Consider the following 56,716-nt stretch of genomic DNA (forward strand, 5'->3'; position numbering starts at 1 on the left):
CCGATAGACCGTACCAAGAAAGTTCAGCGGCACGGTAATCTGGATCATGTAGGCGTTGACCATGACAAAATCGCCCACAGTTAGGTTGCCGTTCTGTACCCCGATTGCGGCCAGAACCATCACACCAATCAGGCCGCAGGTGATCAGGAAGGATTGTCCGAAGTTCAGAAATGCCAATGAATAGGCCGTCTTCAGCGCAGCCGCTGCATAGGCCTTCATCGACACGTCGTACCGTTCAGCCTCGCGGGTTTCGGCGTTGAAATACTTGACGGTTTCAAAGTTCAGCAGGCTGTCGATGGCGCGCTGGTTGGCCTCGGTGTCCTGATCGTTCATCTCGCGCCGCAGCTTCACGCGCCATTCGGTCACGGCAAAAGTGAACCAGATGTAAAGGCCAATGGTGACGGCAACGACAACCAGATACCACACGTCGAACAGCCACATCAGGATGATGGCGACCAGCAACAGCTCCAGAATAAGCGGCCCGATCGAGAACAGCAGAAACCGCAGCAGGAACTCAACCCCTTTGACGCCCCGTTCGATGATACGGCTCAGCCCGCCAGTGCGACGCGTGACGTGATAGCGCATCGATAGGTTGTGGATGTGCTGAAACGTCTCAAGCGCCAGCGCCCTCAACGCGCGTTGTCCCACGGGGGCAAAGGCGGCATCCCGCAATTGCTGAAAACCCACCGTCATCATACGCGCAACGCCATAGGCCACTGTCAATCCAACTGCGCCCAGCGCCAATGGCGGCACACCCTCGCCTGCCAGCGCATCAACAGCGCCTTTGTACAGAATGGGCGTATAAACCGCGATCAGCTTGGCCAGAACGAGCATACCCATGGCTATGACGACGCGACGCTGTACCCACGGCTCGTCGTCGGGCCAGAGATAGGGGGCAACCTTGCGGATCGTCCGCCAGCCCGAGCTGCGTTCGTCATCCGACACCATGTCATCTGAAGTCCTAGGAGATGTGCGTCTCATCACGTGCCTTATCTGCGGTGAGAGTTAGACCTCTGCCCATAAATGGCCAGAAGGGCTGATTATTCCGGGATTGTAAAGATTTGCCCGGGATAGATCAGATCCGGATCGCGGATCAAGTCACGATTGGCTTCGAACAGCCGCACATATAAGACCCCGTCGCCAAATCGATCACGTGAGATGGCCCATAGCGTATCGCCCTGCTGCACCGTGACAGACCGGATTGCAGGGGTCGCTTGAGGCGTATCTGCCTGAGCCGTGCCCGTTGCAGCCTGAAGAACGTCAAGTGGTTCGCGTTTGAACGGAGTTTCGACCCGACTAAGGACCGTCCCATCCGTGTTTACCGCATCTACCCGAAGCGTGTAGACACCAGGATCAATGCCTTCCAGATCGCTGCGCCAGGATCCATCTTGTTCCGGGGCAAGATCCGCGACCAGACGGTTGTTCAAGTACAGCCGAATGGCGGCCCCATCCTGAACCCGCCCTGTCAACTGTACGTTGCCGGTGTCAGAATAGCCGATCGTGTCCAGGGCGACCTGCTCGGGCGGTGTGTCGCGTACGACTGGAGGCTGGACAAGTTCAACACCCTCTTCCCCTGATCGCAGCACCGCAACCTTTTGGTCCTGCTCGGGCGTTTCGGCGGGCAGATCAGCGGTTTCTACTGTCTCAGCCTCGGGTTCTGAAGTTTCAGGTTCCGCAACCTGTGCTGTGGTATTCGTGTCGGACTCGGTTTCATCAACCTGTGCGACCTGTTCTTCGTTCGACGTGCTCGGCTCCGGTTCGGGCGTTGCCTCGGCAACAGGTTCTTCTTCAATTGGCTTGGGCAAGGCGGCAATCAGATAATCGTCGGATCGCGTTGCTGGCGCCCCGTCCATGCTTTGCAACACAAGTCCCTGCGCCGTGTCGCTGAAGGGGATCGTCACAAATTCAGCAAACTGACCGCTGCCATCCACGGTGAAGGAATGTGCGACTTCGCCGTTCAGCAGAACCTCTATCCGACTGCCTGGTTCTGCATCGCCCGACAACAGCGCAGTTCCGTCGGTTTCAACAAAAATCTGATCAAGGACCGGAGGCGCGGCTGGCGTGGGCGCAGTTTCTTCCTCTGCAATCTCAGGCGTCTCCGCTTCTACCGGTGCTTCTACCTGCTCAACCGTATCTTCCTTGGGCGAAGAGGTTTCCTCGGTCTTCTCGACGTCCGGCTCAGACGGTTCGGTGACTGCGGCCTCTTCCGTCACCTCAGCCTTGTCCGGCGCCGGTTCTGACGATTCCGAAACAACAGGTGCAGAAGCTGTTTCTTGCGGTGCACTCTCCTCAGGTTCTGGCGCAGTGGTGAAGGCACCCGAAAGATACAGCCCCCCCGCACCCAATACCGCAATAAGACCCGCAATCACCCCCCAGATGAAGTTGCCCGAGCTTCCGTTTCCCGACTTGGCGTCCATTCTTTTCCTTTCACGCCGCCGCGCAAAAGCTTTACGTTGAAAAGCTTTCCGACGGACAGTTGAGGCAATCTATCAATCCCGCTATCACGGGTCAAAACCTCTGACACAACCCCGGAGCCCTTGTTTGATGTCTCAGAAATCAGTCTGTGTGTATTGCGGGTCACGCAATGGTGCCGAGAAGTCTTATTCTGAAACCGCGCGGCAGTTCGGCATGCTGCTGGCACAGGAAGGCTGGCGGCTGGTTTATGGCGCCGGGGATGTGGGATTGATGGGCGAAGTGGCCCGTGCCGCGCAAAATGCCGGTGGTGAAACCTTTGGCGTCATTCCGGTGCATTTAGTTCAGCGAGAGGTCGGAAAAACCGATCTGACCCATTTCGTGATCACCGAGACGATGCACGAGCGCAAGAAGGTCATGATCATGAACGCCGACGCGGTGGTCGTTCTGCCCGGAGGGCCGGGCTCGTTGGATGAATTGTTCGAAGCCCTCACTTGGCGTCAGTTAGGGCTGCACGACAAGCCCATCGTCGTGGTGAACGTGAATGGCTATTGGGATGCGCTGCAGACGCTGCTGGGTCAGGTGATCGGACAAGGCTTTGCCGACGCGTCGCTGGCAGATTTCATCACATGGGTACAAGATGCAGATGCCGCCATGGTCGCCTTGCGGAACAAGCTGAACTGACACCAGAAACGGTGCGGGCGGCAAAACCGCCCGACTTGTTGATCAGGCCAGTCGGGCCTTGGGTTGCAGGCTGTGGCGCACAACCTGCTCGACCTTGTGCAATGGGTGATTGGTCAGGGTCTTGTTGACCTCGGCCACGACCTTGCCCAGCACTTCGCTGTGCAAACGGCGGCGCAGCAGGCCCAGAACATGGGGGCTGGCCACAAGAACCAACCGGTCATAAGCGCCTTTCAGCCCTTTGCGATTTAACAAATTCGCAAGATCCTGCACAAACAGGGACTTTGCATGGGTCTTCCACGTTGGGTCCTCTAAGGCTGATTTCTGCTTTGGCCCGCCATCGTTCCGGCGACCCGCGCGGTCAGTCGGCTTTGAGGCTGGATTGTCTTGTTCCTCGACAGCGACAACAACAAGATTGGGATCGTCAGCATCGGTGATATTCTCCATCACCAGCGCTTTCTCTCCATCTGCAACAATAACCCAAGTTCCCTGTGTAAGTGCGACCATTGCGATCTCCTGTTAAGGTTGTTCTCTGGGTATCCCTCGACCTGCCGGGCATACGGGTTCGTTGACGCACCAGCGGTGCGCAGCCCGGTCGTTGATTGAATTGGTGTGCGGTTCTCTCCCTCCGCCCTACAAAGATGTGCATTGCGGAACGGCAAACAAGATGCGGTTGTGCCGAAAAGAAACCCGTCGGCGGGTTTTCACCGGCGGATCATCATTCCTTTAGGCCGACATCTCTACGACAGTGATTTCGGGTGTCACGCCGAAACGCACCGGCAGGATCGAACATCCGATCCCCCCCGACACCACCAGATCACGCGCACCTTCGCGCACATGGCCATAAGCGAACCGGTTGCCAAACTTCGACGGCACCACAGGCGACCACCCAAACAGGCGCACTTGGCCGCCATGCGTATGCCCCGAAAGTGTCAGGGCCACCCGGTCTGGCACCTTGGGGAAAACATCTGGCTCATGTGCCATCATCACAACCGGAGCATCGTCGGTGATCTGCGCCAAAGTTCCTTCCAGATCATCAAGCCCTTTTGGTTTACCGTTGCGCCAGATCGCCAGTTGATCCTCAAGCCCCGCCAGCCAGATGCCAGGGCTTTCGAGTTTCACGGCGGTGTTAGACAAAACCGAAATGCCGTTCTGTTCCAGAATCTCGGTATAGCGATTGGGTCCTGCCCCACGGCGCTGTGCTGGCTTGTCATCCCACCAGTCGTGATTGCCCAGCACGGCAAAGACACCGTTCTTTGCCTCTAAACCTGCCAGGACAGGTGCCAGATCCTGCATCTCGACGGTTTGAGAGACCCCTTTGTGGCTTGCGAAGAAATCGCCCAGCAGCAGGACAACATCAGGTGCCAGCGCGTTTGTACGGCGCACAACCTGCCTTATGCGATCCAGACCAACATAGGGTTCGCCCACGTGCAAATCGGACAGTACCGCAATCTTGAGCGGTGGTGCGGTCCAATCGTCACGTTTGACGCGCCATTTACGCACGCGCAGCCGCACTGCGGGTTCGATGAAAAACCCGTAGGCTGACGTGATGAGACCTGCCAGCGTCACCGCCAGCAGGCCCTTTATAAACCGACGTCGGTTCAATTCATTACATCCGCGATGCGACGTTTTCCCAGTTCACCAGATTGTCGAGGAAGTTCGACAGGTATGCCGGGCGCTTGTTGCGGAAGTCGATGTAGTACGAGTGCTCCCAAACGTCACAACCCAGCAGTGCGGTTTGGCCAAAGCACAGCGGGTTCACGCCATTCTCGGTCTTGGTCACGGCCAGCGAACCGTCGGCGTTCTTGACCAGCCAGGCCCAGCCCGAACCGAACTGACCGGCACCAGCCGCGCTGAACTGCGATTTGAACTCGTCAACCGAGCCAAAGCTTTCGGTCAGCGCTTTTTCCAACTCACCGGGCATCGCGCCCGCGCCGGGGCCCATCATTTCCCAGAACTGGTTGTGGTTCCACAGCTGGCTGATGTTGTTGAAGATACCGTTTTGCGCCACTGCGTTTGCGTCATAGGTGCCAACGATGATCTCTTCCAGCGACTTGCTGTCCCATTCGGTGCCGGCGATCAGCTTGTTGCCGTTGTCGACATAGGCTTTGTGGTGCAGGTCGTGATGATATTCCAACGTTTCCGCGGACATACCCTTGGCTGCCAGCGCGTCATGTGCATAAGGAAGATCAGGAAGTTCAAAAGCCATGTCGGCCCCCTGTTAAATTAAAGTTGCGGTTCCCATCGGTTAAATGCTGTGGCAGCCGCCGCAGGTCAAGGGGCGAGACAATAAAACCCGGAGGTCCGCGATGCTGGCACAGGCGCGCAAGATGTTTTACCGCGCCCGCGGATACTATGCAGGCACCCTGAACGGCGAGCCCTTTCGCTTGGACCCCTATCATTCAAAATTCTGGCGCAAAGCGTCTACTGGCGCTTGGGAGCCGGAGACCTTTGCGGTTCTGGATCAGTTCCTTTCCCAAGATCGCGATTATCTGGACATCGGGGCTTGGATCGGTCCCACGGTCCTATACGGCGCACGAAAAGCACGGCATGTGTGGTGTTTTGAACCCGACCCCACCGCTTACAGGCATCTGGCCTGGAACCTGGATCTGAATGACGTTCACAATGTCTCGGCCTTTGGCGTCGCCCTGTCGGACCAGTTTGGCGTGGCGCGTATGGCCTCGGTTCGGGGCGAGCCGGGGGATTCCACAAGTTCGCTTCTGCATGACGGGGCGCATGGCTCTGATGCGTTGACAATAGCTTGGCACCAGTTCGCGTCTATAAATGATCTGTCCGGCGTGTCGTTGGTTAAGATGGATATCGAGGGGGCAGAGTTCTTTGTCTTACCAACCCTCGCCGCGTGGCTCAGAGAACATCGCCCCGCCCTGTTTTTGTCGTTGCATGCTCCTTTGCTGCCCGAGGCTGAAAGACGTGACCGGGTGGCCGGATTGTTGGAGGCGCTGGATTTTTACCCCTCTCTCTCGGATGACAAGATGCAACCGCTGAAACCGGCGGAGCTTTTGAAGCCAGAGTGGTTAAACCGATACAGCACAATCCTCTTGCAATAAAGAAACGCCGGGACCGGTATTCTACAAACTTCAACGAATTGATCTTGCATCTTCTGGGTGTGTTGGATTGTTTGCACTCATCCGAAATCAAAAATAACTGGATGAAATGAAAAGATTTTTATTGACGATTGCCGCGCTTGCATTTGCACAAACCGCAGCGGCCGAAACCGTTACTTATGTATGTAAGATGACAAAACAGGACGCCCACGGCTGGATCGCGCCAGAGTATGGGTTCAAGATTGATACAGCCCAAGCGTCGGCACAGGCAGCCAGCTCTTACCAGGAATGGGAGGCGGCACAATTTAAAGATCGAGGCGCGAAAGGCTATCGTGTTGTCTGGAACCTAGATCAAACCATGGCCGCAGGCGGAAACGTTCGTGTTCGCTATCAGGCCAACCTCAAACCTTCCGAAAAGTCCGTTACTGTGCGCATGGCCTTTTTGCATGGTAACTTTGCGAACAAGCCATATGGTGTTGGCACTTGTAGTGTCCAAAGCTGAGAAAAGCCCCGGATGATCCGGGGCTTTTAACTTTCTATCAATAAACGCCAACCTCACTGCCCGGCTGCGCGGCAACCTTCAGCAATTTAAAGACGTAGTCCGCAGCGGAGCGGAAGCAGACCACGCGGAAGGTCTGATCGTCGTCCATCCAGAATGCGCCAGCCACCTGCGCCAGACGCGAGCGACGGATTTGGCCGGGTTGGAAGGCTTCTGCCGACAGCTCAACCGGGGCCAGCTTGCCCAATACTTCACGCGCGCTGGCACCCGTGATGCTGAATACCGCACGCGCATCCGAGACGTTGACCGCCAGAGCATGCGTGCCGCTGAGCGCGTTGGTCATTGCGGCCAATTTGGCCTCGACCTCGGCGTAAGGCACCAGCACCAGCAATTCATCGGTAGACATCCAAGCCACGCCGGTGTCGCCCTTGACCAAAGCCTCGCGCTGACCCGGCACTTTCTGCCCGGTTGCGTCCTTGACGGCTTTGGCCAGCACCTTGTCGGACAGATCACCGCGCAGGGTGATCATGCCTTGCAGGCCACATTCCGCGATCTTGGCGATCCCGTCATAACTGGCGTGGTTCAGTGCGCTGATGGGTTCAGACATTCTGCTTCTCCCCTTCCTTGTCGAAGAAGATCGGGTCCACGATCTTGGCTTTGAAGGTTTTACCGTCGGTGCCCGGGAACTCGACAATCTCACCCATGCGATCCGGGCCGTGCTTGATCAGGCCCATGGCGATGCCTTTGCCCAGATTGGCCGAGTAATAGGTCGAGGTCACGCGCCCGATCATGTTGCGCTGACTGTTGGCGTTGACACCTTCGCCCACCGCATAAGCACCGTCGGGAATGACAGAACCATCCACAGTCTCAAGACCGACCAGTTTCCAGCGCTCTGGATCGGTCATATGGCTGCGCGAATGGGCGCGTTTGCCCAAGTAGTCTTCTTTCTTTTTCGACAACGCCCAGTGCAGCCCCAGATCCTGCGGGATCACGGTGCCGTCGGTCTCGTCGCCGATCATGATAAAGCCCTTTTCGGCCCGCAGGATGTGCAGACATTCGGTGCCGTACGGCATCACTCCGAACTCTTTACCTGCCGCCATCAAGGCATCCCAGAACGCCTGACCTTGAGATGCGGGAACAGCGATCTCATAGGACAGCTCACCCGAGAACGAGATGCGATAGGCACGGCAATCGAAGTCACCGATCTTGCCATCGCGCCATTCCATGAATGGCAGCGCCTCTTTGCTGACATCCATGCCGCCCAGCTTCTCAAGCACCTTGCGCGCGTTCGGTCCGACCACGGCGACTTGCGCATATTGCTCGGTCACATTGGCGACGTAGACTTTCCAATCCCACCATTCGGTCTGCAGCCATTCTTCCATGTGACCATGGATGCGCTCGGCCCCGCCGGTGGTGGTGTGGCACAGCCAGGTGTCCTCGTCGATCCGGGCGACAACGCCGTCGTCGATCAGGAAGCCGTTTTCCGAACACATCAGGCCATAGCGGCATTTGCCGACCTTCAGCGTGGACATCATGTTGGTGTACATCATGTCGAGGAACTTGCCTGCATCAGGCCCTTTGACGATCAGTTTTCCCAGTGTCGATGCGTCCAGCAATCCGAGGTTTTCGCGGGTGTTCTTCACCTCGCGGTTCACTGCGTCATGCACGGACTCACCGGGACGAACATAGGCATATGTCCGGCGCCAGTGGCCGACAGGTTCCCAATCGGCACCGTTCTTGTCATGCCAGTTGTGCATCGGAGTCTGACGGATCGGTTGGAACACTTCACCGCGCGCCTCGCCCCCGATCGCACCCATCGAAATGGGCGTATAGGGCGGACGGAAGGTGGTGGTGCCGACTTTGGGAATCTCTGATTCAAGTGCATCAGCAAGGATCGCCAAGCCGTTGATATTGCTCAGCTTACCCTGATCGGTCGCCATGCCCAGCGTGGTGTAACGCTTGGTGTGCTCGACGCTTTCATACCCTTCGCGCGCCGCCAGCTGAACGTCCGAGACTTTGACGTCGTTCTGGAAGTCGAGCCACGATTTAGCGCGCAGCTGGATTTCAGCATTGGCAGGCATAAGCCAAACAGCTTCCATCGGTGCCTCGGCAGTGGTTTCACCAACCGGGGCTTTGGTGCGTTTGGGCGTGTGACCGACTGCCTTGCCTGCGGCTTTACCCGCTGCGTCTGCGTCTTTCAGCACATCCGCCAGAGCCAACGGACCATTCGAGCTGCCAGCAGCAAGAACAAAGCCTTCACCATCAGCACCCAGCGGTGGGCGATCAGGATCGGGGCGGAAATGCGCGTGCGCCTCGTCCCAGATTAGTTTGCCGCCGCAGTGCGACCACATATGCACAACCGGAGACCAGCCGCCTGACATGGCGACCGCATCGGCTTCGACCTCCTCGCGCGCGCCGCCGATACCCTCTTGGTTACAGATGGCAACCTTTTTGACGCGTTTGCCGCCTTTGACCTTCGCGATGGCCTTGCCAGGATCAACGCGGATACCAAGGTCCCGCGCCTCTTGCGCCAGAGGGCCAGCAGATGCACGGGCGTCGACCACGCGCAGAACATCAACACCGGCCTGTTTCAACAGTATCGCGGTGCGATAGGCGTCGTCGTTGTTGGTGGCAACAATCACACGTTCACCGGGTGTTACACCCCAGTTCACAACATAGTCGCGCATCGCAGATGCCAGCATCACGCCCGGCACATCGTTGCCCGCAAAAGACAGCGGACGCTCGATTGCGCCGGTGGCGGTGACAACCTGCTTTGCGCGGATACGCCACAACCGGTGGCGCGGGCCTTGCACGCCCGGAGTGTGGTCTGTCAGACGCTCATATCCCAGCACATAACCGTGGTCATAGACGCCCGCGCCCATGCAGCGCGAGCGCATGGTCACGTTGCCCATTGTTTCGAGTTCGGAAACTAATTGTTCCACGAACTTATCCACAGGCTCGCCATTCACCGTACCGCCGTCAACCGGAGCGCGACCGCCCCAATGCGCGGTCTGCTCGATCAGCAGAACCTTGGCACCGGATTGCGCGGCCGTTTTGGCGGCCTGCAGCCCGGCGACACCACCGCCGATCACCAAAACATCGGTAAAGGCGTAGAAGTGTTCATAGGTGTCCGCATCGCGGCTGTCTTTGTCAGGCGCTTTGCCCAGACCGGCAGATTGACGGATGAAGGGCTCGTAGACGTGTTTCCAGAACGGTTTCGGATGGATGAACGTCTTGTAATAGAAACCGGCGGGCAGAAACCGCGCCAAAGCCGTGTTCACTGCACCGATGTCGAACTCGAGGTTCGGCCAGTGGTTCTGAGAGATTGCGTTCAGACCGTTGAACAACTCGGTTGTTGTCGCGCGCTGGTTCGGCTCGAAACGATTGCCCTGCCCCAGACCAACCAACGCGTTCGGCTCTTCCGCGCCGCTGGCGACAACGCCACGCGGCCGGTGGTACTTGAACGATCGGCCCATCATCATCTGATCATTGGCCAACAGCGCCGAGGCGAGCGTATCGCCTTCATAGCCCTGCATCGCAGTGCCGTTGAACGTAAATGTGACCTTTTTCGACCGGTCAATCAGCCGGCCCTGTTTTGCGAGACGGGTGCTCATGGTGCGGACCTTTCGCAGGTGGAGGCGTCAGAGCCTCCGGCGGGAGTATTTTTGAAAACGTGAATCATACGGAGAACTCTCTCCATGACCATCCGGGGCGCTTGGCGGTGATGGCGTCCTTGATCTCTTGCGGTGGCTCGGTGGTCTGGGCCGGATAGGTGCCGAAAACTTCGAGCGTTTGTGTGCAGCGCGCGGCGTGGAACCACTTGCCACAGCCGTTGGCGTGGCGCCAGCGTTCAAAGTGAACACCTTTGGGGTTTTCACGCATAAACAGGTAGTCGTGGAATTCATCATCCGACGAACCGGGGCCATAGCGCTTCAGATGCGCTTCGCCACCGGCTGTGAGTTCGGTTTCTTCGGCATCGACGCCGCAGTATGGGCAGTTCAGGATCAGCATGTTGTCATCCTTTTGGCGGTTGGCCGGCGCGGAAGCCGACCTGAATTCTGTTGTTTGGCAACCCTGGGCAGACGCTTTAGTGCGCCACCCCAGCAGCGACGCTTTCGTCGATGAAGCGGCCCTCTTTGAAGCGGTCGAGAGTAAAGGCTTCGGTTAGCGGCGAATGGCCGGTGGCCATCAGCTGTGCCATGCCCCAGCCGGACCCCGGGATCGCCTTGAAGCCGCCTGTCCCCCAACCACAGTTGATGAAACAGCCACCTAGCGGTGTCTTGGACAAAATCGGGGACCGGTCGCCGGTCATGTCCACGATCCCACCCCATTGACGCAGCATTTTCAGGCGCGAGATCATGGGGAAGGTCTCGACCAAAGCGCGGACGGTTTCCTCGATGTGATGGAACGATCCGCGTTGTGTGTAGTTGTTGAACCCGTCGGTGCCGCCACCGATCACCATCTCACCCTTGTCGGACTGAGACATATAGCCGTGCACGGTGTTCGCCATCACGACCACATCCATGCAGGGTTTGATCGGTTCCGACACCAGTGCCTGCAATGCAATCGCTTCTAGCGGCAAACGGAAACCCGCCATTTCGGCCAGTTGACCGGAATGTCCGGCAACGACGATACCCAGCTTGTCACAATCGATAGCGCCTTTGGTGGTGTTGACGCCAACCACTCGGCCGTTGTCCGAGCGCACGCCGGTGACTTCACACTGTTGGATGATGTCCATCCCCATGGCCGAACAGGCACGGGCATAGCCCCAGGCCACGGCATCGTGGCGCGCGGTGCCGCCGCGTTCCTGCCACAACGCGCCCAGAACCGGATAGCGCGGACCGTCCAGATTGATGATCGGCACCAGTTCCTTGACGCGCTCGGGCGTAATCCATTCAGTTTTCACGCCCTGCAAAGCGTTGGCATGGGCCGTGCGTTGATAGCCGCGAATCTCGTGCTGTGTCTGCGCCAGCATCATCACGCCACGCGGGCTGAACATGATGTTGTAGTTCAGGTCCTGGCTAAGATTCTCGTAGAGGCCCCGCGCCTTTTCATAAAGGGCTGCCGAAGGGTCCTGCAGATAGTTGGACCGGATGATCGTGGTGTTACGGCCGGTGTTGCCACCACCCAGCCAGCCTTTTTCGATCACCGCGACATTCTGAATGCCGTAGTTCTTGCCAAGGTAATACGCAGTCGCCAGACCGTGCCCGCCTGCGCCAATGATGATGACGTCATATTTCTTCTTGGGTTCGGGTGAACGCCAGGCGCGTTCCCATCCGGTGTGATAGCGCAGCGCTTCCCGCGCCACAGCAAAGGCTGAATAATGTTTCATGTGCGAATCCATCCGGTTCGGTGATTGGGCGCAGATATGCCGTGTACGTGCAGTTTACCCCTGCCGTGCAACGCCGCAATATCGCACTATTGCGACATGTCGTTCATTCGCGGCCATTTGTCCCTTTTGTCGGGCGGCGCGTAGGTCTAAGTCAGGACAGCATCTTCGGAGGGACCATGACGTTCTGGGTTCTGATTTTCATTGTCGCGCTTCTGATTGCGGCTTTCCTTTGCTTTACCCTGCTGCGCAACCGCCGCGCGGAAAAGCCTGCAGCCGCATATGACCTTGAGGTATACCGCGAACAATTGGCGGGGGTTGATAAAGACCTTGCGCGCGGCGTGATTGGCGAGGCAGACGCCGAACGGGTTCGCACCGAAATCTCTCGTCGCATTCTGGCTGCGGACGAGAATTTGAAAAAGGGCGGTGCCGCGTCTGGCCCGTCGCGGGCTGTGTCCATCGTCTCGGTGGTGGTGATCGCGCTGATCCTGATCGGTGGAGCGATGGCGCTGTATGATCGCATCGGTGCCGTCGGTTTGCCGGACATGCCACTGACGGCTCGGTTGGAGCTTGCCGAAGATGTCCGGGCCAACCGACCACCCCAAAACGCCGCCGAGCAACTGGCGACTCCGCCCCAGCCTGCACAGCTGGACGAAAGCTATGCGGCGCTGCTGAAACAACTGCGAGATACTGTCGCCAACCGTCCAAATGATCTGCAGGGCCAGATGCTGTTGGCACAACACGAAACAAATGCAGGTAATTTCAAGGCGGGATATACCGCACAGCAAAAGGTAATCGAACTGTCCGGTGATGCGGCAACTGCGGACGCTTATGCCGATCTTGCCGAAATGATGATCCTTGCGGCTGGCGGCTATGTCTCGCCCGAAGCGGAACAAGCCCTGACCGAGGCATTGAACCGAGATCCACGCCACGGGCCCGCCCGGTATTATTGGGGGCAAATGCTGGCGCAGGTCGGACGGCCCGATCTGGCCTATCGCATGTGGGTGCAAACCTTGCAGGACGCCCCAAGCGACGCGCCCTGGGCCGGGGCCATTCGGGCGCAACTGGATGAACTTGCTTTCCGTGCAGGTGTCTTCAATGCGCCGGACCTGAGCGCAGCGCCCGGTCCAAGCCAGGACGACGTGAATGCCGCAGCCGAATTGACCCCTGAAGAACGGCAAGAGATGATTCAGGGAATGGTGAACCAACTGTCTGACCGACTGGCGACCGAAGGTGGCGCGCCCGAAGAGTGGGCTCGCCTGATTGCAGCCTTGGGCGTTTTGGGTCAGGGCCAGCGGGCCATCGACATTCACAAAGAGGCCATGCAAGTATTTGCCGGGAATTCCGAAGCGCTTGAAATCCTTGACGCAGCCGCGTTGCAGGCCGGGATTGCCCAATGATCCATGACGTCTTTGAAGAGTTCGCTGCGGCGTTGTCGCCGATGACCGCATTGATGGGTCTTGATCTTGGCGAAAAGACAATCGGTGTTGCCGTCTCTGACCGGATGCGCGGCGTGGCCAGTCCGTTGGAAACTGTTAGGCGCAAGAAATTCACCTTGGATTCCGCTCGTCTGATTGAGATTGTTACCGACCGTGAGATCGGCGGCATACTGTTGGGATTGCCGAAAAACATGGATGGGTCCGAAGGCCCACGTTGCCAGTCAACGCGGGCTTTTGCGCGAAACTTGTCACGTTTGACGGATCTGCCAATCGGTTTCTGGGACGAGCGGCTCAGCACGGTTGCGGCAGAAAAAGCACTGCTTGAGGCGGATACGACACGAAAACGTCGCGGACAGGTTATTGATCACGTTGCTGCCGGTTATATCTTGCAAGGGGCGCTGGACAGGCTGCGCTTTTTGTAACCAGGTCGGAGACCGTCAATGACGAATATGGTGTGGAAACGGAATGAGGTCGAAAGCCCTTGCGTCCAGATCTGCGTTGTTCATCCGACCGAACGCATCTGCACGGGCTGCTATCGCACGATCGACGAAATCACGCGCTGGTCCAAAATGGACAGCTCTGAACGTGCCGACATCATGGATGATCTGCCCTCGCGCAAACCACGGCTTGCCAAACGGCGCGGCGGGCGAGCAGCCCGATTGAACGGCTCCTGAGCTATCAGCCCACTTTTTTTCGCGCTTTGGTTTGAGCGTGCCCGCCCCTGAGCGGGATCGGTTTGCGCAATTCCTTGCGGAACAAAACAGTCATCTCTGATCGCGTCGCCTTGTCGTGCCGAACAGCTTCGCGTTTTTGTGTCACGCGCCAATTGTCCGACGTGCTGCGGTTAAGAAATCTTCCTATCAGACCTTTAAGTGCCATTTCAGAATTCCCGCTTAAAAAACAATGTCGCTGCGGGTCGAGTTCGAGCTCCGAGGGTTCAAGCTCTTGAACGTGACTGTTCTACGTGAGTGGTGACCCGCAGCGACAAAGCGTGGCTAAAGGTGTTTCCCGTAAAAATTAGGGGGAAAACACGTGGGTTTTGATCTTTTTTGACGCGCTGATCAATAAAAACCCAATATGACGCAAAATTCCCTAACGTCACAATTTGGCTCAGCCGACGTGGCAAAAGGCGAATAATCCGCGCGATCCCGGAAAAACCGCCTGTGGATTGCGAATCGCAACGGAGTTTGCAGGCAAAAAAGCGGTCAAAAGTTGACCGCTATCTTTTGAATCCCGCCAGAAACTAACCTGTCGCCAGCCAGTTCTTCGCGTTGTCGAACTCTTCAGACGAGAAGAACTGAGTGCGCGTGCCCAGAACATGACTGGCAACCTTCTGGGCCATATGCTGCCAGCTTTTGTCCCCTACAATGGCCGCCCGGTCCAACAGACCGATATGGCGGCTGGCCAAACGAAAATGCGCAGCCAGGGCAGACAACCCCTGCCAGCCGTCAAATTCCCGCAGGTCAATCAACAGGCGAAAACCGGCGCGATCCTGAAGCAATACGTCCAGGTCACGCTCTGCCTGCTTGTACTCTTCGGGGTCCAGCTTGCCCAACAGACTGATCTGCACACAAGGTCCGCCCAGATCTGTCAGGTGTATCGATCCCAGCGACTCGCGCATCCAACGGCGGGCTGCTTCCAGATCGGCCAAGTCAAATAATTGCACAGGGCACGGCAAGATCGGGGCTGCCAGCCGAATACTGGTCTGCACCCACCCCTGATCGGCAACAACGGCGATCCGGTCAAAGCCACGCCAATGACTTAGCCCCAGCTTGGTGTCAGACCATGCCGCACCCAGATCATATCCTTTGAACTCGGGCTGCACGATGGCCAGCAGACGCACCGAGTCATGCTCGGCCAGCGCGGCTTCAATCGCGGGGACCAGAGTGTTGGTGTAGTCGGCACTAGTAACCTGCCCCGACAACTCGACTTCAATCAGTGCGCCATCTGAATTCGTATGGACCGTAATCATCCGTCAAAACCTCCAAAGCCAAACAATGACAGGAGGTTAGGCAGATTCGATCCATTCGGCTACACCCCCGGCGCATTCGGGGCGGAAATAGGCAATCATCCGTCCATCTGGCCCTGCCGTCGCCGCGTCGGCCCAAGGTGCAACACCGTGCAAACAATGGCGATGCAGCAGATAGGCTTCGCCGGGCTTGGCGGGCAATTCAATCCGTGGACAAGTCTCGAACACCTCGCGACGCGCGGCCTGGTAGATGTCGGTTACATCAACTTCGTGCAGCGCCTCGTTTGACGTGCCATTCAGCGCATCCCTGAATGCAGCGCCCAGAATTTGGTGGCTGCCTTCCCACAACACCATAGGCGATGCATCCGCGCTGGCCTCGGTCAGGGGAATGCCCAATATCCACGCATGAGGCTCATCCACGCGTCGGCGACGATCTGGTCCCATCGGACGCAAACCATCCACATGGGCCGCATCCCGGTTCCGGCGATACCGGGTCGCGGCCTCATTTTCACCACGACGCGGGCGCGGATAGCCCGGATAAATGACCGACACCTGCCCTTTGTGCAGGGGTAAATCACCATAATGTTTGCGAATAAACGACACGGCTTGCCCAGATAAAGGCGCAGACTGACCAACCCTACCCTGCGTGTCGTTGGGCAGCGCATCTACGCCGATGAACCATGTCCCTTCACAGTCTAACCATTCCGCATGAGCCGGGTCTGAAGTCGAGGCGCGGGCTGCGGGCAGCGCATGGCTGACCCACTCGGCCAGCGATGGGTCATAGGCAAACTTTACCCAGCCCTTGGCCCAAAAATCACTCATAGGCCAATTGCCTTCCGCAGCATGTTCAGCGCCACCAGCGTCAGAAACACCGCGAACACCCGCTTTAGGGGTTTCGGATCCATCGCGTGCGCCAGTTTCACACCCAAGGGTGCGGTCATCATCGTCATCGCAACAACAATGGCAAAGGCCACAAGATTGACGGCCCCGATTGTCAACGGAGGGCGGTGTTCGGGCGCAATTTCGAGAAACAGAAAGCCAATAACCGACGGCACTGCGATGATCACACCAAAGCCTGCCGCTGTTGCGACCGCACGGTGGATCGGGGTGTTATAAAGGCTCATCAGCGGAACACCAAAACTGCCACCCCCGATTCCCATCAGAACCGAAAGAAAGCCCACCATGGGCGACAGAACTGCCCTTTTGATCCCCCCCGGCATGACATCGCCCAGCCGCCATTCAGCACGGCCCAGCCCAAGATACGCGCCGATCACCATACCCAGAACGCCAAACAAAGCCTGCAGGGCCTCGGTCCGCAGGGCAGATGCGACCAGAACACCGATGACCGCACCGATGACGATACCCGGGCCCCAGCCACGCAATATATCCCAATCCACAGCACCCTTTTTGTTATGCGCCATTACTGAACGAACCGATGTCACAATGATCGTGGCAAGCGACGTCGCCAAACACAGCTGCATCAGTTGCGGGCCGCCATAGCCAAGGGTTTGGAACGCATAAAAGAACGCGGGGACAAGGACGATACCTCCGCCGACCCCCAGCAACCCGGCCAGAACGCCTGCAAGCGCCCCGATCACAAGCAAAAGGCCCAACATCTGGGCCAGCAACATCGTTTCGGGCATTGTTCCCCCTGCTTGTTACGCCTCTGCCATTGGCGCAACGTGGTTCAGCGCCTGCAACATCACTTCTGGCCCGGCCCCTTTGTGAACGGCCCCTTCGGACAAGGCACGCCGCCACGCGCGGGCGCCGGGGCGACCCGCAAAAAGACCGAGCATATGACGCGTGATCTGGTGCAAGCGTCCACCTTTGGCAAGGTGCTGATCGACATAGGGCACCATTTGTTGAACGATCGCAATCGGATCTCGCGCGTCTCCAACGCCAAAGATACGTGGGTCGGCCTCAGACAGGATGTCTCCTGGTTGGTGATAGGCGGCACGTCCGATCATCACCCCGTCCAGACCTGCGTCCAAATGAACCTTCGCCTGGTCCAGTGATGTGATGCCACCGTTGATTGAGATATGAAGGTCGGGAAACGCCGCCTTCATCCGATGCACCAGATCGTAATCCAAAGGCGGAATGTCCCGGTTTTCTTTGGGGCTGAGCCCTTGCAACCAAGCCTTACGCGCGTGAATAGTCACTCTTTGGCACCCCGCACTGCGGATCTGGTCCAAAAACGCAGGCAAAACCTCCTCGGGGTTTTGGTCGTCCACACCGATGCGGCATTTGACGGTCACGTCTACATCCACCGCCGCGCGCATAGCGGATACGCAATCGGCAACACGACCGGGATCCTTCATCAGAACCGCGCCAAAGGTGCCCGATTGCACCCGGTCCGACGGGCAACCGCAATTGAGGTTGATCTCATCATACCCAGCCTCGGCCCCCAGCCGCGCCGCTTGCGCCAGCTCTTCCGGGTCTGACCCGCCCAATTGCAAAGCCAAGGGATGTTCGTCTTGGGAATACTCTAGCAGATGCATCGCCCCACCCCGCACAAGTGCCGGGGCCGTCACCATCTCGGTATACAGCAAAGTCTCGGCGCTGAGCAGACGATGAAAAAACCGACAATGTCGATCGGTCCAATCCATCATCGGAGCCACGCTTAAACGCGCTGCCTTTTGTGCGTTATTTTTCAAAGCGTTAACTCCATTCATCTCCAAACTTCGCGAAGCACGATTTCCCCTGATTTCACCGTATTCCCGGGGGTTTTCGGAGGTTCTCGATTCGAGCGTGCTACGGTGTAGCACATCCAAAGCATACAAACAGCGGCCCAAATGCAGCTGATTTCTGGCCCGGGCGCCGCCGGTTCCATCTTCTGTGTTTCCCTCAGAATTCGGCAATCAAACCCCGGAATCTTTTTCGGACGACCGAACCGAATTCCTTATCATCGAAAGCAAGATGGGACGAATTCCATGACGACTATCAAGAACAGCACAACAGATGTGCTCGCGGCGATTACTGCCCAGAATCTCTTCCACCGCTCCCCTTCTCAAGCAACCGCTGTGACTGCTGCTGGGGTTTCAGAAAACGCCATGCCGGTTTCTTCGGTCGAGCAGAAAGAAAAGAAACCTCGCAAGGAGACCCCAGAGAAAAAGTTCAAGGAGCAGAACATCACCCGATTTGAAGATAAGAATGGAAAGTTCTCCTATCGGGTACAAATCTGCAAGCGTGTGGATGGCAAACAGCACAGCCTCACGAAAACCTTCAGACACCTGCCAAACGCAAAAAAATGGCGAAACAACAAACTCCGAGAAATCGAAGCAAACGGGTTTCCAATTCAAATCGTAACGGAGACAAAGATCTCAGATGTCATCGACGACCGTTTGAAGCGAGGGAAAACCCTCGGCCGATCGGCTCGTCAAGTTCTGACCTTTATCAAAGCCGACGAGTTCGGAAAGACCAAGGTCTCAACGCTGACGCAGCAACAGTTATATGACTATGCAGACCTGTTGTCGGCTGGTGAAAGAATGCCACAGACAGTCGCGAACTACATGACTCACCTGGCGAGAACGCTATCCTGGTCCAAGGACCGGGGTGCTTTGATCCCCATCGAAGTGGTCAACCTCGCCATGCGAACTCTTTGGGAGGATGAAGTCCTGGCTCGATCGGAAGAGCGAGATCGTCGACCGGAACTCTGTGAGCTAAACAAAATTCTGACTGCAATCTCGGAAAATACCCGGCAGAAGATCCCGGTCGCAATCCTGGTCGTCTTTGCGATTTATTCCGCGCGTCGTCTGAGTGAAATCTGCAACCTGAGGTGGGATGATCTGCGCGAAAATAGTGGCAGAATCCTCGTGCGCGATATGAAACACCCCAGGCAAAAGAAGGGAAACAACGTTTGGTGTACGCTACCGTGCCAAGCGTTGGAGATCATTTTGGCGATGCCCAGGACGTCAGAGTTCATCTTCCCTTACAATCCGCGCTCGGTTGGAACAGCGTACCGACGCTTTGGAGAAGCGTATTTCGGAACTTGTCGCGACCAAGGAGGATCGGAAACGAGCTTGGCTGGAGGAGCACGCGAAAGCTCTTGAGGAGCACGCGAAACAGCACCACAAGAAATTTGATTGAAGACCTTCCGGTCGCAAGCTTTCGTCAACGTAACCGAGCGCGCAAAACCATCACATGCCTTAATTGAAGGTTAATTTGCACAGGCTCGAAACAAAAAAGTGCGGAGAAACTGAAATGACGATTTGGGAAATCACTTTCAACATAGCAACCGCCGGGGTGACGATCGCGCTTCTTCTATATGTACGACATCTTCTGAAATACTGCGGGCGGTACCGCTTGAATGATCCTGAACTCGTGAAACAGTTCAGGGACACTGCGCCGTATCATCGATTGGAAGATTTGTATGCAAGCAAGAAGTGAGCACCCACATTTCAGTTCGCAAAAAACTCTTCGCGTCCATCAGTCACTTCTGGGTTTGTGCCCGATTTGGCTGATGTATGAAATATTGCAAAACAAACAGTGCAGTAAGGCGCGTACACGTGCCTCAGCTTTAATAGCTACGGCAGTTTCGCGAAGCAGCCTACCTTGTGCAACGAATTGATCTGCTCCGGCTTCAATGATTGTCAGAAAAAAATTCGCGTCATGCTCAGATACTGGTTTGTGCAAGGTCTGATGCCCGAGCTTGAAACCTGTGTCGGTGAGGACTTCTGGCAACTGACGCATGACCCAAAGGTTCGTTACGTTACTTGTCAAAATCCGGAGAATGAGCTGGTCCAAAAGGTCGTAGTCAGAGATTGGCGCACTCATGTTGTCGAACTCGCCGTCACAAATTGCCAGGACGCCTCCCGGTTTCAGAAGACGATGTGCTTCACGAACTACATTCTGAAAATCATGCACGTGACACAAAACAGAGTGCAGCAGGATCAAGTCGTAGGACTGACTCTCTAAACCGGTTTTTCTGGCATCTCCGACTTCGAAGCTGAGGTGGGGATTGGGCGAAAAAGCCTCTGTCGCCTTCGCCACCAAAAGCGGAGAAGCCTCAATACCATGCGCACGTGTTGCTCCTGCGGTTTCAATCAGATCCAAGGTAACATGACCGGTGCCGGATCCAAGTTCCAGCGCTGTTGCGTGCGGTGGGAGGTTCAGGTTTTTCAAGAAGGCTTTGCGCATCTCTTTGTGCGCCGGGTCTTGACCGCGCGCAGTCAGGATGTCTGCGACTCTTTCTTGAAGAGCAGTGTCAAGGGACGCCACGTCTGCGTAAGGATCAATCATTTTCGCCCCCCTAAGCACCCGAGATTCGTCTGCCGCAAGCAGACCCAGAAATCCCAAAAGCCCTAACCACGACCCATCGTCACCGTTAGCTCAAAAATGCAGGCATTGACGGAGCCTTGCGCGCAGCAGCTCGTTTCAACACAATTGACGTTTGGATGAACCAATTCCCGGTAGAGATGTTCAAAGACAGCTGTGTGCCAATGGCACAGCGGTGTTTGGCTTGTTTCGCCTCGAACGATTGGGTTGTCGGTAATTTTGAACGTCCACGAGCCCTGCAACTGGAACTTACCAGAGCCTGCGAAAGTCCAAGCGTGATCCGCGATGGCCTTTGACAGGAGCCGGGCAGACATAAAGGCTGGCAACGCTTTGAGAATTCGCTGAATGGGTTTCGGAATACGATGTTGCAGAATATACTGGGCGGTCCCCTTCCCGGCCGCAGCGGCCATGGCGCGGCTGTGTTCCGGTTCCTCCCGTCGTAGCATTTGATGCAGGCGCATGGCGTGGATTTCCGGGATCATATCTCGACCGTCGGGTGTTCGCGTCAGCCCCGCTTCCGCAAGCATCTGCGAGAGACGCGAAGCACCACAGATTTTTTCAATCTGCGGCAGAAGCTGAAGGACTGCATTCGGCCCTATCAGCGCCTCGCCTGTTGCCGCACGCTCAGACATCTTCCATCTGCTGATCGCCACCGCCACAGGCGCGCAACTCGAAACCCTTTGGCATTTTGAGAGCCTCGGATCGGTGGGTCGCTCGTTCCTTCATCTGGGCTTTCACGGCTTCGCGCCGTTCGGCTGCTCTGTCCGCGGCGGCCTCCCAGTCTTCAAGCTGAGCTTCGGCCAGTTGACGCGTATCGTCGAAATGGAAATCCACCTTGGACTTGGTTTGCGGCCCCCAGTACCCAGCCTTACCCAAATCATAGAACGTTCGCTGGAAACCAGCCTTCAGAAAGGCAAAGAGACAGCCCAAGAGATAGCGTCGCCGAAAGCCTGTGCCTCGCCATGGATAGTGGAACAGAGCCTTCTTCATGTAGAAGCGACGGTAGTTATTCATCACGCCGTCCAGTAGTTCACCGCGCTCCATGGCGGCGGGTTTCATGATTGGGGTGACGAAGTTGTATTTCGAAAAATCGAAGACCTGCACCTGATCCTTCAGATCCTGGAACAGCGGGGTGAACGGCCACGGTGTATACATCGACCAGTTTGCCAGATCAGGCTGCCAGTCCCACGCCATCCGATAGGTCTCTTCCAGCGTTTCAGGGGTTTCATTGTCGAGGCCCACGATAAACTGAGCCTCGACCAGAATATCCGCCTCGCGCAAGAGACGGATGGCCGTCTTGTTTTCCTCGACCTTTGTTTCCTTGTTGAATTGGTCCAGTTTCATCTGCGCGGCGGCTTCGGTGCCCAATGACACGTGAACAAGGCCAGCCCTGCGATAGAATTTCAGGTTCTCCTTGTCCCGATAAATATCGGTGACGCGCGTGTTGATCCCCCATTTCACCCGGCGCGGCAGATCCCGGTCGATGAGTTCTTGGCAGAAGGCCACGAATTTCTTTTTGTTGATGGTCGGTTCTTCGTCGGCAAGGATGAAAAACCCGACCCCGTGATTTTCAACGAGGTCTTCGATTTCGTCCACCACATCCTTTGGATCGCGCACCCGGTAGTCACGCCAGAACTTCCACTGGCTGCAGAAGGAACAGGTAAAAGGACAACCGCGCGCAAGATTGGGGATCGCAACACGGGTTCCAAGCGGGATGTAGATGTATTTCTCCCAATCCAAAACGGTCCAATCCGGTTTGATGGCAGATAGGTCTTTGACCGTCGATGCCGCCGGGGTCGCCACGATCTCATCGCCGTCACAAAACGCCAGTCCTTTGATCTTGCGCCGGTCGTGCGGCCAGCGGCCATCGCGGATGGCCTGCATCAATTCGGTGCAAATCTCTTCACCTTCTCCACGCACGATGACGTCAACCCAGGGCGCTTCGGACAAGACTTGCTTGTACATAAAGGTGGCGTGCACTCCGCCCAACACACGGATCGCGTTCGGCGCGACGTCTCGGGCTATCCGCAACACGTCTTCGGCACGGTAAATCGATGGCGTAATCGCAGTGACACCCACCACATCCGGCCTGAGATCGGCGATTCGAATTGATAAGTCCTCGTCCGACACATCGCCGGTCATCGCATCAATAAAGTGAATGTCTTCGAACCCGGATTGACGCAGATGCCCAGTAAGATACGCCACCCATGCCGGAGGCCAAGTGCCAGCGATCTCAGCCCCGCCAGACCGGTAATTTGGGTGAACAAACACAATTCTCATGGCAGCCTCCCAGTGTAACTTATTGTAGACGCCTATAGTGTCATTTTCAATTGACATAAATCAAAATGGGGATGTGGTCGCAGTTGAAGGGTAGGGTCTGCCCACAAAACGAGCCTCAAAAGTGTCTAATTGACCTGACAGTTTTTACTGTCATATAATAATGACACTCCGGTTTCTATTATTGCGCTCCATATCGGCTGTGCGCACCCGACCGGAGAACTTGCCGTGCAGGACCCGTTCCACACGTTTTTGGCACGTTATTTCCGACAGCCGATTAACGGGAGGCAATCATGTCTGACGACCCAGAAAAAGTATGGCCAACCGGTCTCAACCTACGTGAGGCTGAAGAGGTCCACAGCTACCTGATCGACGGGACTCGCGTGTTCGGCGTCATCGCCCTGCTTGCGCACATCCTTGTTGCGGTCGCAACACCTTGGCTCGGATGAAAGGAGCGATCAGATGAACAATTCAAAAATCTGGCTCGTCGTCAAACCCACCGTTGGTATTCCGCTGTTCTTGTCGGCAGTCGCGGTTGGATCGTTTGCAGTTCATGTTGCGGTTCTCAGCAACACGACGTGGGTGTCTGATTTCCTGTCTGGCAATCCTTTGGGCAGTGGTGCTGAAACCGCGATGCTGCCGCAGGAAGATGGCGAAGCGACCGCGAAAGCATCGTTTGTTGCGGCCAGCACTGCGTCCAGCGGCGATCGGATCCTGGTAGAGATGCCGGATGGTACTCTGGCAGTGGCTACGGTCGAGGCACCAGCTGTTCTGGCATCGGCTTCCGAGACGGTTCCGCCTCCGGAGCACTAAGACCAGCAAAAACAACGGAACGGGTCCGGTGCTAAGCGGCACCGGACAGACCAGTCGCTTGAAGATATCGGCTGGCATGAGACGATTTGGGACAAGTACTGAGCAATGCTCGACTTTCGATCATTTGCACTGAATAAGCTGTCGCGGCTTAGCACGCGGTATCTGCCTTTCGCGGATGTGGCGAGCGATGATGTTCCGATGACAAGGCTTCTTCGACTGTCTTTATTTCAAGTCACTGTTGGCATGGCCTTGGTCCTGCTTGTCGGCACATTGAATCGGGTGATGATTGTCGAGTTGGGTGTTTCCGCCGCATTGGTTTCGGTGATGATTGCCCTGCCCATTTTATTCGCACCTTTGCGCGCGTTGATTGGGTTCAAATCAGATACGCACAGCTCGGCCCTTGGCTTAAGGCGCTTCCCATACATTTACCGCGGTACGCTGCTGCAATTCGGCGGCTTTGCCATCATGCCCTTCGCGCTGCTGGTGTTATCGGGTTATGGCGAGGCGATCGACGCCCCCCGCTGGATCGGCTTGTCTTCGGCGGCGTTGTCTTTCCTGCTGGTCGGCGCGGGAGTTCACATGGTTCAGACCGTTGGCCTTGCGCTTGCGACCGACCTTGTTCCGCAAGAGGACCAGCCCAAGGTCGTTGGGCTGATGTATGTCATGCTGCTTATAGGGATGATTGGATCTGCATTCATCTTTGGTGCGCTGCTTGAAAACTACAGCCCGGGACGCCTGATCCAGGTCATTCAAGGTGCCGCAGTCATTACAGTTCTTCTGAACGGTTTCTCAGTTTGGAAACAAGAGCCGAGAGGTCGGCATGTCAAAGCCGTCCCAGCACCGCCATTTTCAGTCGCCTGGGAAAGGTTTGCAAATCGGGCCGGAGCAAAACGTTTGCTAACGGTGATCGCTTTGGGAACCTTCGCCTTCGGAATTGCGGATGTGATCATCGAACCCTATGGCGGTCAGGTTCTGAGAATGTCGGTTGCCGCGACCACTAAGCTCACCGCGACGCTGGCACTTGGCACGTTGTTTGGTCTGGCTGTTGCCTCGCGCATCCTGGGCCGGGGCGGCTCACCCACCCGTATGTGCCTGATGGGGGCTCTTGTCGGCATTCCGGGTTACATCGCGATCATTCTGGCCTCGCCGCTGGATTGGTTGTCCCTGTTCGTGGCCGGAACCTTTGCAACCGGTGTCGGTGCTGGTCTGTTTGGTCATGGAACGCTAACCGCAACCATGCGATCAGCGCCTAAAACCCAAACCGGGCTCGCGCTTGGCGCATGGGGGGCTGTTCAGGCGACAGCCGCTGGTGCTGGTGTTGCACTGGGCGGCGTCATCCGAGATTTGATGCTGCAATTGCAGGGTGATCACCAGTTTGCGCCCGAAGTCGCCTATCTACCGGTCTTTTCGATGCAGATTCTCTTTCTTGCCTTCGCTCTCGTTGCGGTTTTGCCGCTCTTGCGCCTGCACCCTACCCGGCCTGACCATTCGGCCTACCTTAACTGAAAGCAAATGGAGTTGACGAAAGCCAGACCGACCTAACCCGCCGAACCGGTGCCCGACATTGAACTGAAGAACAGGAGCGATCATGACGACTGTAATTTCAAGAATATACGCAGACGAAACCACAGCCGAAGGCGTGAGGACAGCGCTGCGCGAAGCCGGGCATCCCGATGCAAATATCGACGTCTTCAAAGGAGCTGCAAGGGGTCTGGCGGGTAAAATTCACGCCGCGCGGGTCGCCAAAGATACTGCAGCCGTCTATGCCAAAATGCTGAAAGAAGACGGGGCAACACTGATTGTGATGCGCGCGCCTTTCACCCCGTTCGGGGCCGCACGGAACGCCATGAAGATCATGGACAGCGTCCAAAGCGTGCCGGCAAAGGTCGAAACCGAAACGCAGTATGTCCGTGACGAACCTGACATGGACCTGTTCATCGGTCAGAAAATTCTGCGCGATCATCCCAGATTCCTGACCCCGGACATGAACCCCTATGCAAACGCAAATCGCGGGCTGGTATCGCGGGCGATGCACTGGAAACTGCTGACGAAGCACCGCACCAAACGCTCGGCGATGTCTGGGACACGTTTCATGTCGCAGCGGATTCTGCCGTTCAAGCTGCTGTCGAACAAGCCGAGAAAAATCTCGGTGATTTCGGGCGGCAAACGGATGCTTTACAACCCGTCAGTAGACTAACCAGCAGATATGGCTAAGATAAAAGGTCGGCCGTGAGGGTCGGTCCAAGAATTTTCTGCGCATGGTTTCGCATGTAAATCTGCAGCCACGGTGTAAAAGCGTCTGGCGTGCGGTCGATCTCAGCATTTAGATCAGACACATGAACCCAGCGCGTATCCGAGACCTCGTGAGGGTTTGCATTCACCACCAGGTCAATGGGCGCTTCGGCACAAAAGACGTCGACCAGTTCATGCTCGATCAACCCCTGCCCTACGTCGGCGCGATATTCCAGCACAGTGGTGAAGCGTGGCGACAAACCGGTGATCCCCAACTCTTCGCGCAAGCGTCGAGTTGCACAATCAAGCGAGACCTCATTCCACTGCGGATGGGTGCAACACGTATTCGCCCAGAGGCCCGGCGTGTGGTATTTACCCGCAGCCCGTTTCTGCAACAACAAGGTCGGCCCCCGCAGAACAAAGACTGATACAGCCTTGTGACGCAGACCCAACTGATGCGCTTTCAGCTTTTCTACAGGTTGCAGACTGCCGTCGAGCCAAGCGGGAATCATCGTGTTCATACGAATTCCGCCCGAACCAGCCCCGTCAGATGCGCAAGGTTCTTCAGACCGATGCGCACATGCGCCATCGGGCGCGCCTTGACCAGTTTCTTGTTCATATAGGCCTCGAACGTCAGGCGCTGCACATCGATGTCATGGCATAGCGACACGAACCGCTCGCGTCGGTCGTCTGAGCGGTAATAGGCGTTTTGCATCGAAGCCAGCACGCGGAAAACCGTCTTATGCTCTTTCAGGAACAGTCGCCGCGCCAGTTTGAGGTCGGAAACCTTGCATGAGGCAAGGCAGGCTTGCGCAGCGGTTGCCGCAACCGTGCCACCTACCATCGCGTAGTAGATCCCCTCGCCCGAGCTTGGAGCCACCACGCCTGCAGCATCCCCAGCCAGAACGACGTCTCGACCGTTGTCCCAGCGATCCAATGGTTTTAGCGGAATCGGTGCGCCTTCGTGACGGATTGTACGGCACCCCTCCAAACCGGATGCGCTCCGCAGCTCCTTCGTCGCTTTCTTGAGGTCGAACCCGTTGATACCGGTCCCCATACCTACGCTGGCGGTCTGGCCGTGAGGGAACACCCAGCCATAGAAATCTGGAGAAATCGATCCATCATAGACCACGTCACATCGGGTCGGATCATAGGCCTGCACCGCGTCCGGTGCTTCGATAATCTCATGATAAGCAATGACATAGGGGATCTTGTCACCACCGGGAACCTCGGCCCGCGCAACGTTTGACCGCGCTCCATCCGCACCGATGATCAGCCGCGTGGGCAGTTTCACCTCTTCCTTGCTCTGTTTTTCCCGATAGACAACCGAAGGGCCGCGTTCGTCTCGTTCGATCCGCAGGAACGTCCCCGTATGGCGCCGCGCACCGGCGGATTGTGCCCGCTGGCGCAGGAATTCATCAAAATACTCTCTGTCGACCATCCCGACAAATCCGTTTTCGATGGCAATATCCACCTGCCGCCCGGTCGGAGAGATCATGCGCGCCGTGTTGATCTTGGCCACCAATTGTTCGTCAGGGATGTTGTAGTCCTCGATCAAACGCGGCGGGATCGCCCCGCCACAAGGCTTGATCCGCCCGTCCCGGTCAAGCATGCAAACCTTATGCCCGGCTTTTGCCAGATCTTCGGCGGCTGTGGCTCCGGCTGGGCCGCCACCGACGACTACGACATCATACATGGCTATTCTCCCGCAACGACGTGCGTATCACGCCGTGTTTCGTGAATGACTTGAACGGCAAGGATTGCAGCGGCGACAAACAGGGCAGCTTCGGCGAGGAAGACCGCTCCGAACGCGTTTGCATCCGACATCGCTGACCGGAATACATCCGCCGCCGCTGCGCCCAGCAAACCTCCGACACCAGCGGCAATTGCTTGTGCTGCACCCCAAAGCCCCATGCGCGTGCCTTCTTGTCCACTGGCATGCTCACCGGCCAGTTCCATCATGGCGCCGATCGCAGCCACAGCGAACATGCCATTGAAGAAGCCAAGCGCCACAACGGCCCATATCAGTGGGGCACCCGGCCCCATCTGGCCCATCGCGAAGATCACCCCCAGACTGACCGCAGAACCCAGGCAGCCTGCAACCACCCAACCGCGCAGCGATCCGATCCTCAGCCCGGTTACGGCGATCCCAACTGAGAGCATCCCAAGGAATACCCCGCCGTTTTGTGCCCCAGACAGGGATGTGGATTCGCCCGGCGTAAAGCCGAATACCAGTCCCGCATAGGGTTCTAAGATCAATTCCTGCATGAAGAAGGCTGTCATCGACAGGAAGACAAACACAGTGAACCTGCGTGCCGCATCATCCGCCCAGACGTCGCGCAGAGCGTCGCGGAATCGCAGCTTAGCTTTCGATGGCCGTGTAACAGTCTCTACGCCCGCCTCGATGCGCCATGTGGCCACAGACGTCAGAACTACGGCGCCCAACCCGACACACGCGACGATGACAAGCAGTCTGAACGGGCTATACGGATCGAGCATCGCACCAACAGATGCGGCGGTAATCGCGATCCCGGCAATCATCATAAGCCATGTGATCGTTGCAGCAGCCGCGCGGCGGCGAGGCGCCGTGGCAGTAGCGAGTAAAGCCAGCAATGACGTGCCTGACGCGCCGACCCCCACGCCGATCGCTGTGTACGAGAGGACCGACAGGAACAGCGCTAACCAGAAGCTCTCGCCAAAGAGCGGAATGCAGAACGCCGCACCCAAAGCCCCAAACGCAAGGATCGCCATGCCCCCGATAACCCATGGGGTCCTCCGCCCCGTCGCGTCCGACAGAAAGCCCCAATGTGGGCGAGAAATCTGAATACCGTAATGCAGACCCACCAAAAGGCCCGGCAGGATCGCAGGCAGCGCCAGTTCGACCACCATCAGCCGGTTCAGGGTCGATGTTGTGAGAACTACGATGCTCCCCAAACACATCTGAACCAGACCCAGCCGGACAATTCCGATCCAAGAGAGATATCCGGAGTTGCTCATACCAAAGCCTCCAATCCACGCAGGCCAAAGGCCGCGATCATCATGCCACCGACGTAAAGGGATACGCCGGTGCCGTTGTACCAAGGTGCCTTTGCTTTGGGGTCTTTCAGCAAGACGCGCATTGCCATCAGCTGACCGATCACTGCAGCCAGGATAGCCACAGCAAAGATCGGTTGGCCCCAAAGCTTCAACAGAGCAATGACGGCCATTTGCGGCACAATCATCATCCAACATGCCAAACGAGCAGCGCGCTCAGGTCCGAGTGTCACCGGAAGGGAGTTGATCCCCAATTGCCGATCACCCTCTAACGCCTTGAAATCATTCAACGTCATGATCCCATGCGCGCCAAGCGCATAGAGCGCAGCGATGATCACGACTTGCGAGGAAGGTGTCCCAGCCGACAGAACCGCCGCGCCGGTGAACCAGGGCAGGCCTTCGTAACACAGGGCCACAAGGCCCGGACCCCACCAGCCTGAACGTTTCAGCCGTACGGGTTCAGCCGAATAGGCCCAGGCTGCAAGCACTCCAAACACGGTTGCGCCAAAGCCCCAGCGCCCCAACTGCCAACCGACCGCCAAGGCCAGAACGCTCATCGCGATGGCGATCCAAGCCCCCCACATACCGGGGATACGACCCGACGGAATAGGGCGGTGGGGCTCGTTGATCTTGTCGACATGACGGTCGCACCAGTCATTCGCGGCCTGACTCATTCCGCAGACAATCGGGCCGGCAAGGACGAGGCCCAACAGGATCAATCCGATCTGTCCAGACAATGCGCCGCCCGAGGACACCACCCCGCACAAAAACGCCCACATCGGTGGAAACCAGGTGATGGGCTTGATCAACTCCAACGCCGCCAGTGGCTGCGGCCAGGAGGATGAGTGTAAATCAGGATTTGCGCTCATGTGTCAATCTTGATTGACAACTTGAGTCGATGCAAGAAAAACGCGCGCTATTCGCCGTCTTGTTTTTCCTGAATTCCCAGCTTGTGCAACTTGACGTATAGACTTTGGCGCGACAGGCCCAACATTTCGGCAGCGGCAGCCCGGTTATTGCCCGTTAGCTCAATCGCCGTCTCAATGCACATGCGCTCGATCACATCCGTGGTCTGGGACACGATTTCCTTGAGATGCGCCGAACCCACCAGATCAACCACGTCCCCACCCGCCAGATTCTGACGATTGTTGACCGGCGCCCGCATCGCCTCGGACCGCGTTGCGTCCCGGATCACAAATGCGACGGATGGATTAGAGCGGCTGTTCAAATAGGAAACCGAGACCTCGGCAGCTGTCCAAACGCCCACGTCGTTGCAAAACTTGGTCGCATATACGGACATGCGACCTGATTTCATTGCATTATCAAGCAGTACATTCAGGTCAATCTGACCGCGCGACATGTATTCAGCCAGGCTGGTTCCCCGCACGTCTACGTGATGGGCAAAATCGACGAGCCTGAGAAATGCTTCATTTGCCGACTGAATGACACCCTTGCTATCCGTGAAAACAATCGCCTCAGTCCCCGTCCGGAACAGCCGAGCCAGATTGTCCGACAGCTGATCGCTGGCGTGTTCTTCCGTTGTGCCAGATTCCAGACGACAGATCAGCAAACGCTCCCCGCCGGCCCGGAAACTAATCGGCGTTATCGTTATGTCACTGCGCGTACGCTTGGCCTGAATGGTCACCTCAGCGTCGACCTCTGAAAGCGCCAGAGCCAAAATGTTCTGAACAAATTCGGAACGTCCGCGATCCTTGAATTCATTTGCAAAGGGCTGGCCCTGAAGCTGGTCTTTAGCAGCCCCTAACAGATGCGCGGCCGCATCGTTCAAATCGCGAATACGCCCATCTGTGACCGACACCAACGCAAAAGCGTCACGCGTGACCGACATCAGCATGCGGTAGCGCGCGTCAAACTCACGCCGCTCCTCATAGCCTTGCTCCAACGCCAGTTGGGCCTGAACCAATTGCTGTTGAGTTTCAGCGACTTGTCGCAAATCACGCCCAAGCATCAGGATGGCAGGCTCGCTGTGTCCGACCGGATGTATCGAATATCGAACCGGATATTGCCAAGCCATTTTGTCCCGATGGTTCAATTCGACCTGCTGAATACTGGCGCTTTCGGCAGTCTGCTTGAGTATGCGGTCCAGCTTGGGAAGGCACTCCTCGGTCAAATAGTCTGTCAGATTGTTGCCAACCCAATGATCCAGATCGCCGTAAGGGGCACCGTTTTCGCTGACCAACGCGGCCATGACCACGCCCTCTGCATCTATGATCAATGCTATATCTGACGCTTCAGAAAGAACGCCTGCTAAGAACTCTGGTTCGATCATTGGCAGTGCGGCGATCTGCCAAGGGTTCGGCTTGCCCGACGTCATGTCATTGAGCCGCGAGAGGACCCGCACGATCCTTGGCGTTCGCCAGTCCGGCAAGCGCAACTTCGAAGTTGGATGTGGTAATATCCGCGCCTGTTCCTGTTGAAGTCAACTTCACCTGCTTCTCTATTGCCCCGCCAATAACCAGCCTTGGCGGCCGGTTTATTTCTGACCGAATACGTGTGATCAAACGTACCGCATTGTCAAGAGCCTGGGTTCCAGCACAGGAGATCAGCGCAGCATCAAACCGCCCCCGCCGAATGCATGATACCACTTCCTTTTGTTTGGCTCCGGCGATCAACTGAACGGAACATCCCATGCGGCGCAACTGCGACGTCATCACGACTGATCCGATCATGTGCTGCTCACCAGGTGCTATAGCGACAAGGATCGTGGGCTGCCCAGTACGACGCGGGCGCATGTCCCAGTTATCTGACAAGGCCTTGCACAGTGCATAGAGACGCGAAGACGCAAATGTTACCGTCGCGAAACTCGCTTCATCATCCACCCACATCTGACCAGCGCGACGAGCGGCTTCAGGGATGCATACGTCAATAATCTCGGACGATGACACACCAGTTTCCCTCAAGAAATCAATTGCCGTTTCTTGAGAAAAGTCTCCGTCGTACATCACCTCGGCAAACAGCCAATCTGTCACCTTATTGAGATCCAGCAACGACGGGTTCTGTGACTGCGAGTCAAGGGAACTCAAGACCTGCTTCGCAAACGCTTCAAGCTGGTTTTGATCCAGTGGTCGATTGCCTTGAAATGGATCGACAGGTGGCATCGGAGTATCCAATCCTTGCTAAAGGGCTGCGACTGGAATCGTTATTGGGGTGGTTAACTGACCTCGGATCAGTCTGGTTCAAGTGGACGGATTTGTCAAACTTAGTAGACATATTGTGGATATCTCCATCCGGAATGAACGCGGAACTTTATATTATCATTTAATTTCAATAATATAATTCAGTATCCAAGTTGCAAATCCAGAAAGTCGTGGATTCTCTTCAACTTTTCCAGAGTGTAAGTTTTAATTGACACTTTCCAATCCAGCCCTCTACGCTGGTGTAGAAGTTCAGGAGGGAGGCCACCATGGCGCGACCAGCCATGAGTACGCCTGGAACGCACCAGCTTTACACACCGGACCAACTGGCGCGCCGGGACAGCACATATTGGACGACCGTTCAGGGCATCCTGGCACCGCTGCAATTTGCGGTGTTTCTTGTCTCGCTTGGGTTGGTGCTGCGCTACCTTGCAACCGGTGAGGGATACACGATCGCCACCGTTTCGATTGTCCTGAAAACGCTCGTTCTGTACCTAATTATGGTCACCGGTGCGATCTGGGAAAAGGTCGTGTTCGGGCAGTACCTGCTGGCCCCTGCCTTCTTCTGGGAAGACGTTTTCAGCTTTCTGGTCATCGCCCTGCACACGGCGTATTTGGTCGCCCTTTCAACAGGTTGGCTAACACCGACACAACTGATGCTGCTGACCTTGGCCGCGTATCTGGCGTATGTGATCAACGCTGGGCAGTTCCTTTGGAAGCTCCGCCGCGCGCGGTTGCAGATGCAGGCCCGCGCATGAATACCGCTGCTCCCATATCCACGGGCTGCACCCAGACGCCGCTGCTGCGTGAGCGTGGCCAGCACGAGGTTTTCTGCGGTCTGACATCAATTATCTGGCTGCACCGGATGATGCCGGATTCCTTCTTTCTGGTGGTCGGCTCGCGCACCTGCGCGCATCTGCTGCAAAGCGCCGCCGGCGTCATGATCTTCGCCGAGCCGCGCTTTGGCACAGCGATTCTTGAAGAGACTGATCTGGCCGGCATGGCCGACGCGCAGCAAGAGATCGACCGCGAAGTTGACCGTTTACTGTCAAGACGGGCTGACATTCGCCGATTGTTCCTTGTTGGCTCTTGCCCGTCCGAGGTGATTAAGCTGGATCTTGCCAAAGCGGCTGAACGGCTGAACGCGCGCTATGCGCCAAAGATCCGGGTGCTGAACTTCACCGGCTCGGGGATCGAGACCACTTTTACGCAGGGCGAAGACAGTTGCCTGGCCGCGATGGTTGCGGCGATGCCCAACAGCGACGCAGCGCAGCTGGTCGTCGCCGGGGGTCTGCCGGACGTTGTTCAGGATCAGATGCTGGACCTGCTGTCGAAGATCGGTGTGTCGAACGTCCGGCTGCTCCCCAATCGCTCCAGCGACCAAGAGTTCGGGATTGGACCGAATACTCAGGTGGCCTTTGTGCAGCCCTTCCTGGGTGAGACCCACGACATTCTGGTGCGCCGGGGCGCACAACCAATCCGCGCGCCGTTCCCTTTGGGTGAGCAGGGTACAACTGCATGGCTGCATGCCGTTGCTGCCCGCTTCGGTATTTCGGCAGATCATGTGGACGCGGTCACGCAGTCCGCGCGCCTGCGGGCACAAAAGGCGATTGCGCAAGCCTCGGAACCGCTCAGAGGGAAGCGCGTTTTCCTGATGCCTGACAGTCAGTTAGAGGTTCCGCTGGCGCGTTTCCTGTCTCGTGAATGCGGCATGGAACTGGTTGAGGTCGGAACACCCTATCTGCACCGCGATCTGGTCGGCCAAGACCTTGCTGAAATCCAAAACGGTCCAACCCTGTCCGAAGGCCAAGATGTCGAAAAACAACTCGACCGGGTGCGCGCTGCGCAGCCCGATCTGACGGTTTGCGGCTTAGGACTTGCCAACCCGCTCGAAGCCGAAGGGCTGGCGACCAAATGGGCCATCGAGTTGGTCTTCTCGCCCATCCATTTCTACGAACAAGCCGGTGATCTGGCTGGTCTGTTTGCCCGCCCACTGCGTCGGCGCAGCCTTTTGGGGGTGGCGGCAGAATGAAGCTTTCGGTGTGGACATATGAAGGCCCGCCCCATGTGGGGGCCATGCGCGTCGCAACGGCGATGACCGGGCTGCATTATGTTCTGCACGCTCCGCAAGGCGACACCTACGCCGATCTGTTGTTCACCATGATCGAACGTCGCAATCACCGCCCGCCGGTGACCTATACGACGTTCCAGGCGCGTGATTTGGGGTCTGACACTGCCAAGTTGTTCCGTGACGCCTGTCAGGCTGCGTATGACAGATTCCAGCCACAGGCTATGATCGTTGGCGCCTCCTGCACCGCCGAGTTGATCCAGGACGATCCCGGCGGGTTGGGCGAAGCCTTGGGACTGCCCGTTCCGGTGATCCCGCTGGAACTGCCCAGCTATCAGCGGAAAGAGAACTTCGGTGCGGATGAGACCTTTCTACAAATCGTGCGTTGCCTCGCCAAACCGACCGAACGCACGAAACGCGTGTCATGCAACCTGATCGGTGCCACCGCGCTGGGTTTCCGACATCGCGATGATATCACCGAAATCACAGCCCTACTGAATGATATGGGCGTCGAAGTTAATGTTACTGCCCCTTTTGGCGCGACACCGTCCGACATTACGCGCTTGGGGGCCGCACATTTCAACGTGCTGATGTATCCCGAAACCGGTGAAAGCGCCTGTCGCTGGATGGAACGGAACCTCGGCCAACCCTATACACGCATTATTCCCATCGGCGTCGGTGCGACGAGGGAGTTCGTCAATGAAGTAGCCGCGCTCGCCGGATGCGCACCGAGCCTGGATACCGACCGGCTGCGCCTTCCGTGGTACTCGGCCAGCGTCGACAGCACCTATCTGACTGGCAAGCGCGTCTTCCTGTTTGGCGATGGCACCCATGTCGCTGCCGCCACTCGTATCGCGCGCGAGGAAATGGGGTTCGAAGTCGTCGGCATCGGTTGTTTCAACCGCGAAATGGCCCGCCCGATCCGCGCACTGGCCAAGGAGATCTGTGTCGAGGCGCTGATCACTGATGATTACCTTAAGGTCGAGGCGCGGATTTCGGACCTCGCGCCTGAACTGATCCTCGGCACGCAGATGGAACGCCACATCGGCAAGCGTCTGGGCATTCCCTGTGCCGTCATCTCAGCTCCGGTTCATGTACAGGACTTCCCCGCCCGCTATTCGCCGCAAATGGGTATCGAAGGCGCTAACGTGATCTTTGACACTTGGGTACATCCGCTGGTCATGGGGCTGGAGGAACACCTGCTGCACATGTTCCGCGAAGACCCCGAATTCAACGACGCCGCCGGCCCCTCGCATCATGCCCATGGAGCCAAGCAGGTTGCAGAAATAGCGGATTCCACCGGCGCCCATATCATCTGGCTGGATGACGCCGAGCGTGAGCTGCGCAAAGTCCCCTTCTTCGTGCGCGGCAAGGCGCGGCGCAATACGGAAGCGTTTGCCGAGGCGCGGGGCGAATCCGAAATCTCCGTCGAAACACTTTACGAGGCCAAGGCCCACTATGCGCGATGACAGCCAGACATATCGGCCCTATCGCATCGCGATCGTGACGCTGGACAGCCACGCCGCCGGTCCGTGTGATCGGGTTCTGGCGCGACTACAATCCGATTTTCCCGGCTTGGAACTTGAAGTGTTTGCCGCTGCGGAATGGGGCGAAGACCCGACTGCGCTTGAAGCCGCGCGACAGGGTGTCGCCAAGGCCGATCTCGTCATCGCCAATCTTCTGTTCCTTGAAGAACATATCAACGCAATCCTGCCCGCGCTTCAGGCCCGGCGCGACAGTTGCGACGCGATGATCGGCATCATTGCCGATGCGCAGATCGTCAAGCTGACCCGCATGGGCGCGCTGGATATGGCCGCGCCAACCTCAGGCGCTCTGAAACTGCTGCGTAGGCTGCGGGGCTCGTCCAAGCCATCCTCCGATACCGGCCAGCGCAAGATGAAAATCCTGCGCCGCCTGCCGCAGATCCTGAAATTCATCCCCGGCAAGGCTCAGGACTTGCGCGCTTGGTTCATCACCATGCAGTACTGGCTTGGCAGTTCTGACGACAATATGGAGGCGATGGTTCGTTTCCTAATCAGCCGCTACGCTGACAGGCCGGAATGGCAGAACACGGAGGCTCCGGACCCGCGCGAGTATCCCGATGCGGGTCTGTATCACCCGGACTTGCCCCAGCGTATCACCACTGATGTGGAGGACCTGCCTGCTCCTCGCAAACCGCGTGCGACCGTGGGTGTTCTGATGATGCGGTCCTATGTGCTCAGCTCTGACACCGCGCATTATGATGCGGTTATCCGTTCCCTTGAAGCCAAGGGCTTGCGGGTGATCCCGGCCTTCGCAGGCGGGTTGGATGCGCGGCCTGCCGTCGACCAGTTCTTTCAAAAGGATGGTGCTCGCAAGATTGACGCTCTGTTGTCGCTGACCGGTTTCTCGCTTGTGGGCGGTCCGGCTTACAATGATAATGAAAACGCGATCAAGGTTTTGGAAAACCTTGATATTCCTTACGTATCGGCACACCCGCTTGAGTTCCAAACTCTGGATCAATGGGCCGCGTCTCCGCAAGGGCTTGGGCCGATTGAAACCACTATGCTGATCGCCCTGCCCGAGTTGGATGGCGCAACCGTTCCCACCGTTTTCGCCGGGCGCCACGGGCCAAATGGCTGCACTGGCTGTTCTCTGAACTGCAAAATCATCACCAGCAAAGCCATGGCCCCCTGCCCCGAGCGGATTGAGGTTTTGGCCGCCCGTATGGCTCGGTTAGCTGCTCTGCGCAAATCCCGCGCGGCCGAGCGCAAGCTGGCAATTGTTCTCTTCGGCTTCCCACCCAATGCCGGGGCCGCTGGAACCGCCGCACATCTGGATGTCTTCGCGTCTCTGCTGAACACGATGCGGGCGTTGAAGGCCGATGGCTATGATCTCGAGCCGCCCGAAACGGTCGAAGACCTGCGCGAAGCTGTGTTGGGCGGCAGCGCCGAGATTTACGGGCAAGAGGCCAACGTCGCTGCCAAGATCAGCGCCGATGACATCGTGCGCGATACGCCATGGCTGGATGAGATTGAGGCAAGTTGGGGACCCGCCCCCGGTCGGGTTCAGACGGATGGGCGCGACGTTTTTGTTCTGGGGCGTCAGTTCGGCAATATCTTCGTCGGTCTGCAACCGGGCTTCGGATACGAGGGCGACCCAATGCGCCTGCTGTTCGAACACGGCTTTGCCCCGACCCACGCCTTTGCTCAGTTCTACCTATGGCTCCGCAACAGCTTCGGTGCGGATGCCGTACTGCACTTCGGTATGCACGGCGCGTTGGAATTCATGCCGGGTAAACAAACTGGTCTCAGCGGCGCGGACTGGCCAGATCGCCTCATCGGAGACCTGCCGAACATCTACCTCTACGCCGCAAACAACCCGTCCGAGGCCACTCTGGCCAAGCGCCGGTCTGGCGCGGTGACCGTCAGCCACCTGACTCCGCCGCTTTCCTGCGCGGGGCTGTACAAAGGATTGGCTGAACTGAAAGACAGCCTCAGCCGCTGGCGCGCCCTGCCCCCGAATGCACCCGACCGCGCGGATCTTGAAACGCTGATTGCGGATCAGGCCGAGGCCGTGGATCTGGACGGACAAGACCCAGCGGCCCTGTGGCATACCCTGCTGGATACCGAAGGCGCGTTGATCCCGGAAGGTCTGCATGTGGTCGGCCAACCGATGGCTGAGCACGAGCGCTCAGACTATCTGGACCTGCTCGATCTGGACACGACAGGTCGCGCCGAAATGGACGCAGCGCTGTCCCGAGAGACCGAACTCCCCGCCCTGCTGCGAGCGCTGGAGGGTCGGTTCACATCGCCTGTTCCCGGCGGCGATCTGCTGCGCAACCCCGATATTCTACCCACAGGTCGTAACATCCATGCCTTCGATCCGTTCCGGATGCCCACAGCCTATGCCTGCCAAGACGGTGCGAAACAGGCGGAACTGCTGCTCAAAACCCATAACACCCTGCCGCGCAGCGTAGCTTTAGTGCTGTGGGGCAGCGATAACATCAAATCCGATGGCGGCCCGATCGGGCAGGCTTTGGCCCTCATGGGTACGCAACCCCGGTTCGACAGCTTTGGCCGTTTGTCCGGTGCTGACCTGATCCCGTTGTCGGAGCTGGGCCGTCCACGGATCGACGTGGTGATGACCCTTTCGGGTATTTTCCGCGACCTGCTGCCCCTGCAAACCCGCTTGCTGGCCGAGGCCGCGTTGAAGGCCGCGCAAGCCGATGAACCACTGGATCAGAACTTCATCCGCGCGCATTCACTTGCCTATGCCGAGCGCATGAATGTGTCCTTGGAAGAGGCCGCCCTCCGCGTCTTCTCGAATGCCGAAGGGGCCTATGGCTCGAACGTCAATCAACTGGTCGACAGTCTGGCCTTCGTGGACGAGGACGAATTGGCCGACGCTTACGAGGCCCGCAAGGGTTTCGCCTATGACACCAAGGGCAAAGCGCACAAGAACACCGATCTGCTGCAACAAACGATGAAAGACGTCGAGGTTGCGTATCAGAACCTCGAATCCGTCGAGTTAGGCGTCACCACCGTTGACCACTATTTCGATACTCTGGGCGGTATTTCCCGCGCCGTGCGCCGGGCACGGGGTTCGGATGTAGCGGTCTATATCAGCGATCAGACACGGGGCGATGGCAAAGTGCGCACCTTGGCCGATCAAGTGGCGCTGGAGACACGGTCCCGCTCGCTGAACCCGAAATTCTACGAAGGATTATTGAAGCACGGCGCCGAGGGCGTTCGCCAGATCGAGGCGCATGTGACCAACACACTGGGCTGGTCGGCCACCACCGGTCAGGTGGAACCTTGGGTGTATCAGCGCATCTCGGAAACTTTCGTGCTGGATGAAGACATGCGCAACCGGCTGGCCGATCTGAACCCGGTCGCCTCCAGCCGCATGGCCAACCGCCTGCTCGAGGCCAGCGATCGCGCCTATTGGCAACCCGATGCGGAAACCCTCGACGCGCTGCAACGCGCGGCAGACGCGCTGGAAGACCGGATGGAAGGGATTGCCGCGGAATGAGGAACACATCATGAGCCCATTGGACAAAAACCCTCCAAACCTGACTGGCCTTGATGGTGAAGGCTCGGTTCAAGTGCATCAGGACCCGACTGCGCGGATAGAAGGGGCCAAGGTTTTCTCGGTCTACGGCAAGGGCGGGATCGGGAAATCCACCACAAGTTCGAACCTGTCAGCCGCGTTCTCGACTTTGGGCAAAAGGGTGCTGCAGATCGGTTGCGACCCGAAACATGACAGCACCTTTACCCTGACCGGGTCCCTGGTGCCGACCGTGATCGACATTCTGAAAGAGGTCGATTTCCACCCCGAAGAGCTGCGCCCAGAGGATTTCGTATTCGAAGGCTGGGGCGGCGTGCAATGTGTCGAGGCCGGTGGTCCTCCGGCAGGCACAGGGTGCGGCGGGTACGTGGTTGGGCAGACCGTGAAGCTGCTGAAGCAGCATCACATGCTGGACGACACCGATGTGGTGATCTTTGACGTGTTGGGCGACGTGGTCTGCGGCGGGTTCGCTGCGCCGCTTCAACATGCCGACCGGGCGGTGATTGTCACTGCGAACGACTTTGACTCGATCTATGCGATGAACCGGATCATCGCTGCTGTTCAGGCAAAATCCGCCAATTACAAAGTCCGTCTGGCCGGGTGCGTCGCCAATCGCAGCCGCGACACGGATGAGGTGGACCGCTTCTGCGATCAGGTCGGCTTCAAGCGGATCGCGCATATGCCCGATGTCGACGCCATCCGCCGTTCGCGCCTGAAGAAGAAAACCCTGTTCGAGATGGATGATGACGAGGACATCGTCCGCTGCCGTGCTGAATATGTCCGGCTGGCTGAGACGCTTTGGAACGGGACTGAGGCATTGGCGCCTGAACCTCTGCCAGACCGGGAAATCTTTGAGCTGTTGGGGTTTGACTGATGACCTATGAAGCCACACGCGCTCGGGTCGAAACCTATTTCGACCGTACCGCCACCCGCACGTGGGAGCGGCTGACCAGCGATGCGCCTGTTTCAAAGATCCGCCAGACTGTGCGCGAAGGCCGCGATCAGATGCGCAACCGCCTGTTGGAGGGGTTGCCCGCAGATCTGACCGGACGTCGTGTTCTGGATGCGGGCTGTGGCACTGGCCAATTGACCGAAATCCTTGCTGCACGTGGGGCCGAGGTGGTGGCCATCGACATTTCCCCTGCCCTGATCGACATCGCCCGAGCGCGCTTGCCCGCGGCGCTGCAGGACCAAGTCGATTTCCACGCGGGCGACATGCTGCATGAGCCCAATGGCCCGTTTGATCAAGTCTTCGCCATGGACAGCCTGATCTACTATGACGCCGACCATATCCGTGACGCGGTGGATCGCTTCGCAGGTCACGGCGCAAACGTCCGGTTTACCGTGGCTCCGCGCACGCCTCTGCTGGCCGCCATGTGGTACGCAGGCAAGGTTTTTCCAAAAAATGACCGCTCGCCAACTATGGTGCCCCACAACACCAAGGTGCTGACCCGTAGGCTCGATGATGCCGGAACGGTCCGCGATCTGGGTCGCGTTAATTGCGGCTTTTACATCTCTCACGCGCTGGAGGTTGCTTTATGAGCCAGCGCCCCTCGCCCTTCACCCGGATACCGGCCGAGTTCCTGCCCTTCGCAGATGCCGCCAGTGCGGACCTGCCGATGGGCCAGTTGCTGCGGCTGTCGCTATTCCAAGTGTCGGTCGGGATGGCCTCGGTCATGTTGCTGGGCACGCTGAACCGTGTGATGATTGTCGAGTTGGGCGTGGCCGCTACGGTCGTTGCGATCATGATCGCCCTGCCGGTCCTGATTGCACCCTTCCGCGCTCTTCTGGGCTTCCGCAGTGACACCCATCGCAGCGCGATAGGATGGAAACGCATCCCGTACCTGTGGTTCGGCTCGATCTGGCAGATGGGCGGGCTGGCTGTGATGCCGTTCGCACTGCTGGTGTTGGGCGGCCATTCCACGCTGCATGTCCCCTACGCCGGTGAGGCGCTGGCGGCGATTTCTTTCCTGATGGCGGGTTTGGGCATCCACATGACCCAAACCGCCGGGCTGGCATTGGCCTGTGACCGGGCCACACCCGAGACGCGGCCCAAGGTCGTCGCCCTGCTTTACGTGATGTTCCTGATTGGCATGGGGGCTTCGGCCCTGATCGTTGGCTGGCTGCTGCGCGATTTCTCAGACCTGCGCCTGATCCGCGTGGTTCAGGGCGCGGCAGTGGTTGGCATGGTACTGAACCTGATCGCCCTCTGGCGGCAGGAAAAAGTCCGCCCCATGAGCGCCGAAGAACGTGCAGCGCCTCGCCCCCGGTTCAGCGATGCCTGGTCCGATCTGCTAAGCGGAGGTCAAGCTGGGCGCCTGCTGGCGGTCGTCTTCCTGGGCACCATGGCTTTCAACATGCAGGACGTGCTGCTTGAGCCTTATGGCGGTGAAATTCTTGGCCTTTCGGTCTCGTCCACGACCGTTCTGACGGCCATGTGGGCCACCGGAGCACTCGCAGGGTATGGGCTGTCCGCGCGCCTCCTCGGGCTGGGTCGCGATCCGATCCGCCTCTCCTGCGGTGGCATCCTGGTCGGGATCGCCGCGTTCAGCGCCGTGATCTTCTCGGCCCCGATGCAGGCCCCGCTGTTGTTCTTCACCGGCGCCGGGCTGATCGGCTTTGGCGGGGGTATCTTCGCCGTTTGCACTCTGATCTCAACCATGTCCCTGCCAGAACAGGGCTTTGCCGGGCGTGGCTTGGCCTTGGGGGCATGGGGTGCTGCGCAAGCAACCGCCTCGGGGCTTGCTATCGCCCTTGGCGGCGCACTGCGTGACATCGTCAACATACAAGCGCTGCAGGGCAACCTCGGCACCGCACTGAATTCGAACGCGACGGGTTATTCCGTCGTCTACCACACTGAAATCGCTTTGCTTTTCATCACACTCATCGTGCTTGGGCCGCTGGCGACGCGCAAACGTCGGGCGACTGGCCCAACCGGTCTGCCGGAGTTCCCGGCATGATGCGCAAAACACTGAATGAAAGGATCACGGCATGACCCAGACCTTTTTCGGAGAATTCGACCTCGCCAGCCTGTCGATCTGGCTTTTCTGGGTCTTTTTCGCCCTTCTGATCTTCTACATCCAACGGGAAAACATGCGCGAGGGCTTTCCTCTGGTCGATGACGACGGTGAGGAAGCGCCCAATCAGGGTCTGTTCCCGGTCCCGGATGACAAGACCTTCAAACTGCCCCACGGACGCGGAGAGTTGACTGTTCCCAGCGGCCAACGCGGTGATCGCGATGATCTGGCACTGGAACGCACAAACGCCGCTGGAGGGTATCCGTTCGAGCCCACCGGCAACCCGATGGTCGACGGTGTGGGGCCCGCCGCCTGGGCTCCGCGACGCGATATTCCGGAACTGGACGGCCATGGACACCTCAAACTGCAGCCAATGCGCAAACTTGAGGCATTCTCGCACGCCGCAGGCCGAGACCCGCGCGGCAAACCCGTTGTGACCGGCGACAATCAGGCCGTCGGCACCGTCACCGATATGTGGGTCGACGTACCTGAGCAACTGGTCCGCTATCTCGAATACGAACTGGACGCGGAACATGGCGGCGGCACCCGGCTGGTGCCTTTGACCATGGCGCGCATCTGGTCAAACCGGGTCAAGGTCCGCTCGATCTTTGCCGAGCATGTCAAGGACGTGCCGCAGATCGCGAACCCCGATCAGGTCACCCTGCTCGAGGAAGAGAAAATCAGCGCCTACTACGCCGGCGGCACGCTTTACGCCAGCGAAGCCCGACAAGAGCCGCAGATCTAAGGACAGGAGCCACCCGCATGTCACATGACGATTTCGCAGTCGAACCGGTGCCGGGCCTGCCGGAACGCCCGCCCGAGGGTGAGGTGATCCTTTGGCAGGGTCGCCCGCACTGGTGGGCGCTTGCGAAATCCTCTGTCAGTGTCTTGTGGATTGCGGGCTATTTTGCGGTCCTGACGCTCTGGCGCTTTGTGTCGGTGGTGGACCTGATGCCATTGGATCTGGCCTTTGCCGCGTCGCTGCCCTTCGTGATCCTTGGGGCCGTAACCTGCGCGCTTCTCGTCCTGTTTTCGGTCATTCAGGCCCGGTGCACGATGTACACGCTGACCAACCGTCGCGTCGCCATGCGGATCGGGGCCGCGCTGACCATCACGCTGAACCTGCCATACTCGAAAATCGCCAGCGCCGATCTGGATTTGCGCAAGGATGGCACCGGGACAATTGCCCTGACACTGCAAGGTCCGACGCGGTTCAGCTATCTGCTCTGCTGGCCCCATGTGCGGCCGTGGCGTTTCAACACCCAGCCTGCCCTGCGCTGCATCCCAGATGCGGAAAACGTCGCGCGCATCTTCGCAGATGCCGCCGAGGCGCAGGTCAGCATCCCGCGCGTCGAGCGCACCATGAACCCAATCGCGGCGGAATAGGAGAACGGCATGACCGATACCCAATCCCATAGCCAAGACCGCGAGTTGATCCCGCGCACGCTGCTTCGGGCCATGGGGCTGTTGGTTTGTGCTGTTCTGGCCATCGTCACCTATGCCCGCATCGCCGATGTGCCACTTTCGGCGACGCCTCCGGCGGCCGAAATTACGCATGAGCGTGCGATGATCCTGATCAGCGATGGCGTCAGCGGTGCCGTCAGCGTGCTGTCGCCCGAAGGTGCAGTCATTGCCCGGCTGGACGCCACCCAGGGCGGCTTTGTCGCCGGTGTTGCCCGGGTCATCGACCGCAATCGCGCGCAGGCCGATCTGCCTGCACACACCCCCGTCATCGTAACGCGCCGCGCCAACGGCCGTCTCGATATTACCGATCCCGCAACGGGATGGAGCGCCGACCTCATGGGATTTGGCGCTGATAATGCCAGTCGTTTCGCCAGACTTCTGGACCAACCTTGAAAGGAAGCCAACATGGGACTTTTGACAAAAGACTTTGAACGCGCGCCCTGCACAGTCGAGGTGAGCCACAAATTCGAGAGCCTGCACGCCCATGTAAGGTTCGACAACGGTGCCGTGATCTATCCCGGCGACGAAGTGCAGGTGAAAGGCCCAGAAATCATGGCCCCGTTCGGTGAGATCGTCATCGAACAGCGCGAAGCGACGATCATACGCGCCAGCCTGCTCGAACGTCTCTGGACCCGCCTTACGGGCGATTTCGAAGTGATGGAGCTGTGCGAATTCTCCTTCTCTGAGGAGGTCACGCTATGAACATGCAATCCAAACACACCGCCGACGCCACCACGGTCGAAGAGGGCCTGGCCATCGCAGCCGAACAGGACGCGATCTATAACGACGAAATGGCGACCGAGACGGCGATGCAGAACACCCTGCTGACTCCACGCTTTTATACTACTGACTTTGATGAGCTGGATGCCATTGATGTCTCCTCGGTGCGCGAGGACTGGGACGGGCTGATCGCCCAGATGCTCTCGGACCCCAACAAGGGGCATTTCAAGAAGAACGAGGATTGGGACCAGATCGACTGGGGCGGAATGGAGCCGCAGTTGAAGAAAGAGTTCATCGACTTCCTGATCTCGTCCTGCACCGCCGAATTCTCGGGTTGTGTGCTGTACAAAGAGATGAAGCGGCGTGGGAACAACAAGGACATCACCCAGCTGTTCCAACTGATGGCTCGGGATGAGGCGCGCCATGCGGGTTTCATCAACGATGCGCTGCGCGAGGCCGGGCTACGGGTGAATCTGGGCTTCCTGACCCAGAAGAAGAAATACACCTACTTCCGGCCCAAATTCATCTACTACGCCACTTACCTGTCGGAAAAGATCGGCTACGCCCGCTACATAACTATCTTCCGGCATCTTCAGGCCAACCCCGAACATCGGTTCCACCCGATCTTCAAGTGGTTCGAAGAGTGGTGCAATGACGAGTTCAGCCATGGCGAGGCGTTTGCTTTGCTGATGAAGACCGACCCAAAGCTGACCTCGGGCGTCAATGTGCTGTGGATCAAGTTCTTCCTGACCGCCGTCTACGCGACCATGTTCGTGCGCGACCATCAGCGGCCCGCCTTCCATGAGGCATTGGGCGTCGATCCGGATTGGTATGCCCACGCGGTGTTCGAGAAGACCAGCGAGCTCAGCAAGCAGATCTTCCCGATCACGCTGGATATCGACGATCCACGCTGGCTCAAGAACTGCCGTGCGCTGTATCGGGCCAACGCAGACATTGCCAAGGCGAAGGAACGCGGTGGCATCGCGGGTAAGGTCGCTCAGCTTTGGGGTTCGCTCCGCGCTGGTCGCGCCTTTGCCGCGCTGTATTTCATCCCTGCGAAAAAGCATCAAGTTCCGGCTCAAACAAGATTGGAGCCCTGCTACTGATGACCCTCGCCCCCTGGATCGCCGCGCCTATTGCGCTTTTCCTCTGGTGGTTCTCCACCGGGGCGATCCTGTGGGTTGTCCGCCGTAGCGCGGGCGGACGCAACCGCACTGCGCTGTGCTCCTTGCCCGTACTCATCGCAGGGCTGGCCGGGTTCTGGCTGTCGCTGGGCGATGGCAGTACCGGCTCGATCTATCTGGGTTTCACAAGCGCTCTGGCGATTTGGGGCTGGATCGAGTTGGCCTTCCTATGCGGTATGATCACCGGCCCAAACGCCTATCCATGCCCCACCGACGCGCCATTATGGGAGCGTTTTATCCGCGCCTGGGGCACCATTGCTTATCACGAGATGCTATTGGTCCTGATAACTATCGTGCTGGCGCTGATCAGTTGGAACCAGCCCAACACTGTCGGCGCTTGGTGCTTCGGCATCCTTTTCTCCGCCCGCATCTCGGCCAAGCTGAACCTGTTTTTCGGCGTGCCGAAGTTCAATACCGAGTTTCTGCCCGACCACCTGGCGCACTTGCCCAGCCACTTCCGCATCGCCCGGATGAACTGGTTTTTTCCCATTTCCGTATCGCTGCTGTCCGTCGCCGTCGCCCTGTTCATGGCGCGCGCCGGACATGCCGCGACTGACCCGATCAAGACAACGCAAATCTTGTTGGCCAGCCTCACTGCGCTGGCCTTACTGGAACACTGGTTGCTGGTTCTGCCGCTGCCCGACGCCAAGCTGTGGCGCTGGATGCTGCCGGACCCGAAACCGCTCACCATGAATACCGAAAGGGAGGGACGTCATGGAATTTGACAAGATGTTCAACGCGCAGCTGGATCAGCTGAAAAAGGAAGGCAATTACCGGATCTTTGCCGAGCTTGAACGGCTCTGCGGCGCGTTCCCGACCGCGAAATCCCACGTAGAAGACAGCCCTGACAAGGTCACTGTCTGGTGTTCCAACGATTATCTTGGCATGGGTCAGAACCCGAAAGTACGCGAGGTGATGAAAGACGTCATCGACAGCTGCGGCGTCGGTGCTGGCGGTACGCGCAATATCTCGGGCACCAACCACCATCACGTTCGGCTTGAGGCGGAACTGGCCGACCTGCATGGCAAAGAGGCTGCTCTGGTTTTCACCTCGGGCTATGTGTCAAACTGGGCGTCGCTGTCGACCCTGGGCAGCCGCCTGCCGGATGCGGTGATCCTGAGTGATGAACTGAACCACGCCTCGATGATCGAAGGTATCCGCCATTCGCGGACCAAGAAAGTCATCTGGAAGCACAACGATCCCGAAGACCTCGATCGCAAGCTGGCGGCCCTCCCTGTCAACAGCACCAAGATCGTGGCCTTTGAATCCGTTTATTCGATGGATGGCGATATCTGCCCGATGAAAGAAATCGTCGAGGTGTCCGAGAAGCACGGCGCACTGACCTATTTGGACGAGGTCCACGCCGTCGGCCTATACGGTCCGCGCGGCGGCGGCATCAGCGAACGCGAAGGGCTGGCAGATCGCATCACCCTGATCGAAGGCACGTTGGGCAAGGCCTACGGCTGTGTCGGCGGCTATGTCACCGGGTCCGAGGCGCTGTGTGATTTCCTGCGCAGCTTCTCAAGCGGGTTTATCTTCACGACCGCCCTGCCGCCGGCGGTTGCGGCGGCGGCGACAACCAGCATTCGGCATCTGAAAACCAGTAGTGCTGAACGTTTGGCCCAGCGGCGCCAAGTGAAGCGTCTGCGCGACAAGCTCAACGCCTATGGCATCCCGCATATGGACAACCCCAGCCACATTATCCCGGTGATGATCAAGGACCCGGTCAAATGCCGGATGCTGTCCGATATCCTGATGCGCGACTACGGCATCTACGTGCAACCGATCAACTATCCGACCGTCCCGAAAGGAACTGAGCGGTTGCGGTTTACACCGTCGCCCTTGCACAGCGATGACGATATCGACCGCCTGGTCGAGGCGTTGATGGTACTTTGGAAGCAGTGTGCTTTGGCGCACGCGGTTGCCTGATCTCATTGTGTGCAAAATTGACTTTGAGACTGATGCTCTAACTTAAAAGAACTTCGGAGGAGGAAATACAGATGAAAAGAATCCTGTCTGCCGGCGCAGCACTGGCTGTTTTCGCGGGCCCCGTTTTTGCCGAGGGGGACGCTGAGAAAGGCGCAAAGAATTTCAATAAATGCAAAGCCTGCCATGTCATTGTCGATGACGCTGGCGAAGAAATTGTAAAAGGCGGCAAGACCGGGCCCAACCTGTATGGTGTCGTGGGTCGGACTGCCGGAACGTATGAAGGCTTCAACTACTCGGACTCGATGGTCGCGGCAGGAGAAGCCGGTCTGGTCTGGGAAGAGGCAGACTTTACCGCTTATGTGGCTGATCCGTCCAAATTCCTGAAGGAATACCTCGACGACACCAGCGCGCGTGGAAAAATGACTTTTAAACTGCGCAAAGAAGATGAGGCCGCCAACATCTGGGCCTATCTGAACTCGGTCGGCCCTCAGACCTAACGGGCAGCAGGGAAAGAGATGACCTTTGTCTCGCGAGCGTAAAGCCCGCGGACAACATCTGCGATATCCCGCGCGGTCATTCCCGCATCTTCATACATCTCACTCGGCGCGGCCTGCTCGATAAACCTATCGGGCAGCGTGGCCGTACGCATCTTCAGGCCCCGATCCAAAGCGCCCGAATTCGCCAGATGTGACAGGACATGAGCGCTGAACCCGCCCTGCGCGCCCTGTTCCACCGTGACGATAGCACTGTGGCGGGCCGCCAGTTCAGCCAATAGCTCGGTGTCGATTGGCTTGGCGAATCTTGCATCTGCAATCGTTGGTTGGTGCCCTTCATCAGCCAGCATATCTGCCGCCGCCATACACTCGGCAAGATGTGCGCCCAGTGAGAGTATGGCCACGTCCTCGCCTTCGCGAACGATCCGCCCTTTGCCAATGGGAAGGATCTCTCCGCGTTCGGGAAGCTCTACGCCCACCCCTGCTCCACGCGGGAAGCGAACAGCCGACGGCCCATCATCATGGGACAGCGAAGTTGCAATCATGTGGCGCAGCTCAGCCTCATCCGACGGGGCCATGACCACGAATCCAGGTAGGCTACACAGATAGGTCAAATCGAAAGCCCCTGCATGGGTCGCACCGTCAGCCCCGACAAGGCCCGCGCGGTCAATCGCAAAGCGGACCGGCAACCCCTGTAAAGCAACGTCATGTACTACTTGGTCATACCCGCGCTGTAGGAAGGTCGAATAAATGGCGCAGACGGGCTTTAGACCACTGGCCGCCATCCCGGCCGCAAAAGTGACGGCGTGTTGTTCGGCGATGCCGACATCGAATACACGACCAGGGAACCGTTCAGCCATCGTTTTGACCCCGGTCCCGGCCGGCATTGCAGCGGTCACCGCAACGATAGACGGATCTCGGCTGGCCACGTCTGTCAGGGTGTCGCCAAACACCGAGGTATAACTGGGCGCGTTGGCCTTAGCTTTGTTCATTGCCCCTGTTGAGACATCGAACTTGGACACGCCATGATACTTATCTGCGCTATTCTCGGCTGGGGCATAGCCTTTGCCTTTGACGGTCACACAGTGGATAAGGACCGGCCCGGTCGCGCGCGTCCTCGCGGCGCGCAACACGGGCAAGAGCTGGTCCATGTCATGCCCATCGATGGGACCGATATAGTCGAAACCCAATTCCTCGAACAGCGTACCTGCGCCCGGCAGCCCCGACACCAGCTGTCGCGCCCGGCGCATTCCGGCACGCACTGGTGGAGGCATGGCGGCCTCGAACCCTTCGGACAGGGATTGCATCCGAGCCAGCGGCTCCGAGGCATAGAGCCGCGACAGATAGGTCGACATTGCACCGACTGGCGGAGCGATGCTCATCTCGTTGTCATTCAGGATCACGAATAACCGCCGCCCTTCACAACCCGCGTTGTTCAGCGCTTCATAAGCCATACCGGCACTGATCGAGCCATCTCCAATCACCGCAATCGCATCCCCTGTTGGCATGCCCATATCGCGACCAATCGTGAACCCTAACGCTGCGCTGATCGAAGTAGAACTATGCGCTGCTCCGAATGGATCAAACACGGACTCTGAGCGTTTGGTAAAACCGCTTAGCCCATCCTTTTGGCGCAAGGTCCGCATCCTGTCGCGCCGCCCGGTCAAAACCTTATGCGGATAACACTGGTGGCCCACATCCCAGATCAGCTTGTCCATTGGCGTATTAAACACAGCATGCAATGCAACAGTCAGTTCAACCACGCCCAGCGAAGACCCCAGATGCCCGCCGGTTTCCGAAACAATGTCGATCACTTCATCCCGCAATTCATCGGCGATCAGTGCAAGCTCTTCATCGCTGAGCATCCGCAGATCAGCTGGCCCGGCAACGCGGTCCAACAGCGGTGTATCTGGGTGTGTCATAGCCTTACTCCGGTCAGTCGACCGGCGATCTGCACGGTACCGAACGCACGTCCGTGCAGATCACCAGCCAGATGTTCTGTCGCCACAGAACAGTTGCGAGGCATTTTGTGCCCCATGCGCGGACCGGGGAAGCCACCAGGTCCGTGCTGCGTAAGGGCGTCAGCCGGTCATGGGGAGACGGCTGGCCCTATTCGTACTCTGGCACCTCTGACGTCGTCAGTTCCGGCCAATCCGCGATCATGTTCATGCCTTGCAAGGGCTGCTGATAGCCCTTGTGGCAGGTCCGGCACGCCGCTTTGGGCGCGTCCTGATGGATCGGCCCCAGTCGCTCTTCCGGGTAAAGCTCGCCCAGCGGCACCAGGTAATCGTTGTTCAACTCCTGCACCATTGCGATGCCAAGGCTGGCGGTGGCCCATTGCGGGGTGACCTCGGCCGTGTCGTAGAAGGCGCGGCTGTTGTGGCAGAACACGCAATTCACTCCCAAGGAGTTGTCGATGTAGTTCATCAGTGAATAGGTGCGTTCGGTGTCCTGAATGGACCGGAAGCCTTCGTCTGCGGGCGAACCGGCAACGCGGGATTCCAAATCATGAACACCGATGATTCCGTAGTCCAGAAGGTAGGTTTCCAGTGCATCTGATGGCAGCGATGTTGACTGGCTTTGCACCGTCGCACGGTTCTGTACCGCACCCCATCCCGTCATCGCATCGACGACTGGAGTGATGCGGAACCAGATGTCGCTGGGTACGTTCTGACCTCGGTGACAGGTATAACAGTTCACGCCGACCTCTTTGTTGGCGTTCACATGCCCATCCCAGTTTTCATTGATGTTCTGGGTCATCTCGATCATGCGCCGGGAAACCAGTTTGGTGTAGAGATTATCCTCGCCATAGGTTTCCAGATCCCCATCGCCATGGCAGTAAGCGCAGCCTTGCTCGGGCGAGACCCAGAAGGTCATCGCCGTCATCAGGCGATTAAAGTTGTCCTCAGTCAGATCACCAAGCACCTGCACGTTTTCGTAGATATCCCGGGCCAGAACGTCGCCAGGCTGCGGGGGATAGGGTTCTTCGGTCAGGTATTCCTCGATTGTTGGATCGGGACGTTCGGCATCCTTGATGAATTCTGTCACCGACATGCCGGTTCCGCGCGGGCCGGTCTGGATGCTTTTGGTGGCAAAGGGCTGGCCAAAAGCCACCAGCATCGCAGCGATGAAGATAGCGCCGCCCAATGCGCCAATCAAAATAGCAGGACCAAAGACATCCGTCGGGTTTTCTCTGTTCCACTTATCGAACCACTTGGGAAGCATCTCAGTTCTCCTGCCCTATGATGCCTTCGTAGGTGCCAAAGGCTTCGTACCCAAACGACCCGTCATAGGCGGGGGCGAAGTTGTGTTCCTGTGCCCAGATGAACCAGTTGTCGACCACCGTGCCGGTCAGCAGGATGCCAATTCCACCGGTGATCGGGGTAAGCACCGCAAACCACCAGGCCCAGCGGTGGATACCCTCCATCGTGGCATTGAATCCCATCGTCCAGCGCCAAAACAGCGCCGCACGTTCCGAGGCGGTACCGCGATCCACGATCTGCTCCAACTCGCGGTCGCCGCCAAATCGCGTGACTGCCAGAATTGTTGCTCCATGCATGGCAAAAAGCAGGACGGAGCCATAGAGGAATACAATCGAGAGACAGTGGAACGGATTATAATACAGGTTGCCGTAGCGGATCGAGAACGCAGTTGTCCAATCCAGGTGAGGAAAGATGCCATAAGGCACCGCTTCGGACCACGACCCCATCAGGATTGGACGGAAAAGACCCAGCACTAAGAACAGCCAGATGGCTGAGGCAAAGGCCCAGGCCACATGCTTGCCCATCTTGTGTTCCGCCGCCAGCGCGTAGGTGCGCAACCACCAGGACAAGACCGAGACCAGCAAGAAAAAACTGGCGATGATATACCAGCCGCCGTCACTCAACGGCGGGATTGTAAGACCATACTCCGGGCTGGGCGGCTCAAGCGCCAACCAGAAGCCTTGGCGCAGAAACTCTGAAATAGACCAGTTGACCTGCGCCAGCATATTCAGACCGATGATATTGAGCCATAGGATGCCCGTCGCAATGCTGACAACACCGAAGGTGCCCAGGTAAATTGGCCCAAGTTGCGCGTTACCAAGCCAGCCCACGAGTTTCGAGAAGAACGGCTTGCCGATACGCTCACGGCCCATCCGACGGTTGTCATCCATGCCCCATTCAGGCTCGCCCTGGACCTGAACTTGGGAAAAAATGTTCTGATACTCAATCATGGATCACATCCCCGCCTGCGAGGGCCAGATCGGCAGTTCAAGCCACCAGTTCCACCATTCGGGCCAGCCCTTCGTCCATACGGGCCCCGAGATGATGATGCACACGGCAGAGAAGAAGACTGCGTTGATGGCCAACAAAAATCCGAGACGGTGAATGCCCAGCGTCCCGATCGAGTACCCGATAAAATCGCGGAAGAATGTGTCTTCATGATCGGGCGTTTTCATCTCTTCCCCTTTTTCCGGGTTGGCCGCGGAAAGGATCAGCGCACCGTGTAGGGCAAGGGCAAAAGTGGTGGTGAAGAACAGAGTCACGGCCAGCATATGAGCCGGGTTGTAGTGGAAATGAAGATAGGCGTAGCCGGTATTTGACACCCAATCGAGGTGGCTGAAGATGCCATATGGAAACCCATGCCCCCACGCGCCCATCAGCAGCGGGCGGAACACAACCAGCGTGACATAAGCCAGAATGGCAAAACTGAAGGCGAAGGGCACATGATACCCCATCCCCAGCTTACGGCAGATTTCAACCTCGCGCAGCGCCCAACTGACAAAGGCGCCCACTGCACAGAAAGTTATGATCTGCCACAGCCCGCCTTCCATTAACGGGGCCATCCCCAGACCATAGCTGAGGTCTGGCGGGGCAATGTTGATAAGCCAGGGGTTGAACGTGCCTTGCATCGCCGCACCCCAAAAGATCAGGATCGTGCCAAGCGCGGCGAAGAACACCGTCGTGACGCCAAAGAAGCCAACATAGAAAGGACCGAACCAGAAATCGAACAGGTCGCCACCGATCAGCGTCCCTCCCCGGACTCGGTACTTCTTTTCAAAGCTCAGCATCGCCATAGTCTTGCTCCGACGTTTTCGGTCCGTGCCGGGTGCCAGTGTCCCGGTCTGCGCCGCGGGCGAGTCATGCCGCCCGCGGCAGTCTCTTAGTCCATCACGCGATGCCGCCGAACGGGTTTAGAACCCGGCGGTTGATGCCGCGTTCTCAAACCAGTTGAGACCGCTGCTAAGCACAACGAGGTGGATCATGACGGCGAGCAGGAAGAGGAATACGCCTTGCGCTACAAAGACGCGACGCGGATCGAAGATCAGCCAAATCTTGTAAAATTTTGCCATTGTCGATCCCTCCTCAGAACCACGGAGCCCAGATGTAGGTTGCGATATGTGCAACCAGCGCAACGATCGCGAACAGCCATAGGCCGCTCATGTAGACCGAATGCAGCTCCTGAGCTTGCTCGTCGGTAAGACCTGTGAAGGACAGGTCGTCATTATCAGCCATAAAGAACCTCCGGATCATTATGCTGACGCCGCTTACCCAGCGGCTGGGCCCCGTCCCGCGTGGTGCGGGCCGGATCTCGGGTCGCCGTCATCTGGAAAAGATGATTGGCGTGATCCTGTCGGCCTCGGACCAGGCCCGCGCCAAAGGTCCACGCAGGTTCAGCGTGCGGCGGCGCAGGGACAGCCTGATCCATTCGATCATCGCGAAGGGGATCGAAATCAGGAACAGGATCGCGAAGTAGAAAATGAACTCGGGCGGGCGCTGTGTCCGCTTTTTGTCCGTGTCACTGTGTGAATTCAGGGTTGCTGCTGGCACAGGTCTCCTCCTTCGGTTGGATCAGTTTTGGAACGCGCGGGGTCCAACGCCTGAACGGTGCTGGCAAAGACGCGCGCGTCCCCATTGGATAGGGCCGCCTTCTCTGCGGCGTCGCGCAGGGATTTCGCGGCGGAAATGCGGGTGAGAACGGGGTGAGTTTCCAGAATGCGTTCCAGCGCTGCGCTGGCATCCTCGTCCCACGGCAATTCGGTGCGTTGCGTGGCAGGCGTGGCCGGGCCTGCGTCCATCTCGGTGCCAAGCGGCAGGATGTGGAACAGGGCGTCGAACAGCCCGTTGCAGACTTCTTGCAGCACATAGGTCGCGCCCGCGTAACCCATGAAGGGCGTGCCGGTTGCCCGACGGATCGCGGCACCCGGAAAACTGGCTGGAATAAAGGCCGGGGATGGCCCGAACCCGCCCTTTTGTTCCGCGAGGTAGATCTTTTCGTTGATGCTGCCGAACACGACCAGAGGCTTCTTCTGCGCCACCAGCGCCCGCACCTGATCATTGTCGGTCTTGGTCCCGGCGCAGCGCGCGACCGAGAAACCGCAAGGCAGGCCCAGATCCTCTTCCAAGAACAGCCTCAGGCCGCGCGCGTAAGTTTCATTGGCGACAACTCCGAACGAAGCCGTGGCAAAGAAATCCTGCGTGACCGAACGCCACAGATCCCAGACCGGTTTGATGGTGGAATGCTTTTCGCGCGTTATGAACGGTTCCGGATCCAATCCCGTAAGCTCACCCAATTTGCGCAGGAATTTGGTGGTCGAGTCGACGCCGATCGGGGCTTGCAGATAGGGTTTGCCCAACAGCTCGGCCAGGCCCCGACCGAATTCGCGGTACATGACGATATTTACGTCGGCATTCACCAGATTGCGCATCTCGGCCAGATGCGCGCCCAAAGGCATGACCATATTGACATCGGCCCCGATGCCTTCGACCAGACGCCGGATCTCGGCCAGATCGCTGGGCATATTAAACGTGCCGTACATGGGCCCAAGAATGTTGACGCGCGGCTTTGCGCCCTCGTCCCGTTTCTTCTCGGGCGGCATACGGCCCTTGGTCATTGCGAATTCTGTGAAAATCCACGTCATCGCACGGTCAGCGGCTTCCCACTGATCCTCATCAATGGTGCGCGGCAGGAAGCGTTGGATGTTAGTGCCCTGAGGCGTCACGCCTCCGCCGATCATCTCGGCAATCGACCCGGTTACAACCACCGCAGGCAGTGCCGGATCAAGCGTTCCCCAAGCGCGTTTCATCGCCTCTTCGGTCCCGTCGCGGCCCAGTTCCTCTTCGCCCAAACCAGTCACAACGATGGGCAATTCATGCGGCGGCAGAGCGTCGGTGTAGTGCAGGACAGACGTAACAGGCAGGTTTTCACAGCCAACCGGCCCATCGATTACCACTTGCAGGCCCTTCACGGCGCAGAAAGCGTAAACAGCCCCCCAATAGCCCCCGGCGCGGTCATGATCTTGGATGAGCATCAGATCATCTCCTGCGCTTTGGCGGCCTTGGCCTGCCGTTCCAGTTTTTTCTGATTGATGGCGCGGAAATCGGGGCGCAGATTCGGATCGCCTTCCCAGATCCCGGCGGTATCCTCAGTGCCGACCTCTTCGAAGAAGTCGCGCATGCGGTCCATCCTGTCCTTATTGGCGATCGCCGCGTTGATCACCTGCGCCAATGATCCAGCGCCCGCAGGTCCCATCAGTGGACGGGCAGATATCAGGTTGGTGAAATAAAGCGCCGGGATGCCCAATTGCTTGGCCTTTTGCACCACCGGAGTTGTGCCGATGGCCAGATCGGGTTTGACCCCTTCCATCGCCGCGCAATCCTGCTCCAACGAGGCGCGGAACTGCACCTTAGCACCATGCGCTTCCAGCCAGTCAGCGTCTTGCGCGGACCATTGGCTTTTGGCGCAGGCGGTACCGATATATGGCACGCTCGCGCCGCTTTCGATCAGCAAACGCGCCACCAGCAATTCGCTGCCCTCATAGCCAGAGACAGTCACTGTTCCAGAAATCGGGGCAGCGGCCAATGCGCCCTTGATTGCGGGAAGGAACGCATTCTGCGCCGTGCCTACCGTCTCCGCAGGAAGACCGAACGCGTCACCGATGGACGACAGCCAAGCAGCCGTGCCCTCCACCCCGACTGGTCCACTTCCCAATACAGGACGGCCTGCGGCCTCAAATTCCCGAATGGCCGAGGTGTAGAACGGATGGATCGCGGCCACAGCACCGCAATCCAGCGCAGCGTAGAGCTCGCGCCATTCGCGGCAGGGAACAACTGGCCCAGCTGCCAGACCCAGCGGCGCCAACATCTGTCCAACCATCACCGGATCGGCGGGGAACATCTCGCCCAACAAACTGACAGTAGGCCGGTCCTGCCGCGCACCGTCCGGGGCGGAGACCGGCCCTGCCTCGACCTCAGAGCGGGCATAGGCCAGCATGGCACCGGCCAAAACGTCCTTGGCCTCGGCATGGGTTGGAATGCCGAACCCCGGCACATCAATCCCGACGATCCGCACCCCATTGATTTCATTTGGCAAAAGCCGCAGCGGCACGCCGCTGGCGGTTGGCACGCAGAGGTTGGTGACAACAACTGCATCGTACTTCTCAGGGTCCGCGAGATCGTAAACAGCCGCGCGGATGTCTTCGAACAGCTTGCCAGTGACCAGCGTTTCCGAGTTGAACGGCACATAGCCCACCGACCGCCGGGCGCCGTAGAAATGGCTGACAAAGGTCAGACCATAGACACAGCAGGCCGAGCCGCTCAGCACTGTAGCCACCCGTTTCATCCGCAACCCGAC

General features: G+C 58.1%; 57 protein-coding genes (2 of these 57 only partly in view). 26 read left to right on the forward strand and 31 right to left on the reverse strand.

Annotation, left to right across the window (positions count from 1 at the left end; all coding sequences use genetic code 11):
• Positions 1–948, reverse strand: the 5' portion of a protein-coding gene (locus tag GS636_RS03810; RefSeq protein WP_216602824.1) for an ABC transporter ATP-binding protein/permease. 843 nt of this gene lie to the left of the window's left edge; the window shows 948 of its 1,791 coding nt (coding positions 1–948); it begins with the start codon at positions 946–948; the stop codon falls past the left edge of the window.
• Positions 949–1,040: 92 nt separating this feature from the next.
• Positions 1,041–2,417: a LysM peptidoglycan-binding domain-containing protein gene (locus GS636_RS03815; RefSeq protein WP_171668493.1), complete on the reverse strand. Its 1,377-nt coding sequence runs from the start codon at positions 2,415–2,417 to the stop codon at positions 1,041–1,043.
• Positions 2,418–2,544: 127 nt separating this feature from the next.
• Here GS636_RS03815 and GS636_RS03820 point away from each other — a divergent pair, with 127 nt between their 5' ends.
• Positions 2,545–3,096 carry a TIGR00730 family Rossman fold protein gene (locus tag GS636_RS03820; RefSeq protein ID WP_171668494.1) on the forward strand — a complete coding sequence of 184 codons (552 nt, stop codon included), beginning with the start codon at positions 2,545–2,547 and terminating at the stop codon, positions 3,094–3,096.
• Positions 3,097–3,138: 42 nt separating this feature from the next.
• On the opposite strand, the gene GS636_RS03825 is transcribed toward GS636_RS03820, so the two are convergent.
• From GS636_RS03825 to GS636_RS03835, 3 genes are all read right to left on the reverse strand, one after another.
• Complete coding sequence (locus GS636_RS03825; RefSeq protein ID WP_171090811.1) at positions 3,139–3,600, reverse strand: host attachment family protein; 462 nt, start codon at positions 3,598–3,600, stop codon at positions 3,139–3,141.
• Positions 3,601–3,819: 219 nt separating this feature from the next.
• Complete coding sequence (locus GS636_RS03830; RefSeq protein ID WP_171668495.1) at positions 3,820–4,698, reverse strand: metallophosphoesterase; 879 nt, start codon at positions 4,696–4,698, stop codon at positions 3,820–3,822.
• A gap of 4 nt (positions 4,699–4,702) precedes the next feature.
• Entirely contained in the window at positions 4,703–5,302 is a 600-nt protein-coding gene (locus tag GS636_RS03835) for a superoxide dismutase (RefSeq protein WP_171668496.1), read from the reverse strand.
• A gap of 100 nt (positions 5,303–5,402) precedes the next feature.
• Between GS636_RS03835 and GS636_RS03840 the strand changes: the two genes are divergently transcribed.
• A complete protein-coding gene (locus GS636_RS03840; RefSeq protein ID WP_171668497.1) occupies positions 5,403–6,161 on the forward strand; it encodes an FkbM family methyltransferase in 759 nt (252 codons plus the stop codon).
• Positions 6,162–6,267: 106 nt separating this feature from the next.
• The gene (locus GS636_RS03845) at positions 6,268–6,660 is read left to right on the forward strand and encodes a hypothetical protein (RefSeq protein WP_171668498.1); all 393 of its coding nucleotides are present in this window, start codon (positions 6,268–6,270) and stop codon (positions 6,658–6,660) included.
• A 37-nt stretch (positions 6,661–6,697) separates the two neighbouring features.
• Here the strand turns inward: GS636_RS03845 and GS636_RS03850 are convergent, their stop codons facing one another.
• The 4 genes from GS636_RS03850 to GS636_RS03865 form a co-directional block, all read right to left on the reverse strand.
• Positions 6,698–7,264, reverse strand: coding sequence for a sarcosine oxidase subunit gamma (locus tag GS636_RS03850; protein WP_171105301.1), 567 nt, complete (start codon positions 7,262–7,264; stop codon positions 6,698–6,700).
• Positions 7,257–10,271 carry a sarcosine oxidase subunit alpha family protein gene (locus tag GS636_RS03855; protein ID WP_171668499.1) on the reverse strand — a complete coding sequence of 1,005 codons (3,015 nt, stop codon included), beginning with the start codon at positions 10,269–10,271 and terminating at the stop codon, positions 7,257–7,259. Before GS636_RS03855 ends, GS636_RS03850 begins: the two co-directional genes overlap by 8 nt.
• 64 nt (positions 10,272–10,335) lie before the next feature.
• Entirely contained in the window at positions 10,336–10,668 is a 333-nt protein-coding gene (locus tag GS636_RS03860; RefSeq protein ID WP_171090823.1) for a sarcosine oxidase subunit delta, read from the reverse strand.
• Between the two features lie 76 nt (positions 10,669–10,744).
• Positions 10,745–11,989: a sarcosine oxidase subunit beta family protein gene (locus GS636_RS03865; protein ID WP_171668500.1), complete on the reverse strand. Its 1,245-nt coding sequence runs from the start codon at positions 11,987–11,989 to the stop codon at positions 10,745–10,747.
• 176 nt (positions 11,990–12,165) lie between these two features.
• Between GS636_RS03865 and ccmI the strand changes: the two genes are divergently transcribed.
• Genes ccmI through GS636_RS03880 form a run of 3 tightly spaced genes read left to right on the forward strand, consistent with a single transcriptional unit; the run spans position 12,166 to position 14,099 of the window.
• Complete coding sequence (ccmI, locus tag GS636_RS03870; protein WP_171668501.1) at positions 12,166–13,386, forward strand: c-type cytochrome biogenesis protein CcmI; 1,221 nt, start codon at positions 12,166–12,168, stop codon at positions 13,384–13,386.
• Positions 13,383–13,847 carry a Holliday junction resolvase RuvX gene (gene ruvX / locus GS636_RS03875; RefSeq protein ID WP_171090829.1) on the forward strand — a complete coding sequence of 155 codons (465 nt, stop codon included), beginning with the start codon at positions 13,383–13,385 and terminating at the stop codon, positions 13,845–13,847. Before ccmI ends, ruvX begins: the two co-directional genes overlap by 4 nt.
• Positions 13,848–13,865: 18 nt before the next feature.
• Entirely contained in the window at positions 13,866–14,099 is a 234-nt protein-coding gene (locus GS636_RS03880; RefSeq protein ID WP_171090831.1) for a DUF1289 domain-containing protein, read from the forward strand.
• 569 nt (positions 14,100–14,668) lie between these two features.
• Here GS636_RS03880 and GS636_RS03885 read toward each other — a convergent pair.
• From GS636_RS03885 to dusA, 4 genes are read right to left on the reverse strand one after another with little or no spacing between them, the layout of a single operon-like run.
• Positions 14,669–15,397 (reverse strand): STAS/SEC14 domain-containing protein, encoded by a 729-nt coding sequence (locus GS636_RS03885; RefSeq protein ID WP_171668502.1) that lies wholly within the window; start codon positions 15,395–15,397, stop codon positions 14,669–14,671.
• 36 nt (positions 15,398–15,433) lie between these two features.
• Positions 15,434–16,216 carry a hypothetical protein gene (locus GS636_RS03890; RefSeq protein WP_171668503.1) on the reverse strand — a complete coding sequence of 261 codons (783 nt, stop codon included), beginning with the start codon at positions 16,214–16,216 and terminating at the stop codon, positions 15,434–15,436.
• On the reverse strand, positions 16,213–17,037 hold the full coding sequence (locus GS636_RS03895) for a sulfite exporter TauE/SafE family protein (RefSeq protein WP_171668504.1): 825 nt from the start codon (positions 17,035–17,037) through the stop codon (positions 16,213–16,215). The genes GS636_RS03890 and GS636_RS03895 overlap by 4 nt, the downstream gene beginning before the upstream one ends.
• Before the next feature lie 15 nt (positions 17,038–17,052).
• Complete coding sequence (gene dusA, locus GS636_RS03900) at positions 17,053–18,066, reverse strand: tRNA dihydrouridine(20/20a) synthase DusA (RefSeq protein ID WP_171668505.1); 1,014 nt, start codon at positions 18,064–18,066, stop codon at positions 17,053–17,055.
• Positions 18,067–18,324: 258 nt separating this feature from the next.
• Here dusA and GS636_RS03905 point away from each other — a divergent pair, with 258 nt between their 5' ends.
• Positions 18,325–19,443: a site-specific integrase gene (locus GS636_RS03905; RefSeq protein WP_253762630.1), complete on the forward strand. Its 1,119-nt coding sequence runs from the start codon at positions 18,325–18,327 to the stop codon at positions 19,441–19,443.
• Between the two features lie 376 nt (positions 19,444–19,819).
• Here GS636_RS03905 and GS636_RS03910 read toward each other — a convergent pair whose 3' ends face one another.
• The 3 genes from GS636_RS03910 to bchE form a co-directional block, all read right to left on the reverse strand.
• A complete protein-coding gene (locus GS636_RS03910; RefSeq protein ID WP_171668506.1) occupies positions 19,820–20,632 on the reverse strand; it encodes a methyltransferase domain-containing protein in 813 nt (270 codons plus the stop codon).
• Between the two features lie 62 nt (positions 20,633–20,694).
• Positions 20,695–21,327 (reverse strand): bacteriochlorophyll 4-vinyl reductase, encoded by a 633-nt coding sequence (gene bchJ, locus GS636_RS03915; RefSeq protein WP_371808688.1) that lies wholly within the window; start codon positions 21,325–21,327, stop codon positions 20,695–20,697.
• Complete coding sequence (bchE, locus tag GS636_RS03920; protein WP_171668507.1) at positions 21,293–22,948, reverse strand: magnesium-protoporphyrin IX monomethyl ester anaerobic oxidative cyclase; 1,656 nt, start codon at positions 22,946–22,948, stop codon at positions 21,293–21,295. The genes bchJ and bchE overlap by 35 nt, the downstream gene beginning before the upstream one ends.
• Before the next feature lie 290 nt (positions 22,949–23,238).
• Here bchE and pufB (GS636_RS03925) point away from each other — a divergent pair, with 290 nt between their 5' ends.
• The 4 genes from pufB (GS636_RS03925) to GS636_RS03940 all read left to right on the forward strand — a co-directional run bounded on the left by pufB (GS636_RS03925) (position 23,239) and on the right by GS636_RS03940 (position 25,955).
• Positions 23,239–23,394, forward strand: a complete 156-nt coding sequence (gene pufB / locus GS636_RS03925; protein ID WP_152458403.1) for a light-harvesting antenna LH1, beta subunit — start codon at positions 23,239–23,241, stop codon at positions 23,392–23,394.
• A gap of 13 nt (positions 23,395–23,407) precedes the next feature.
• Positions 23,408–23,758: a light-harvesting protein gene (locus GS636_RS03930; protein ID WP_171668508.1), complete on the forward strand. Its 351-nt coding sequence runs from the start codon at positions 23,408–23,410 to the stop codon at positions 23,756–23,758.
• A 105-nt stretch (positions 23,759–23,863) separates the two neighbouring features.
• Positions 23,864–25,264, forward strand: a complete 1,401-nt coding sequence (locus GS636_RS03935; protein WP_171668509.1) for a PucC family protein — start codon at positions 23,864–23,866, stop codon at positions 25,262–25,264.
• Between the two features lie 82 nt (positions 25,265–25,346).
• The gene (locus GS636_RS03940; protein WP_171668510.1) at positions 25,347–25,955 is read left to right on the forward strand and encodes a hypothetical protein; all 609 of its coding nucleotides are present in this window, start codon (positions 25,347–25,349) and stop codon (positions 25,953–25,955) included.
• A 13-nt stretch (positions 25,956–25,968) separates the two neighbouring features.
• On the opposite strand, the gene idi is transcribed toward GS636_RS03940, so the two are convergent.
• Genes idi through GS636_RS03970 form a run of 6 tightly spaced genes read right to left on the reverse strand, consistent with a single transcriptional unit; the run spans position 25,969 to position 32,142 of the window.
• The gene (gene idi, locus GS636_RS03945; protein ID WP_171668511.1) at positions 25,969–26,511 is read right to left on the reverse strand and encodes an isopentenyl-diphosphate delta-isomerase; all 543 of its coding nucleotides are present in this window, start codon (positions 26,509–26,511) and stop codon (positions 25,969–25,971) included.
• A complete protein-coding gene (locus GS636_RS03950; RefSeq protein ID WP_171668512.1) occupies positions 26,508–27,686 on the reverse strand; it encodes a geranylgeranyl diphosphate reductase in 1,179 nt (392 codons plus the stop codon). Before GS636_RS03950 ends, idi begins: the two co-directional genes overlap by 4 nt.
• A gap of 2 nt (positions 27,687–27,688) precedes the next feature.
• Positions 27,689–28,987, reverse strand: coding sequence for a BCD family MFS transporter (locus GS636_RS03955; protein WP_171668513.1), 1,299 nt, complete (start codon positions 28,985–28,987; stop codon positions 27,689–27,691).
• A complete protein-coding gene (gene chlG, locus GS636_RS03960; RefSeq protein ID WP_171668514.1) occupies positions 28,984–29,892 on the reverse strand; it encodes a chlorophyll synthase ChlG in 909 nt (302 codons plus the stop codon). Before chlG ends, GS636_RS03955 begins: the two co-directional genes overlap by 4 nt.
• A gap of 47 nt (positions 29,893–29,939) precedes the next feature.
• Entirely contained in the window at positions 29,940–31,358 is a 1,419-nt protein-coding gene (gene ppsR / locus GS636_RS03965) for a transcriptional regulator PpsR (RefSeq protein WP_171668515.1), read from the reverse strand.
• Between the two features lies 1 nt (position 31,359).
• Positions 31,360–32,142, reverse strand: coding sequence for a B12-binding domain-containing protein (locus GS636_RS03970; RefSeq protein ID WP_171668516.1), 783 nt, complete (start codon positions 32,140–32,142; stop codon positions 31,360–31,362).
• 305 nt (positions 32,143–32,447) lie between these two features.
• Between GS636_RS03970 and bchF the strand changes: the two genes are divergently transcribed.
• From bchF to GS636_RS04045, 15 genes are all read left to right on the forward strand, one after another.
• The gene (gene bchF / locus GS636_RS03975; protein WP_171668517.1) at positions 32,448–32,936 is read left to right on the forward strand and encodes a 2-vinyl bacteriochlorophyllide hydratase; all 489 of its coding nucleotides are present in this window, start codon (positions 32,448–32,450) and stop codon (positions 32,934–32,936) included.
• Positions 32,933–34,210, forward strand: a complete 1,278-nt coding sequence (locus tag GS636_RS03980) for a ferredoxin:protochlorophyllide reductase (ATP-dependent) subunit N (RefSeq protein ID WP_171668518.1) — start codon at positions 32,933–32,935, stop codon at positions 34,208–34,210. The genes bchF and GS636_RS03980 overlap by 4 nt, the downstream gene beginning before the upstream one ends.
• Positions 34,207–35,715: a ferredoxin:protochlorophyllide reductase (ATP-dependent) subunit B gene (gene bchB, locus GS636_RS03985; RefSeq protein ID WP_171668519.1), complete on the forward strand. Its 1,509-nt coding sequence runs from the start codon at positions 34,207–34,209 to the stop codon at positions 35,713–35,715. The genes GS636_RS03980 and bchB overlap by 4 nt, the downstream gene beginning before the upstream one ends.
• Complete coding sequence (locus GS636_RS03990; protein WP_171668520.1) at positions 35,705–39,259, forward strand: magnesium chelatase subunit H; 3,555 nt, start codon at positions 35,705–35,707, stop codon at positions 39,257–39,259. The genes bchB and GS636_RS03990 overlap by 11 nt, the downstream gene beginning before the upstream one ends.
• Positions 39,260–39,269: 10 nt before the next feature.
• Positions 39,270–40,169, forward strand: coding sequence for a ferredoxin:protochlorophyllide reductase (ATP-dependent) iron-sulfur ATP-binding protein (gene bchL / locus GS636_RS03995; protein WP_171668521.1), 900 nt, complete (start codon positions 39,270–39,272; stop codon positions 40,167–40,169).
• Positions 40,169–40,837, forward strand: a complete 669-nt coding sequence (bchM, locus tag GS636_RS04000; RefSeq protein ID WP_171668522.1) for a magnesium protoporphyrin IX methyltransferase — start codon at positions 40,169–40,171, stop codon at positions 40,835–40,837. Before bchL ends, bchM begins: the two co-directional genes overlap by 1 nt.
• Entirely contained in the window at positions 40,834–42,255 is a 1,422-nt protein-coding gene (locus GS636_RS04005) for a PucC family protein (protein WP_171668523.1), read from the forward strand. The genes bchM and GS636_RS04005 overlap by 4 nt, the downstream gene beginning before the upstream one ends.
• A 31-nt stretch (positions 42,256–42,286) precedes the next feature.
• The gene (puhA, locus tag GS636_RS04010; protein ID WP_171668524.1) at positions 42,287–43,057 is read left to right on the forward strand and encodes a photosynthetic reaction center subunit H; all 771 of its coding nucleotides are present in this window, start codon (positions 42,287–42,289) and stop codon (positions 43,055–43,057) included.
• 17 nt (positions 43,058–43,074) lie between these two features.
• On the forward strand, positions 43,075–43,698 hold the full coding sequence (puhB, locus tag GS636_RS04015) for a photosynthetic complex putative assembly protein PuhB (protein WP_171668525.1): 624 nt from the start codon (positions 43,075–43,077) through the stop codon (positions 43,696–43,698).
• Between the two features lie 9 nt (positions 43,699–43,707).
• Positions 43,708–44,169, forward strand: a complete 462-nt coding sequence (puhC, locus tag GS636_RS04020; protein WP_171668526.1) for a photosynthetic complex assembly protein PuhC — start codon at positions 43,708–43,710, stop codon at positions 44,167–44,169.
• Between the two features lie 12 nt (positions 44,170–44,181).
• Complete coding sequence (locus GS636_RS04025) at positions 44,182–44,478, forward strand: hypothetical protein (protein WP_171327865.1); 297 nt, start codon at positions 44,182–44,184, stop codon at positions 44,476–44,478.
• The gene (acsF, locus tag GS636_RS04030) at positions 44,475–45,602 is read left to right on the forward strand and encodes a magnesium-protoporphyrin IX monomethyl ester (oxidative) cyclase (protein WP_171668527.1); all 1,128 of its coding nucleotides are present in this window, start codon (positions 44,475–44,477) and stop codon (positions 45,600–45,602) included. Before GS636_RS04025 ends, acsF begins: the two co-directional genes overlap by 4 nt.
• A complete protein-coding gene (gene puhE / locus GS636_RS04035; protein ID WP_171668528.1) occupies positions 45,602–46,405 on the forward strand; it encodes a putative photosynthetic complex assembly protein PuhE in 804 nt (267 codons plus the stop codon). Before acsF ends, puhE begins: the two co-directional genes overlap by 1 nt.
• Positions 46,395–47,609 (forward strand): 5-aminolevulinate synthase, encoded by a 1,215-nt coding sequence (gene hemA / locus GS636_RS04040; protein ID WP_171668529.1) that lies wholly within the window; start codon positions 46,395–46,397, stop codon positions 47,607–47,609. Before puhE ends, hemA begins: the two co-directional genes overlap by 11 nt.
• 71 nt (positions 47,610–47,680) lie before the next feature.
• Positions 47,681–48,106, forward strand: a complete 426-nt coding sequence (locus GS636_RS04045; RefSeq protein WP_171668530.1) for a cytochrome c family protein — start codon at positions 47,681–47,683, stop codon at positions 48,104–48,106.
• Here GS636_RS04045 and dxs read toward each other — a convergent pair.
• From dxs to bchY, 9 genes are all read right to left on the reverse strand, one after another.
• A complete protein-coding gene (gene dxs / locus GS636_RS04050; RefSeq protein WP_171668531.1) occupies positions 48,103–50,025 on the reverse strand; it encodes a 1-deoxy-D-xylulose-5-phosphate synthase in 1,923 nt (640 codons plus the stop codon). The two genes, GS636_RS04045 and dxs, sit on opposite strands and share 4 nt — an antisense overlap.
• Before the next feature lie 187 nt (positions 50,026–50,212).
• Positions 50,213–51,328, reverse strand: a complete 1,116-nt coding sequence (gene pufC, locus GS636_RS04055) for a photosynthetic reaction center cytochrome PufC (protein WP_171668532.1) — start codon at positions 51,326–51,328, stop codon at positions 50,213–50,215.
• A gap of 1 nt (position 51,329) precedes the next feature.
• Positions 51,330–52,316, reverse strand: coding sequence for a photosynthetic reaction center subunit M (gene pufM / locus GS636_RS04060; protein WP_171668533.1), 987 nt, complete (start codon positions 52,314–52,316; stop codon positions 51,330–51,332).
• A 3-nt stretch (positions 52,317–52,319) separates the two neighbouring features.
• Positions 52,320–53,159, reverse strand: a complete 840-nt coding sequence (pufL, locus tag GS636_RS04065; RefSeq protein WP_171668534.1) for a photosynthetic reaction center subunit L — start codon at positions 53,157–53,159, stop codon at positions 52,320–52,322.
• A gap of 117 nt (positions 53,160–53,276) precedes the next feature.
• Positions 53,277–53,435, reverse strand: coding sequence for a light-harvesting antenna LH1, alpha subunit (gene pufA / locus GS636_RS04070; protein WP_152458432.1), 159 nt, complete (start codon positions 53,433–53,435; stop codon positions 53,277–53,279).
• 13 nt (positions 53,436–53,448) lie between these two features.
• A complete protein-coding gene (pufB, locus tag GS636_RS04075; RefSeq protein WP_152458433.1) occupies positions 53,449–53,598 on the reverse strand; it encodes a light-harvesting antenna LH1, beta subunit in 150 nt (49 codons plus the stop codon).
• Between the two features lie 87 nt (positions 53,599–53,685).
• Positions 53,686–53,913, reverse strand: coding sequence for a cytochrome PufQ (gene pufQ / locus GS636_RS04080; protein ID WP_371808689.1), 228 nt, complete (start codon positions 53,911–53,913; stop codon positions 53,686–53,688).
• Complete coding sequence (bchZ, locus tag GS636_RS04085) at positions 53,895–55,394, reverse strand: chlorophyllide a reductase subunit Z (protein ID WP_171668535.1); 1,500 nt, start codon at positions 55,392–55,394, stop codon at positions 53,895–53,897. Before bchZ ends, pufQ begins: the two co-directional genes overlap by 19 nt.
• On the reverse strand, positions 55,394–56,716 hold the 3' portion of the coding sequence (gene bchY / locus GS636_RS04090; protein WP_171668536.1) for a chlorophyllide a reductase subunit Y. Its footprint extends 234 nt past the window's final position; 1,323 of the gene's 1,557 nt are visible here — the last part of the coding sequence; its start codon lies off the right edge, out of view; the stop codon is at positions 55,394–55,396. The genes bchZ and bchY overlap by 1 nt, the downstream gene beginning before the upstream one ends.

Source organism: Ruegeria sp. HKCCD4884, from assembly GCF_013110855.1.
Classification (GTDB): domain Bacteria; phylum Pseudomonadota; class Alphaproteobacteria; order Rhodobacterales; family Rhodobacteraceae; genus Ruegeria.

Coding starts and splice junctions, on each gene's coding strand:
- GS636_RS03815 (WP_171668493.1), bottom strand. CDS start 2,417: ATGGACGCCAAGTCGGGAAACGGAAGCTCGGGCAACTTCATCTGGGGG.
- GS636_RS03820 (WP_171668494.1), top strand. CDS start 2,545: ATGTCTCAGAAATCAGTCTGTGTGTATTGCGGGTCACGCAATGGTGCC.
- GS636_RS03825 (WP_171090811.1), bottom strand. CDS start 3,600: ATGGTCGCACTTACACAGGGAACTTGGGTTATTGTTGCAGATGGAGAG.
- GS636_RS03835 (WP_171668496.1), bottom strand. CDS start 5,302: ATGGCTTTTGAACTTCCTGATCTTCCTTATGCACATGACGCGCTGGCA.
- GS636_RS03840 (WP_171668497.1), top strand. CDS start 5,403: ATGCTGGCACAGGCGCGCAAGATGTTTTACCGCGCCCGCGGATACTAT.
- GS636_RS03845 (WP_171668498.1), top strand. CDS start 6,268: ATGAAAAGATTTTTATTGACGATTGCCGCGCTTGCATTTGCACAAACC.
- GS636_RS03850 (WP_171105301.1), bottom strand. CDS start 7,264: ATGTCTGAACCCATCAGCGCACTGAACCACGCCAGTTATGACGGGATC.
- GS636_RS03855 (WP_171668499.1), bottom strand. CDS start 10,271: ATGAGCACCCGTCTCGCAAAACAGGGCCGGCTGATTGACCGGTCGAAA.
- GS636_RS03860 (WP_171090823.1), bottom strand. CDS start 10,668: ATGCTGATCCTGAACTGCCCATACTGCGGCGTCGATGCCGAAGAAACC.
- GS636_RS03865 (WP_171668500.1), bottom strand. CDS start 11,989: ATGAAACATTATTCAGCCTTTGCTGTGGCGCGGGAAGCGCTGCGCTAT.
- ccmI (WP_171668501.1), top strand. CDS start 12,166: ATGACGTTCTGGGTTCTGATTTTCATTGTCGCGCTTCTGATTGCGGCT.
- ruvX (WP_171090829.1), top strand. CDS start 13,383: ATGATCCATGACGTCTTTGAAGAGTTCGCTGCGGCGTTGTCGCCGATG.
- GS636_RS03880 (WP_171090831.1), top strand. CDS start 13,866: ATGACGAATATGGTGTGGAAACGGAATGAGGTCGAAAGCCCTTGCGTC.
- GS636_RS03885 (WP_171668502.1), bottom strand. CDS start 15,397: ATGATTACGGTCCATACGAATTCAGATGGCGCACTGATTGAAGTCGAG.
- GS636_RS03890 (WP_171668503.1), bottom strand. CDS start 16,216: ATGAGTGATTTTTGGGCCAAGGGCTGGGTAAAGTTTGCCTATGACCCA.
- GS636_RS03895 (WP_171668504.1), bottom strand. CDS start 17,037: ATGCCCGAAACGATGTTGCTGGCCCAGATGTTGGGCCTTTTGCTTGTG.
- dusA (WP_171668505.1), bottom strand. CDS start 18,066: ATGAATGGAGTTAACGCTTTGAAAAATAACGCACAAAAGGCAGCGCGT.
- GS636_RS03905 (WP_253762630.1), top strand. CDS start 18,325: ATGACGACTATCAAGAACAGCACAACAGATGTGCTCGCGGCGATTACT.
- GS636_RS03910 (WP_171668506.1), bottom strand. CDS start 20,632: ATGATTGATCCTTACGCAGACGTGGCGTCCCTTGACACTGCTCTTCAA.
- bchE (WP_171668507.1), bottom strand. CDS start 22,948: ATGAGAATTGTGTTTGTTCACCCAAATTACCGGTCTGGCGGGGCTGAG.
- pufB (WP_152458403.1), top strand. CDS start 23,239: ATGTCTGACGACCCAGAAAAAGTATGGCCAACCGGTCTCAACCTACGT.
- GS636_RS03930 (WP_171668508.1), top strand. CDS start 23,408: ATGAACAATTCAAAAATCTGGCTCGTCGTCAAACCCACCGTTGGTATT.
- GS636_RS03935 (WP_171668509.1), top strand. CDS start 23,864: ATGCTCGACTTTCGATCATTTGCACTGAATAAGCTGTCGCGGCTTAGC.
- GS636_RS03940 (WP_171668510.1), top strand. CDS start 25,347: ATGACGACTGTAATTTCAAGAATATACGCAGACGAAACCACAGCCGAA.
- idi (WP_171668511.1), bottom strand. CDS start 26,511: ATGAACACGATGATTCCCGCTTGGCTCGACGGCAGTCTGCAACCTGTA.
- GS636_RS03950 (WP_171668512.1), bottom strand. CDS start 27,686: ATGTATGATGTCGTAGTCGTCGGTGGCGGCCCAGCCGGAGCCACAGCC.
- GS636_RS03955 (WP_171668513.1), bottom strand. CDS start 28,987: ATGAGCAACTCCGGATATCTCTCTTGGATCGGAATTGTCCGGCTGGGT.
- chlG (WP_171668514.1), bottom strand. CDS start 29,892: ATGAGCGCAAATCCTGATTTACACTCATCCTCCTGGCCGCAGCCACTG.
- ppsR (WP_171668515.1), bottom strand. CDS start 31,358: ATGACGTCGGGCAAGCCGAACCCTTGGCAGATCGCCGCACTGCCAATG.
- GS636_RS03970 (WP_171668516.1), bottom strand. CDS start 32,142: ATGCCACCTGTCGATCCATTTCAAGGCAATCGACCACTGGATCAAAAC.
- bchF (WP_171668517.1), top strand. CDS start 32,448: ATGGCGCGACCAGCCATGAGTACGCCTGGAACGCACCAGCTTTACACA.
- GS636_RS03980 (WP_171668518.1), top strand. CDS start 32,933: ATGAATACCGCTGCTCCCATATCCACGGGCTGCACCCAGACGCCGCTG.
- bchB (WP_171668519.1), top strand. CDS start 34,207: ATGAAGCTTTCGGTGTGGACATATGAAGGCCCGCCCCATGTGGGGGCC.
- GS636_RS03990 (WP_171668520.1), top strand. CDS start 35,705: ATGCGCGATGACAGCCAGACATATCGGCCCTATCGCATCGCGATCGTG.
- bchL (WP_171668521.1), top strand. CDS start 39,270: ATGAGCCCATTGGACAAAAACCCTCCAAACCTGACTGGCCTTGATGGT.
- bchM (WP_171668522.1), top strand. CDS start 40,169: ATGACCTATGAAGCCACACGCGCTCGGGTCGAAACCTATTTCGACCGT.
- GS636_RS04005 (WP_171668523.1), top strand. CDS start 40,834: ATGAGCCAGCGCCCCTCGCCCTTCACCCGGATACCGGCCGAGTTCCTG.
- puhA (WP_171668524.1), top strand. CDS start 42,287: ATGACCCAGACCTTTTTCGGAGAATTCGACCTCGCCAGCCTGTCGATC.
- puhB (WP_171668525.1), top strand. CDS start 43,075: ATGTCACATGACGATTTCGCAGTCGAACCGGTGCCGGGCCTGCCGGAA.
- puhC (WP_171668526.1), top strand. CDS start 43,708: ATGACCGATACCCAATCCCATAGCCAAGACCGCGAGTTGATCCCGCGC.
- GS636_RS04025 (WP_171327865.1), top strand. CDS start 44,182: ATGGGACTTTTGACAAAAGACTTTGAACGCGCGCCCTGCACAGTCGAG.
- acsF (WP_171668527.1), top strand. CDS start 44,475: ATGAACATGCAATCCAAACACACCGCCGACGCCACCACGGTCGAAGAG.
- puhE (WP_171668528.1), top strand. CDS start 45,602: ATGACCCTCGCCCCCTGGATCGCCGCGCCTATTGCGCTTTTCCTCTGG.
- hemA (WP_171668529.1), top strand. CDS start 46,395: ATGGAATTTGACAAGATGTTCAACGCGCAGCTGGATCAGCTGAAAAAG.
- GS636_RS04045 (WP_171668530.1), top strand. CDS start 47,681: ATGAAAAGAATCCTGTCTGCCGGCGCAGCACTGGCTGTTTTCGCGGGC.
- dxs (WP_171668531.1), bottom strand. CDS start 50,025: ATGACACACCCAGATACACCGCTGTTGGACCGCGTTGCCGGGCCAGCT.
- pufC (WP_171668532.1), bottom strand. CDS start 51,328: ATGCTTCCCAAGTGGTTCGATAAGTGGAACAGAGAAAACCCGACGGAT.
- pufM (WP_171668533.1), bottom strand. CDS start 52,316: ATGATTGAGTATCAGAACATTTTTTCCCAAGTTCAGGTCCAGGGCGAG.
- pufL (WP_171668534.1), bottom strand. CDS start 53,159: ATGGCGATGCTGAGCTTTGAAAAGAAGTACCGAGTCCGGGGAGGGACG.
- pufA (WP_152458432.1), bottom strand. CDS start 53,435: ATGGCAAAATTTTACAAGATTTGGCTGATCTTCGATCCGCGTCGCGTC.
- pufB (WP_152458433.1), bottom strand. CDS start 53,598: ATGGCTGATAATGACGACCTGTCCTTCACAGGTCTTACCGACGAGCAA.
- bchZ (WP_171668535.1), bottom strand. CDS start 55,394: ATGCTCATCCAAGATCATGACCGCGCCGGGGGCTATTGGGGGGCTGTT.